The sequence below is a fragment of the Paenarthrobacter histidinolovorans genome (assembly GCF_014647595.1).
Classification (GTDB): Bacteria; Actinomycetota; Actinomycetes; order Actinomycetales; family Micrococcaceae; genus Arthrobacter; species Arthrobacter histidinolovorans.
The window spans coordinates 172,207-229,877 of the sequence record NZ_BMPM01000006.1; the positions used below are offsets into that span (position 1 = coordinate 172,207).

52 protein-coding genes (2 of these 52 only partly in view) are annotated in these 57,671 nt (G+C 63.3%); 32 read left to right on the top strand and 20 right to left on the bottom strand.

Going from position 1 to position 57,671, the window contains the following annotated elements; translation table 11 throughout:
• Window positions 1–341, top strand: partial view of a hydroxymethylpyrimidine/phosphomethylpyrimidine kinase gene (locus IEY62_RS15175; RefSeq protein ID WP_189019293.1) — the end only. 496 nt of this gene lie to the left of the window's left edge; 341 of the gene's 837 nt are visible here — the last part of the coding sequence; its start codon lies off the left edge, out of view; its stop codon occupies window positions 339–341.
• An 86-nt stretch (window positions 342–427) separates the two neighbouring features.
• On the opposite strand, the gene IEY62_RS15180 is transcribed toward IEY62_RS15175, so the two are convergent.
• Complete coding sequence (locus tag IEY62_RS15180) at window positions 428–1,357, bottom strand: cytochrome b/b6 domain-containing protein (protein ID WP_189019295.1); 930 nt, start codon at window positions 1,355–1,357, stop codon at window positions 428–430.
• A gap of 302 nt (window positions 1,358–1,659) precedes the next feature.
• Between IEY62_RS15180 and IEY62_RS15185 the strand changes: the two genes are divergently transcribed.
• Window positions 1,660–2,274 carry a TetR/AcrR family transcriptional regulator gene (locus IEY62_RS15185; RefSeq protein WP_189019297.1) on the top strand — a complete coding sequence of 205 codons (615 nt, stop codon included), beginning with the start codon at window positions 1,660–1,662 and terminating at the stop codon, window positions 2,272–2,274.
• A 118-nt stretch (window positions 2,275–2,392) separates the two neighbouring features.
• Here the strand turns inward: IEY62_RS15185 and IEY62_RS15190 are convergent, their stop codons facing one another.
• Together IEY62_RS15190 and IEY62_RS15195 are read right to left on the bottom strand one after the other, a co-directional pair.
• Window positions 2,393–3,805 carry an MFS transporter gene (locus tag IEY62_RS15190; protein ID WP_189019299.1) on the bottom strand — a complete coding sequence of 471 codons (1,413 nt, stop codon included), beginning with the start codon at window positions 3,803–3,805 and terminating at the stop codon, window positions 2,393–2,395.
• Between the two features lie 395 nt (window positions 3,806–4,200).
• The gene (locus tag IEY62_RS15195; RefSeq protein ID WP_189019301.1) at window positions 4,201–5,715 is read right to left on the bottom strand and encodes an XRE family transcriptional regulator; all 1,515 of its coding nucleotides are present in this window, start codon (window positions 5,713–5,715) and stop codon (window positions 4,201–4,203) included.
• Window positions 5,716–5,870: 155 nt separating this feature from the next.
• Here IEY62_RS15195 and aceA point away from each other — a divergent pair, with 155 nt between their 5' ends.
• Window positions 5,871–7,208: an isocitrate lyase gene (gene aceA / locus IEY62_RS15200; RefSeq protein WP_189019303.1), complete on the top strand. Its 1,338-nt coding sequence runs from the start codon at window positions 5,871–5,873 to the stop codon at window positions 7,206–7,208.
• Window positions 7,209–7,415: 207 nt separating this feature from the next.
• Window positions 7,416–9,068 (top strand): malate synthase A, encoded by a 1,653-nt coding sequence (gene aceB / locus IEY62_RS15205; RefSeq protein ID WP_189019305.1) that lies wholly within the window; start codon window positions 7,416–7,418, stop codon window positions 9,066–9,068.
• A gap of 225 nt (window positions 9,069–9,293) precedes the next feature.
• On the opposite strand, the gene IEY62_RS15210 is transcribed toward aceB, so the two are convergent.
• Window positions 9,294–10,487, bottom strand: coding sequence for an MFS transporter (locus IEY62_RS15210; protein WP_189019308.1), 1,194 nt, complete (start codon window positions 10,485–10,487; stop codon window positions 9,294–9,296).
• 85 nt (window positions 10,488–10,572) lie between these two features.
• A complete protein-coding gene (locus IEY62_RS15215) occupies window positions 10,573–11,790 on the bottom strand; it encodes an ROK family transcriptional regulator (protein WP_189019310.1) in 1,218 nt (405 codons plus the stop codon).
• Between the two features lie 201 nt (window positions 11,791–11,991).
• Between IEY62_RS15215 and IEY62_RS15220 the strand changes: the two genes are divergently transcribed.
• From IEY62_RS15220 to IEY62_RS15275, 12 genes are all read left to right on the top strand, one after another.
• On the top strand, window positions 11,992–13,071 hold the full coding sequence (locus IEY62_RS15220) for a Gfo/Idh/MocA family protein (RefSeq protein ID WP_189019312.1): 1,080 nt from the start codon (window positions 11,992–11,994) through the stop codon (window positions 13,069–13,071).
• A complete protein-coding gene (locus IEY62_RS15225) occupies window positions 13,068–13,865 on the top strand; it encodes a protease-associated domain-containing protein (RefSeq protein WP_189019314.1) in 798 nt (265 codons plus the stop codon). Before IEY62_RS15220 ends, IEY62_RS15225 begins: the two co-directional genes overlap by 4 nt.
• A 109-nt stretch (window positions 13,866–13,974) precedes the next feature.
• Window positions 13,975–15,303 carry an ABC transporter substrate-binding protein gene (locus IEY62_RS15230; RefSeq protein ID WP_189019317.1) on the top strand — a complete coding sequence of 443 codons (1,329 nt, stop codon included), beginning with the start codon at window positions 13,975–13,977 and terminating at the stop codon, window positions 15,301–15,303.
• A 15-nt stretch (window positions 15,304–15,318) separates the two neighbouring features.
• Window positions 15,319–16,281, top strand: coding sequence for a carbohydrate ABC transporter permease (locus tag IEY62_RS15235; protein WP_189019319.1), 963 nt, complete (start codon window positions 15,319–15,321; stop codon window positions 16,279–16,281).
• A complete protein-coding gene (locus IEY62_RS15240) occupies window positions 16,281–17,174 on the top strand; it encodes a carbohydrate ABC transporter permease (protein WP_189019321.1) in 894 nt (297 codons plus the stop codon). The genes IEY62_RS15235 and IEY62_RS15240 overlap by 1 nt, the downstream gene beginning before the upstream one ends.
• 57 nt (window positions 17,175–17,231) lie before the next feature.
• Window positions 17,232–17,993, top strand: a complete 762-nt coding sequence (locus tag IEY62_RS15245; RefSeq protein ID WP_189019323.1) for a sugar phosphate isomerase/epimerase family protein — start codon at window positions 17,232–17,234, stop codon at window positions 17,991–17,993.
• Window positions 17,990–19,111, top strand: coding sequence for a Gfo/Idh/MocA family protein (locus tag IEY62_RS15250; RefSeq protein WP_189019326.1), 1,122 nt, complete (start codon window positions 17,990–17,992; stop codon window positions 19,109–19,111). The genes IEY62_RS15245 and IEY62_RS15250 overlap by 4 nt, the downstream gene beginning before the upstream one ends.
• Before the next feature lie 30 nt (window positions 19,112–19,141).
• Window positions 19,142–20,347: a Gfo/Idh/MocA family protein gene (locus IEY62_RS15255; RefSeq protein ID WP_189019328.1), complete on the top strand. Its 1,206-nt coding sequence runs from the start codon at window positions 19,142–19,144 to the stop codon at window positions 20,345–20,347.
• Window position 20,348: 1 nt separating this feature from the next.
• Window positions 20,349–21,350: a sugar phosphate isomerase/epimerase family protein gene (locus IEY62_RS15260; protein WP_189019330.1), complete on the top strand. Its 1,002-nt coding sequence runs from the start codon at window positions 20,349–20,351 to the stop codon at window positions 21,348–21,350.
• Between the two features lie 12 nt (window positions 21,351–21,362).
• A complete protein-coding gene (locus tag IEY62_RS15265; protein ID WP_189019332.1) occupies window positions 21,363–22,247 on the top strand; it encodes a TolB family protein in 885 nt (294 codons plus the stop codon).
• Window positions 22,248–22,251: 4 nt separating this feature from the next.
• Complete coding sequence (locus IEY62_RS15270; RefSeq protein WP_189019334.1) at window positions 22,252–23,283, top strand: Gfo/Idh/MocA family protein; 1,032 nt, start codon at window positions 22,252–22,254, stop codon at window positions 23,281–23,283.
• Window positions 23,276–23,752, top strand: coding sequence for a heme-degrading domain-containing protein (locus IEY62_RS15275; RefSeq protein WP_189019336.1), 477 nt, complete (start codon window positions 23,276–23,278; stop codon window positions 23,750–23,752). The genes IEY62_RS15270 and IEY62_RS15275 overlap by 8 nt, the downstream gene beginning before the upstream one ends.
• Before the next feature lie 41 nt (window positions 23,753–23,793).
• Here IEY62_RS15275 and IEY62_RS15280 read toward each other — a convergent pair whose 3' ends face one another.
• Window positions 23,794–24,462: a response regulator gene (locus IEY62_RS15280; protein WP_189019338.1), complete on the bottom strand. Its 669-nt coding sequence runs from the start codon at window positions 24,460–24,462 to the stop codon at window positions 23,794–23,796.
• A complete protein-coding gene (locus tag IEY62_RS15285) occupies window positions 24,459–26,036 on the bottom strand; it encodes a sensor histidine kinase (RefSeq protein ID WP_189019519.1) in 1,578 nt (525 codons plus the stop codon). Before IEY62_RS15285 ends, IEY62_RS15280 begins: the two co-directional genes overlap by 4 nt.
• Window positions 26,037–26,285: 249 nt before the next feature.
• Between IEY62_RS15285 and IEY62_RS15290 the strand changes: the two genes are divergently transcribed.
• The 4 genes from IEY62_RS15290 to IEY62_RS15305 are packed head-to-tail and all read left to right on the top strand — an operon-like array spanning window position 26,286 to window position 29,792.
• The gene (locus IEY62_RS15290) at window positions 26,286–27,296 is read left to right on the top strand and encodes a Bug family tripartite tricarboxylate transporter substrate binding protein (protein ID WP_189019340.1); all 1,011 of its coding nucleotides are present in this window, start codon (window positions 26,286–26,288) and stop codon (window positions 27,294–27,296) included.
• Window positions 27,293–27,796 (top strand): tripartite tricarboxylate transporter TctB family protein, encoded by a 504-nt coding sequence (locus tag IEY62_RS15295; protein WP_189019342.1) that lies wholly within the window; start codon window positions 27,293–27,295, stop codon window positions 27,794–27,796. Before IEY62_RS15290 ends, IEY62_RS15295 begins: the two co-directional genes overlap by 4 nt.
• A complete protein-coding gene (locus IEY62_RS15300) occupies window positions 27,796–29,403 on the top strand; it encodes a tripartite tricarboxylate transporter permease (protein ID WP_189019344.1) in 1,608 nt (535 codons plus the stop codon). Before IEY62_RS15295 ends, IEY62_RS15300 begins: the two co-directional genes overlap by 1 nt.
• Complete coding sequence (locus IEY62_RS15305) at window positions 29,400–29,792, top strand: universal stress protein (protein ID WP_189019346.1); 393 nt, start codon at window positions 29,400–29,402, stop codon at window positions 29,790–29,792. Before IEY62_RS15300 ends, IEY62_RS15305 begins: the two co-directional genes overlap by 4 nt.
• A 72-nt stretch (window positions 29,793–29,864) precedes the next feature.
• On the opposite strand, the gene IEY62_RS15310 is transcribed toward IEY62_RS15305, so the two are convergent.
• Window positions 29,865–31,193, bottom strand: coding sequence for a NosD domain-containing protein (locus IEY62_RS15310; protein ID WP_229785349.1), 1,329 nt, complete (start codon window positions 31,191–31,193; stop codon window positions 29,865–29,867).
• 338 nt (window positions 31,194–31,531) lie between these two features.
• On the opposite strand from IEY62_RS15310, the gene IEY62_RS15315 reads away from it, so the two are divergent.
• The 8 genes from IEY62_RS15315 (at window position 31,532) to IEY62_RS15350 (ending at window position 40,425) form a co-directional block, all read left to right on the top strand.
• Window positions 31,532–32,818, top strand: a complete 1,287-nt coding sequence (locus tag IEY62_RS15315) for an ABC transporter substrate-binding protein (RefSeq protein ID WP_189019348.1) — start codon at window positions 31,532–31,534, stop codon at window positions 32,816–32,818.
• A gap of 79 nt (window positions 32,819–32,897) precedes the next feature.
• Window positions 32,898–33,785, top strand: a complete 888-nt coding sequence (locus IEY62_RS15320; protein WP_189019351.1) for a carbohydrate ABC transporter permease — start codon at window positions 32,898–32,900, stop codon at window positions 33,783–33,785.
• Window positions 33,785–34,714 (top strand): carbohydrate ABC transporter permease, encoded by a 930-nt coding sequence (locus IEY62_RS15325; RefSeq protein WP_229785350.1) that lies wholly within the window; start codon window positions 33,785–33,787, stop codon window positions 34,712–34,714. The genes IEY62_RS15320 and IEY62_RS15325 overlap by 1 nt, the downstream gene beginning before the upstream one ends.
• A gap of 88 nt (window positions 34,715–34,802) precedes the next feature.
• Window positions 34,803–35,852, top strand: a complete 1,050-nt coding sequence (locus IEY62_RS15330) for a LacI family DNA-binding transcriptional regulator (protein ID WP_189019353.1) — start codon at window positions 34,803–34,805, stop codon at window positions 35,850–35,852.
• 41 nt (window positions 35,853–35,893) lie between these two features.
• Entirely contained in the window at window positions 35,894–37,453 is a 1,560-nt protein-coding gene (locus IEY62_RS15335) for a glycoside hydrolase family 32 protein (RefSeq protein ID WP_189019355.1), read from the top strand.
• A gap of 13 nt (window positions 37,454–37,466) precedes the next feature.
• On the top strand, window positions 37,467–38,417 hold the full coding sequence (locus IEY62_RS15340) for a carbohydrate kinase family protein (protein WP_189019357.1): 951 nt from the start codon (window positions 37,467–37,469) through the stop codon (window positions 38,415–38,417).
• Window positions 38,418–38,455: 38 nt separating this feature from the next.
• Window positions 38,456–39,817 carry a NosD domain-containing protein gene (locus IEY62_RS15345; protein ID WP_189019359.1) on the top strand — a complete coding sequence of 454 codons (1,362 nt, stop codon included), beginning with the start codon at window positions 38,456–38,458 and terminating at the stop codon, window positions 39,815–39,817.
• A gap of 77 nt (window positions 39,818–39,894) precedes the next feature.
• A complete protein-coding gene (locus tag IEY62_RS15350; RefSeq protein WP_189019362.1) occupies window positions 39,895–40,425 on the top strand; it encodes a GNAT family N-acetyltransferase in 531 nt (176 codons plus the stop codon).
• Here the strand turns inward: IEY62_RS15350 and IEY62_RS15355 are convergent.
• Both IEY62_RS15355 and IEY62_RS15360 read right to left on the bottom strand, forming a co-directional pair.
• On the bottom strand, window positions 40,422–42,557 hold the full coding sequence (locus tag IEY62_RS15355) for an amylo-alpha-1,6-glucosidase (protein ID WP_189019364.1): 2,136 nt from the start codon (window positions 42,555–42,557) through the stop codon (window positions 40,422–40,424). The two genes, IEY62_RS15350 and IEY62_RS15355, sit on opposite strands and share 4 nt — an antisense overlap.
• A gap of 52 nt (window positions 42,558–42,609) precedes the next feature.
• Window positions 42,610–43,683: a glycosyltransferase family 4 protein gene (locus IEY62_RS15360; protein ID WP_189019366.1), complete on the bottom strand. Its 1,074-nt coding sequence runs from the start codon at window positions 43,681–43,683 to the stop codon at window positions 42,610–42,612.
• Window positions 43,684–43,811: 128 nt separating this feature from the next.
• Here IEY62_RS15360 and IEY62_RS15365 point away from each other — a divergent pair, with 128 nt between their 5' ends.
• The gene (locus IEY62_RS15365) at window positions 43,812–44,510 is read left to right on the top strand and encodes a DsbA family oxidoreductase (RefSeq protein WP_189019368.1); all 699 of its coding nucleotides are present in this window, start codon (window positions 43,812–43,814) and stop codon (window positions 44,508–44,510) included.
• A gap of 80 nt (window positions 44,511–44,590) precedes the next feature.
• Here IEY62_RS15365 and arfA read toward each other — a convergent pair whose 3' ends face one another.
• From arfA to IEY62_RS15390, 5 genes are all read right to left on the bottom strand, one after another.
• On the bottom strand, window positions 44,591–46,129 hold the full coding sequence (arfA, locus tag IEY62_RS15370; protein WP_189019371.1) for an arabinosylfuranosidase ArfA: 1,539 nt from the start codon (window positions 46,127–46,129) through the stop codon (window positions 44,591–44,593).
• Window positions 46,130–46,177: 48 nt separating this feature from the next.
• Window positions 46,178–47,074, bottom strand: a complete 897-nt coding sequence (locus tag IEY62_RS15375) for a carbohydrate ABC transporter permease (protein WP_189019373.1) — start codon at window positions 47,072–47,074, stop codon at window positions 46,178–46,180.
• A gap of 2 nt (window positions 47,075–47,076) precedes the next feature.
• Window positions 47,077–48,024, bottom strand: coding sequence for a carbohydrate ABC transporter permease (locus IEY62_RS15380; RefSeq protein ID WP_189019375.1), 948 nt, complete (start codon window positions 48,022–48,024; stop codon window positions 47,077–47,079).
• Window positions 48,025–48,060: 36 nt separating this feature from the next.
• Window positions 48,061–49,395 (bottom strand): extracellular solute-binding protein, encoded by a 1,335-nt coding sequence (locus IEY62_RS15385; protein ID WP_189019377.1) that lies wholly within the window; start codon window positions 49,393–49,395, stop codon window positions 48,061–48,063.
• Between the two features lie 191 nt (window positions 49,396–49,586).
• Window positions 49,587–50,585 carry a LacI family DNA-binding transcriptional regulator gene (locus tag IEY62_RS15390; RefSeq protein ID WP_189019379.1) on the bottom strand — a complete coding sequence of 333 codons (999 nt, stop codon included), beginning with the start codon at window positions 50,583–50,585 and terminating at the stop codon, window positions 49,587–49,589.
• 115 nt (window positions 50,586–50,700) lie between these two features.
• Between IEY62_RS15390 and IEY62_RS15395 the strand changes: the two genes are divergently transcribed.
• Complete coding sequence (locus IEY62_RS15395; protein WP_189019381.1) at window positions 50,701–51,396, top strand: TetR/AcrR family transcriptional regulator; 696 nt, start codon at window positions 50,701–50,703, stop codon at window positions 51,394–51,396.
• A gap of 76 nt (window positions 51,397–51,472) precedes the next feature.
• On the opposite strand, the gene IEY62_RS15400 is transcribed toward IEY62_RS15395, so the two are convergent.
• Both IEY62_RS15400 and IEY62_RS15405 read right to left on the bottom strand, forming a co-directional pair.
• Window positions 51,473–52,117, bottom strand: a complete 645-nt coding sequence (locus IEY62_RS15400; RefSeq protein WP_189019383.1) for a LytR C-terminal domain-containing protein — start codon at window positions 52,115–52,117, stop codon at window positions 51,473–51,475.
• 58 nt (window positions 52,118–52,175) lie between these two features.
• The gene (locus IEY62_RS15405; protein ID WP_018778077.1) at window positions 52,176–52,475 is read right to left on the bottom strand and encodes a type II toxin-antitoxin system VapB family antitoxin; all 300 of its coding nucleotides are present in this window, start codon (window positions 52,473–52,475) and stop codon (window positions 52,176–52,178) included.
• Between the two features lie 145 nt (window positions 52,476–52,620).
• On the opposite strand from IEY62_RS15405, the gene IEY62_RS15410 reads away from it, so the two are divergent.
• A complete protein-coding gene (locus IEY62_RS15410) occupies window positions 52,621–53,541 on the top strand; it encodes a Cof-type HAD-IIB family hydrolase (RefSeq protein ID WP_189019385.1) in 921 nt (306 codons plus the stop codon).
• A gap of 230 nt (window positions 53,542–53,771) precedes the next feature.
• Complete coding sequence (locus IEY62_RS15415; RefSeq protein WP_407671502.1) at window positions 53,772–55,187, top strand: stealth family protein; 1,416 nt, start codon at window positions 53,772–53,774, stop codon at window positions 55,185–55,187.
• Here the strand turns inward: IEY62_RS15415 and IEY62_RS15420 are convergent.
• The 3 genes from IEY62_RS15420 to IEY62_RS15430 form a co-directional block, all read right to left on the bottom strand.
• Entirely contained in the window at window positions 55,165–56,130 is a 966-nt protein-coding gene (locus IEY62_RS15420) for a phosphodiesterase (RefSeq protein WP_189019387.1), read from the bottom strand. The genes IEY62_RS15415 and IEY62_RS15420 overlap by 23 nt on opposite strands.
• A gap of 140 nt (window positions 56,131–56,270) precedes the next feature.
• The gene (locus IEY62_RS15425) at window positions 56,271–56,753 is read right to left on the bottom strand and encodes a glutathione peroxidase (protein ID WP_189019389.1); all 483 of its coding nucleotides are present in this window, start codon (window positions 56,751–56,753) and stop codon (window positions 56,271–56,273) included.
• 96 nt (window positions 56,754–56,849) lie between these two features.
• Window positions 56,850–57,671 carry the 3' portion of a M23 family metallopeptidase gene (locus IEY62_RS15430; protein WP_456152522.1) on the bottom strand. 639 nt of this gene lie beyond the right edge of the window, so only the last 822 of its 1,461 coding nucleotides appear in the window; its start codon lies off the right edge, out of view; it ends in the stop codon at window positions 56,850–56,852.

Here is a 57,671-nt window from a genome sequence, read left to right on the forward strand (position 1 = left end):
CGGACGAAGAATCTCTGAAAGCCGCGGCCATCCGCATCCACGAAATCAGCGGCGCTGCGGTCCTCGCCAAAGGTGGGGTGCGGTTGGAAGGCCCTGACGCCGTCGACGTCTATTACGACGGCGAGACGCTGGAAGTCCTGCGCGCAGCGAAAGTGGGCGAGGTGGCCGTGTCCGGCGCCGGTTGCTCGCTTGCCGCTGCTGTGACCGCAGAGTTGGCCAAGGGCGCAACCCCGCTGGAAGCTGCCCGGACTGCGAAGGCATTCGTGACCGCCGGTATCAAGAACCGCGTGGCCTCGGGGGCGCCTTTTGATGCGCTATGGCAGGGCGGGGCGTTGAGCTAACCCCTCTGGCATACGAAAAAGCCGCCCTGGAAAACTCTTCCGGGGCGGCTCTTCTTTGGGTTCAGAACCAGTCTTTTGATTGAGGACTAGCGTGAGACCTTGCCCATGAGCGAGGCAATGGGTCGCAGGAACAGAGGCCTGGCAAGGAACCAAGCGGCCGCCGTGAACACGATGGACGCTGCGAAGATGCCGAATCCCCACCAGCTGTAATCGTTGTTCGAGGCGTACATGTGGTTGAGATTGTTCAGCGCACCAGTGGCCAGCACCAGGGTTACGTGGACGATCACGAAAGCTACGAAGTAGATCATCACCGGGAAGTGGATCTTGCGGGCCAGTTCGATCGGGTAGAACTTATTGATCGCAGCCTTCTTGGGCCATGCTCCGGACATCCGGATGCCTGTAATGATGGCCAGCGGTGCGGCGATAAAGACGGTGATGAAGTACGTCAGCAGCTGGAGGCTGTTGTAGTTGTTCCAGCCGTTTTCAACAGGCCAGTTCAGCGAGGCGTACTGCAGGCCGGCTGAGACAGCGTTCGGGAAGACATCCCAATTGGTGGGGACGATCCTCAACCATTGGCCCGTGGCGAAGAGCAGAACGATGAAGATAATGCCGTTCAAAACCCAAAGAGCATCAAGTGTCAGATGGAACCAGAGGTCCAGGCTGATCTTGCTGGGTGCGTTTTTCGTTTTGATGAGGCCTTTGTTGTTCCTGGTCCAGTACGCCGGTGGACGGGTGGTGGTGCGCACCTGCCAGCCCGAACGGATGATCAGCACGATGAAGAACATGTTGAGGAAGTGTTGCCAGCCGAGCCAGGCCGGGAACCCCGTAGGTGTGCCTTCAGGGATTGCGGAATGGCCGGGATAGTCCGTCAGGAACTGCTGCACCGGCTGAAGGGTCCGGAGCCACTGCGCGAGGAGGACCAGAATCAGGGCCACCACCAAAGCTCCTGCGGTGACGACGACGGGCTTGAACCACCTGTTCGACGTGATCCCGGACGACTTGCTTGAAACGGACATCAGGCCGCGTTCCTCTCTGGCTTGGTTGGCTGCGACCAGTTGGCGCTATACAGCGATTCAACCAGTTGCAGCCCGACGGTGAAAACGGCACCCGGGTTTTGGGGCGTCCGACGTCAAAAATCGCAGCATTTGGATACACGCCGCAACATGCATTTCTAGAACAGACTTCCAGAATTATTTCCTGTGTTTTGTGGGTCAGTCAAGGCGTGCTGTTGGCTATGTGGATTCTTTGGGAGGTAGGATTCCAAAAAATAGCCGTTCGACACTCCGGTCCTTGTTCTGCCTGCGAGAGGAGGCCAAACGTGGTCCGCAAGACATCCGAAGCAGCCAGCACCGCAGGCTCTTGGCAATGGACCCGCACCGCCGCCACCCAACGCAACTTGCTGGACGCGGCCGCTGGTGTGTTCGTGGAGCACGGATTCACCGACGCGAGCATCTCGGACATCGTTTCCCGCGCAGGGTCGAGCGTCGGCAGCCTTTACCACCACTTCGGCGGCAAGACCGAGCTCTTCCTGGCCCTATGGAACGACTACCAGAATGAACACGAACGTCTGGTGGCTGCCGCAGTGGCCAAGGCCCGCAAAGCCGGCGAAGACGATCCCTTGACGCTTTTCAACGTCGGCAGCCGAAGCTACTTCGACTACACCTGGAAACACCGGGAGCTGGAGCGGGTGTTCATTGAAGGCGACACTCCCCCGGGCTTCGAGGTGTTGCGGCGCGAGCGCGGACGCGAATGGGTCCGGCAGAACTCGGTCCTGCTCGGCGCCAACGACGACACCCTCGGGCGGCTGACGGTGGCGGTGATTACCGACATCGTGACTGTTTCGGGCCAGGAAGTGGCGCTGAGTGCCACCAAGCGTGAGGCGGACGAGGTTGTTGAAGCTGCCGCCGTACTGGTGGGCCGGTTGGTCCGCTGAGCTTCACTCTCGGAAGCTCAGCGGGACCTGGTTCTCGCCATCCATGGGAGGATTCCATCGAGCCGCCCACGGAGCCATTGGACAGAGCTGTATTTCCGCCGGGCACTCGATCCGGATATCAGTGGGAGAAGTCCGCTGAGATTTCAGCGAGGGTTCGCCCCTTCGTTTCAGGTGCCAGCCATTGCGAGAGGATTGCACCGAGCAGCGCGACGGCGGCGGCTACCACCATGCTTGGGCCCATGCCGATGTTGCTGATTGCCCACGGCAGGGCAAAGGTACCGAGTGCGGCTCCGATGCGGCTGAATGCCGCGGAGAAGCCCATGCCGATGCCACGCAGGTGGCCGGGGAATACCTCGGCCGGATAGACCTGGGTCATCGTGGTGTAGCCGGCGTTGAAGAAGGAGAAGGCGAGGAACAGTACCAGCACGAGGATCGCTGGTGCATCCGCCCAGACTCCGATGACCAGCAGGATGCCTGCGCAGAGCCATTGTCCGGGCACGGTGAGGATCCGGCGGCCGAGCTTGTCAATCAGAAGTACGGTGGTGACCACACCTGCGGCCGCCAGTGCGGACAGGCCGACTCCACCGGCCCATCCCCCGCCGAAGCCGAACTGGGTGAGTACGTCGTCGGCGAAGGTCGCGATCGCGAAGTACGGGGTGACCGCGCAGAACCAAAAACCTGCAGTGAAGAGGGTGGTCCGCCAATACTGTTGCGAGAACAGCATTCCGATGGAGGCGCCCTTGATTTTGGTTTTGTTTTTTGCGGCCTGCGCCTCCTGGACCATCCTCAGGTTGATCTCTTCGGTGATGCTGTCGTGCATCTGGGGCGATTCGACGTATTTGCGTGCAATCGCGAGCGCTTCTTCACGCCGCCCCTTGGTAATGAGCCAGCTCGGCGATTCGGGGAGGCCCAATCGGGCGATGAACAGGACGAAGGCGAGTATGGTGCTGGTGCCGATGACCAAGCGCCAGGGGGTGCCGGCGTCGTGCAGCAGCGTGCCGATGATGAAGGCCATCATGAAGCCGACGTACCAGGCGATGAGAGTCAGCCCGAGCAATCGGCCGCGGAGCTTTGGCGGGGAGAACTCTGAGAGCAATGGCCCTCCGATTGAGTACTCGCCGCCGATCGCGACGCCCATGAGGAAGCGGATGGCGGCCAGTTGGATCACTGCCCCGTCTCCCGCGGTTACGAAGAATTGGGCCCCTGAGGCGACCAGGAACAGGCCCATGTCCACGAGGAACATGGGCTTGCGTCCGAACTTGTCAGTAGCCCAGCCAGCCAGCGGGGAGCCGACGAAGATGCCAACCAGGGGGCCCGCAGCGATCATGCCCAGCGATAGTGCGTCGAGCTGAAGCTCTGACCTCATGGGTCCTGTGACGGGCCCGATGATTCCAAGGATGTAGCCATCGAGGAACATCCCACCGATGAACACAGCAACAAGCCGCACCATGAAGCGGCGTTTGAACTTGGAGCTGGTGTCTTTTGGTGTGGAGGTGTCGACGGAGTCCGTCGTCCTGGTCGGATGGATCATTGAGATGTGTTCCCTTCTGGCTTCAGCGCAAACCGCTGACGGCACCAGAGCGCCGATTCGTATACAGACGGACAGCCGCAACCCCAGGCGACCGGTGGACGCTGCCGACTGGCGCGATGCCACTCGATATGGCAGCGCGGGACCCTCGGGATGATTCCGGCGTCGTCATGAGTCATTTGCTGTTCGAGAGGTAGACGGCAGGGCCTGGGTTTACGGCACCCTCGCGCCGACCCATCGAGATCAAAGCCTCGAATGGTGGTGGAGAAAATGTGACATATGACTCATATATCAGAACTCTAAGGGTGTGATGGGCTCCGGTCAAGAGGTTGAAGGCGAATGGTTGCGTCCGCGCACCCGTGCAGGTTCCGGCGCGAGCGAGCATCCCGCCCGTAGCGTCAGCGCTCGGAGTGAGCCGCCAGGAAGGAATACACCTCGGTCTCGTCGACGCCGGGGAAGGCACCCGGGGGCATGGCCGCGAGCAGGTGCGAGTGGGCCCGGGCGGAGGGCCACGCGTTGCCTGCCCACTCGTTGGCCAGGGAGGCCGGCGGCCGCTTGCAGCAGTTCGGGTCCGGGCAGTTGGACGTGGCACGGGCGGTGGTCTCACGGCCGCGGAACCACTTCACATGCTGGTATGGCACGCCAATACTCAGCGAGAACTCCCCGTTTGCCGAGCGTTCCGTCCGGGCCGTGCACCAGTACGTACCCGAAGGAGTGTCCGTGTATTGGCTGTAGGCGCTGAACTTATCCGGCACGTCGAACACCGCACGCGAGGTCCACGCCTTACACGATGGCTGCCCCTCGATGGCCCCCGTGTGGTCTTGGGGGAACGCCACGCCGTCGTTCTCGTAGGCCTTGTAGATGATGCCCGACTGGTGTGTCTTCTGGAAGTGTGTGGTGATGCCCAGATGCTTGGTTGCCAGGTTGGTGAAGCGGTGCGCGGCGGTCTCGTAGGACACGGCGAAGGCGTCGCGGATGTCCTCCACCGCGATTTCCTTGGCCGCCTTGGCCTTCTGGAGGAATTCGACCGTGGCCTGCTCCGGCAGCAGCAAAGCCGCGGCGAAGTAGTTGGTGGCCACCCGCTGCGCCAGGAAATCCCCGTAGTTCCGCGGAGTTTCATGCCCCAGGACGTAGTGGCCCAATGCCTGCAGGAGGACCGAGCGGGGGTCGTGATCCTGCCGTTGGTTCTGCGTCAGGTAAATTCTGCGGTTCTTCAAGTCGGTCACCGAGCGCGTGGAGTGCGGCAGATCGCCCACGTGATGGAGCGAAAACCCGAGGTTCTCGGCGATGTCCGCAATGACGTGCTGGCTGAGCGGACCCGTGGTGTAGCCAACCCCTTTGAGGACCTTCTGCGCTTCGGCCTCATACTCGGGGAAATAGTTACCGCGCTCGCGCATCATGGCACGCAACTCGCCGTTCGCGCGGCGGGCTTCTTCCGGCGTCGCGACCTGCTCATTAAGTTTGCGTTCGAGCTCCTGAAGCAACCCCACCTGCGACTCCAGCACATCCAGCGGAAGCCTTGAGCTGACGCGGATTTTGGGCAGGTTCAGCGACTCGTAGAGCGGCCCGCGCTGGTACCGTTCCAGTTCGATTTCCAGGGCCGCGCGACGGCTGGGCGGCTCCGCCCCGAGCAGCTGATCGATGCTCACGTTGAGCGACGCAGCGAGCTGCTGCAGCAACCCCAGCTTGGGTTCGCGCTTGCCGTTTTCGATCAGGCTCAGCTGGCTCGGCGCGGTCCCGACGGCGGCACTCAAGTCGTCCAGCGTCAGTCCGGCCTGCTTGCGCAGATGGCGCACGCGGCGGCCAAGGCTGATGACGTCCAGTTCAGGGGACGCAGGGGACAACGACGGCGACGCGACTTCACGATTCCAGCTCACAGGCGACATTTCTTGAGAATACGCGAAGAAGTGCATTTCTTTCCATAGTTTTCCTCTAGTAAGTCCATTGGAAGTGCAGAAAAGTAAGTCTTACGAAAAAGAAATACAGATCCCGGGTAAGCCGGCCGATGCAGCAAAGGCGCAGCGGAGGCCGGCCCGGGGAGCCCCGCTTGGATATTAGGAGACATGCAATGACCGCATCGTTTGAACCAGCAGAATCCGCACAGACTGCAGAGCAGCAGGCAGCAGCGCTGGAACTTGAATGGTCCGCCAACCCGCGGTGGGAAGGCGTCACCCGTGATTACTCGGCCACCGACGTCGTCCGTCTCCGTGGTCGCGTCTCCGAAGAGCACACCCTGGCCCGCCGCGGTTCGGAGAAGCTGTGGAAGCAGCTCACCGAGGAAGCTCCCACCGGCGGCTACACCAATGCTCTGGGCGCGCTGACCGGCAACCAGGCCGTTCAGCAGGTCAAGGCCGGCCTCCGCGCCATCTACCTTTCCGGTTGGCAGGTGGCCGCTGATGCCAACCTTTCGGGCCAGACCTACCCGGACCAGTCCCTGTACCCGGCCAACTCGGTACCCCAGGTAGTCCGCCGCATCAACAACGCCCTGCTCCGCGCAGACCAGATCGAGTATGCCGAGGGCGTCAAATCCGTTGAAGACTGGCTGGTCCCGATCGTCGCCGACGCCGAAGCCGGCTTCGGTGGCCCGCTGAACGCCTACGAACTCATGAAATCCATGATCACCGCCGGCGCCTCCGGTGTTCACTGGGAAGACCAGCTCGCATCGGAAAAGAAGTGCGGCCACCTGGGCGGCAAGGTCCTGATCCCCACCCAGCAGCACATCCGGACCCTGAACGCAGCCCGCCTGGCAGCCGACGTCGCCGGCACCCCGACGGTGGTCATCGCCCGTACCGACGCCGAAGCAGCAACCCTGATCACCTCCGACGTTGACGAGCGGGACCAGGAATTCATCCTCCGCGAAGGGGGACAGCCGGTTCGTACCGCTGAGGGCTTCTACAAGGTCCGTAACGGAATCGAACCCTGCATCGCCCGCGCCAAGGCCTACGCACCGTACTCCGACCTCATCTGGATGGAGACCGGCACTCCGGACCTGGAACTGGCCCGCAAGTTCGCCGAATCGGTCAAGGCCGAATTCCCGGACCAGATGCTCTCCTACAACTGCTCCCCGTCCTTCAACTGGCGCAAGCACCTGGATGACACCACCATCGCCAAGTTCCAGCGCGAACTCGGTGCCATGGGCTTCACCTTCCAGTTCATCACCCTGGCCGGCTTCCACGCCCTGAACTACTCGATGTTCGACCTCGCCCACGGCTACGCCCGTGAAGGCATGAGCGCCTACGTCGAGCTCCAGGAAAAGGAATTCGCCTCCGAGTCCCGCGGCTACACCGCCACCAAGCACCAGCGCGAAGTCGGCACCGGCTACTTCGACGACATCGCAACCGCGCTCAACCCGAACGCATCCACCCTCGCACTGGTCGGATCGACCGAAGAGGGCCAGTTCCACTAATCAACATCCGACGGCGGTTGTCGCCTCCGGCCTGCGGACCGGTACCGCTCTGCCTGCTATTCCCCGCGTCCCGGTTTCGACCTCGCTGAGCGAGGCCGGACCGGGACGCAGGGCCCCTTTTGCGCAGGCTGCCGCGGCACCGCACCTCCGGCCTCGTGGGCACCTCACGTAAGTGCCGCCGTCGAACATATTCTTAGGAGTCTTGAAATGAACAGCTTCACTGACAACTTCACTATCAATGGCATCACCATCACCGCGCAGCCCATTTGCCGTCAGAACGAGGTCCTCACGCCGGACGCGTTGGAGTTCGTCGGCAAGCTGCACCGCGCTGTCGCTGACCGTCGTCAGGAGCTGATGCAGGCAAGGCATGCGCGGCGCAACGCGATCTCCGGTGGCCAGGATCCGCGTTTCCTGCCCCAGACCGAAGCGATCCGGAACGACCCGTCGTGGCGCGTGGCTCCCCCGGCTCCGGGGTTGGAGGACCGCCGTGTGGAGATCACCGGTCCGGTGGACAAGAAGATGACCATCAACGCCCTGAACTCCGGGGCGAAGGTGTGGCTGGCTGACATGGAAGACTCGTCCACACCGACGTGGCGCAACGTCATCCAGGGACAGCTGAACCTGACAGACGCACTGGAGCGCCGGATCGATTTCACGTCTCCTGAGGGCAAGGAATACAAGCTCAAGGCTGCCGAGGACCTGCCCACCATTGTGGTCCGTCCCCGTGGTTGGCACCTGCCGGAGAAGCACATGCTGATCGACGGCAAGCCGATCGCCGGCGGCATTGTGGACTTCGGGCTCTACTTCTTCCACAATGCCCGCCGCCTGCTGGCCCAGGGCAAGGGCCCGTACTTCTACCTGCCGAAGATTGAGAACCACCTCGAGGCACGGCTGTGGAATGACATCTTCGTCCTGGCCCAGGATCTGCTCGGCATCCCGCAGGGCACCATCCGCGCCACGGTGTTGATCGAGACCATCACGGCAGCGTTCGAGATGGAAGAGATCCTCTACGAACTGCGGGACCACGCGAGCGGTTTGAACGCCGGGCGCTGGGACTACATCTTCTCCCTGATCAAGAACTTCCGGACCCGCGGACCGCGCTTCGTACTCCCGGACCGCGGCCAGGTGACAATGACCCAGCCGTTCATGCGGGCCTACACCGAGCAACTGGTCCGGGCCTGCCACCGCCGTGGCGCCATGGCGATCGGTGGCATGGCTGCCGCTGTTCCCAACCGCAAGGACGAAGCAGCGAACCAGGCTTCGTTCGAGAAGGTCCGCGCCGACAAGACCCGCGAAGCCAACGACGGCTTTGACGGCTCCTGGGTGGCCCATCCGGACCTGGTGCCGGTATGCCGCGAAGTGTTCGACTCAGTTCTCGGAGACCGGCCCAACCAGCTGGACCGCTCCCGCGAGGATGTCACCCCGGATGATCGTGCCCTGATCGACATCGCCAGCACCGAGGGCACAATCACCGAGGGCGGCGTCCGCCTGAACATCGAGGTTGGCATCCGCTACATCGAGTCCTGGCTGCGGGGCAACGGGGCTGTGGCCATCCACAACCTCATGGAAGACGCCGCAACCGCGGAGATCTCCCGGTCCCAGTTGTGGCAGTGGATCCACTCCCACGCCATCACTGACCAGGGCGACATCATCACCCGTGAGTGGGTGGAGGACATGCTGGATGAGGAATTCGCCCGCCTGGAACGCTTCGACGGGGATCGCTTCGCTGACGCCCGTGCCATCTTCGAAGAAGTCACCCTGGCCGAGGAATTCCCCACCTTCCTCACCATCCCCGCCTACGCCCGTTTCCTCACCGAGGCCCGTGAAGAGGCCACGGAGGAGGAACTCGTCGCCGCCTAGCTGTCTGGTAGACGAAACAACTGAGCCCCAACGCTGGGCTGCCTGCACTCTTCGCAACAAGTGACCCCGATGGTCGGGGAGGCAGCCCAGCAGCGGAACATCCACCCAAGTAGGTCGCAGATCAGGTCGTTCCCAGCGCTGGGAGCGACCTGATCTGCGACCCACTTGGGAGAGCACGACGGCGGCATTCACCCGCGCGGCCAGCTCACCGCCCGCGCGGCGCACCTAGCGCTGCCGGGCCACCCACCGCACGGACAACGTAGTGCACACACAGAACGCGAGCACCGAGCCGAGGATTACGAACAGCGGAACCGTCCAGCCGTCGGAAACACTGTGCACGTAGCCAACAACCGTCGGAGCCAGCGCAGCGAAGCAGTAACCGACACCCTGCACCACCGCGGACATCTTCCCAGCGGCGGCCTGCGAACGGGCGAACTGGATGATCGCTATGAAGATCACCGTGATCCCGCCGCCCTGGGCAACGCCACCCATCGAGGACCACAGCCACCACCACGAAGGCGCCAGCAACAAGCCAACGGGAACCGTCAACCACAGCGCGCTCAAGGTGACGGCCACCGTCGTCGTGCTGGTGAAACGGGCCAGGAGCGGGACGCCCAAGCCGCCCACAATCGCGAAAATCTGAAACAGCGAAGAACCTGCCCCGGCCTCGGCCGTGCCCATGGCGAGTTCGTCGGACAGGAAGCTCGGCAGCCACGCGGTGACACCGTAGTAGGAGAACGCCTGGCCGGCGAAGCCGAGCGTCAAACCAACGGTCAGCCAGCCCACTCCCGAAACACGCCCCGCCCCTGACGGCGCGGGGGCCACAACAGCAGCCGGCACAAAAGCCTGCCTCGCTCCCACAGTTGGTACCCAGAACAGGATCGCGGCCAAAGCCAGCAGAGCACTGGCGGCCAGTGAAAGCCGCCAACCCACCAACTCAGCCAAAGGGGCCGTGGCCACAGAGGTGAGGAACGAGCCGATGTTCAGGGCCGCGGTGTACACGCCCATTGCTGTGGCTTGCCGTCTGGGCACAAAGTCGCGGCGGATGATCAGTGGCACGGCGATGTTGCCGATGGTGATCGCCACGCCAATGACCACCGTGCCTGCCATCACCAGCGCACCGCCCCCGCTGGAGCGGATCACCACGCCGGCAAGCACGCCGAGCAAGGTGAGCATGACCGCGAATTCGGCGCCAAGGCGGCGTCCGGCCAAGGAGGCCAACGGCGAGGCCAGGGAGAAGCAGAGCACCGGGATGCCTGTCAGCAGTCCGAGTTCCACCGGGGAGAAACCAAGATCCTGCCGGAGCAGGTCCACAACGGGCGCCACGGCGACGAAGGGGCCGCGCATGTTCAGGGCAATCAGCCCAATGCACGCGAGGATCAGCCAACCTCGGGGAACTTTCGCGAGGAACTGGCTCATGGTGTGGACCGGAAAATGACAGGAAGCGTTTTCATCAGTTTCATTGCTATCACGCCCCCGGCCGCCCCACGGCATCCATGAAGGCTTAGCCTGTCGCTTGGAGTGTGGCCTCAATCACCGCGGGTGAAAGAACGTACTGGGTCACCATCTGGCTGGCGCCGAGGATGGCCGAGCGATCTCCGGCCATGGAAATGCCGATCCGAAGATGCGTGGTGGCCAACGGCAGCGACCGCCGGTAGACCACCTCGCGGATGCCGGCCACCAAGTGTTCGCCGGCCTCTCCCACGCTGCCGCCAATAATGATCATGGAGGGGTTGAGCAGGTTGACCACGGTTGCCAGAACATCTCCGACGTCCCGTCCTGCCTGCCGCAACGCTTGGATCGCTTGGAGGTTTCCCTCTCCCACGAGCCGCAGGACATCTGCACCGTTACTGACTTCCAGCCCTTGCGTTTGCAGTTGGCGCGCGACGGCGGGCCCCGAGGCGAGCGCTTCCAGGCACCCGTAGTTGCCGCAGCGGCAGAGGACGTCATCGCCACGCGGCACCCGGACGTGGCCAAGATCGCCGGCGGTGCCGTTGGCGCCCCGCTGCAGCTCACCGCTGCTGATGATGCCGGCACCGATGCCGGTGGCCACCTTGATGAACAGGAAGTTGTCGTGATCGGGCCAGTACGCGGTCCGCTCACCCAGGGCCATGATGTTGACGTCGTTGTCCACCAGAACGGGGACAGGCAGCGAGCGCTGGACGTAAGTGACGACGTCGAATCCGTCCCAGCCCGGCATGATCGGCGGCTTCACGGGCCGTCCTGTGTCGTGTTCCACCGGCCCGGGCAGGCCAATGCCAATCCCGGCGAGGTCGCCCGGCTCCCGTCCGGCTTCGGCAAGCAGCTCCCGCCCCGCTGAAACAACACGGCCCAGGACCACTTCGGGACCGTCGGCCACTTCCTGTCCGAGCCGGCGCTCCGCCAGGATGCTGCCCCCGAGGTCGGTGACGGCAACAATCAGGTGGGTCGCTCCGACGTCGACCGCCAGCACGACGCGCGCGGCGGGGTTGAAGGCAAAGCGCGACGGCGGCCTGCCGCCGCTGGAGCTTGCCTCACCGGCTGGCCCGACCAGGCCGGAGTTGATGAGGGCGTCGATGCGGGAAGCGACGGTGGAGCGGGCAAGTCCGGTGGTGAGGGCAAGTTCGGCGCGTGTCCGGGCTTGGCCGTCGCGGAGGAGTTGGAAAAGATCACCAGCGCGCGACAAGTTGCCGGCCTCCAAGACCAAGGTGTTTCCGGCGTCGTTTCCGGGTGCTGGTGTCATGCATTTAGTGAAGCACGATTGCTTATGCATGTCATGCAATGAAAGTTTGTCGGCCATTTTTCAACTTTTGCTTGACGATCGACAAAAGTCCCCCTAGGTTGTGATGAGCAGCACATCAAGACGTTCGATGTTGGGAATCCACAGCATTGGTCCCTCCCGTTCCGCTCATGCGCCAGTCCGCTTACGAAGAGGTAACTGAACTTGTCCAGCCATACAGACGCCACCCGAATCCTGGGCGTTGGCATCCTCGGCGCCGGCCCGGTCACGCAGGCCATCCACTTGCCATCCCTGGCGCGTTTGGGCCACATCCTGGCTGTCCGCCACATCATGGACGTCGACCCCACCGTGGCTGAGTCCGTTGCCGCCCGTGTCGGTGCCGCCCACAGCACCAGCATCGACGCTCTCCTTGGCGACCCGGATGTGGACATCGTGGCCATCTGCAGCCCTCACCAGTTCCACGCCGAGCAGGTCATCGCTGCGTGCCGCGCCGGGAAGAAGGCTGTCCTTTGCGAGAAGCCCTTCGCCATGAACGCCGACGAAGCCGCCCGCATTTCCGCCGTCAGCCAGGAAACAGCGGTGCCGATCATCGTCGGAGCCATGCACACCTTCGACCCCGGCTGGATTGCGGCAAGCGAGGACTGGGGAGAACTTCCGGAGCATGCACACACGATCCGCTCCTCCATTGTCCTCCCGCCCAACGCACGGTTTGAGGACTTTGCCACCGAGATCATCACCCGTCCCGCCGGAGCCGCACCAGACTACTCGGACCCCGAGGTCATCAAAGGAGCACTCCGCGGCGGGGTCATGGGGCTCGCCATCCACGACCTCCCCCTGATTCGCAGATTCACGCCGGACTTCAAGGACGTCGAAGTGCTTGAAGCGCGCCATGTTCGCCCGTTCGGTTACGTCATCTCCCTCCGAACCCCAACGCGCAGCATTGAGCTCCGCGCGGCCATGAACAACACATGGAAGCCCGAATGGAGCTTCGAAGCCGTGTCCGACGACGCGGCCCTCCGCATCGACTTCACACCGTCGTACGTCCAGGCCGGTTCCGCCGTTGCCACTCTGACCCAAGGCACACGCACCACGGTGCACGGCCCCTTTGAGCACAACGGTTACGAAGGCGAATGGCGCGAACTCGCCGCCCTGGCAACAGGGGAGAAACAGCCCCCATCGGCGCAATCCCTGATCGACGATCTCACTTTTGCCCTGGACATCGCCGAGGCCACGGTGACCCACGTTGATACCCGGAACGCTGTTGTCGAAGGAGCGCGCGCATGAGTCAGTACACTGTCCGTGCGACGCCCGAAGCCCGGGAAGCCGGCGCCATCACCCTTTCCGTTGCTTCGCTTCCTGAATCATTCGGTCCCGCCGGAGACTACGACAACGCCCACGTCCATGCCATTGCGGGCCACGCAGGTTGGACTACGGAAGCTGCCCGAGCCATCTCAGCGGGAGCCCGCGGTGTGGTTGTGGTAAATCCCGCACCGGAAGACACCGATGACCTGGACGATGCCGCGCAACAAAACGGCACCGTGGTGGTCCTCGACCAGCGTTGGGCGTCCAACCCCGCCGCGACGGCAGCAGAAGTGGCAGTGCGGTCCATGGCCGGTCGCGCCGCGGTCCTCGACGTCGTCGCTACCGCTCCGTTGGGAACCGACATCGGAGCGTTGATCGCTGACCAACTCGCCGCCGTCGTCCGTCTCGCCGGACCGCTGGGAAACCTGAAACTCCTGGACCGCAGACAAAACGGCTACACCGCGACGGCAGTACTCGCCAACGGCGCGCCGGTGGCACTGCAGGGAATCATTTCCGACGCCCGGCCCGCAAGCGTCAACATCACCATGCTGACTGACGACGGCGGCGCCAGGGTCACGCTGCCGGATCCCGTGGCAGCCTGGCCGGCGACTGTCAAAGTCACAGGCCCGCAAGGCGAGCTGCTTGTCCCAACGATCTACGAATCCGCTCATCGCACCACTTGGCGCCGGCTCAAGGAACACCTCGACGCCGGCACCCTCCCCTCCGATCTGCGGCAATTCGCTGCGGTTTCGGAAGCCATCGCAAGTCTCACCTGAAACACCCGCACATCCGTTCCACCAGCCATTCAGTATCCGTTGCCCTACTCAAAGTTGAGCTGGACCGGCAAATCAACGCACAGCGTCGCCGGTCCCGAAAGGAATCACTATGAATGTTCAGTCCGCAGCCACCCGGTCCTTCTCCCGCCGCAACTTCCTCGGCCTGTCCGCTGCGGCCGCTTCCGTGCCGCTGCTGGCAGCATGCGGTGGCGGCTCGGCCACCCAGGGCGGAGGGGGAGGTGCTGGTGGAACGGTCAAGTTCTGGGACATGCCATGGGCCACCCCCGCTTACAACGACTCCGCCAAGAAGATCGCTGAAGGCTTCTCCGGCGCTAACAACGCCAAGGCCAACTACCAGATCATCCAGTGGAACAACTTCTACCAAACGTTCTCATCGGCCATCGCTTCCAAGACCGGCCCCGCCGTATCCACCGGTGGCGGCTTCCAGGCCTTCCAGTTCGAGCAGCAGGGCCAGATCGCATACGCGGACAAGGTTATTGAGAAGTTGAAGTCCAACGGCCAGTTCGATGACTTCCTGCCCGGCGTGTTGGACCCGTTCAAGTCCGACAAGGGTTACGTTGCTGTGCCGTGGCAGTTGGACATGCGCGTGTTCTGGTACCGGAAGTCCCTGTTTGAGAAGGCCGGCGTATCACTGCCCACGGACTGGCCATCCCTGCTTGAAGCCGGCAAGGCACTGAAGAAGGTCGGCGCGTTCGGCTTCGCCACAGGTGCCGGTTCCGGCAACAACTACGGCAACCACTCGATGATCATGATGATGGTCAACAACGGCGGCGGCGTCTGGAACAAGGACGGCGAGCTGGACCTCCTGAACGACCGGAACGTGGAAGCCATCGAGTTTGTGCGCGAACTCGTCTCCAACGGCATCGTGGATCCTGCAGCGGTCAGCTACACCACGGACAACATGTCTGCACAGTGGAAGGACGGCAAGGCCGGCTTCGGTCTTTTCCAGGTCAACGTTCCGCAGCGCGTCGGCGACACCTCCGGCGACCTGCTGGTGGCCGACCCCATCACGGGACCGCACGGTGACAAGGCAACCATCGTGTTCCCGAACAACATCATGATGTACAAGAACACTCCGTCCCAGGAAGCCTCGGAAGAGTTCCTGGTTTACTACCTGGGCCAGCTCAAGGAACTGTGGAAGCAGAAGCTCATGTCCGCACTGCCTGTCTTCAAATCCATCACCGAGCTCCCGGAGTTCGCCGACGACCCCAACAACGTGAAGATCGTCAAGGACTGGCAGCCGATCGCCAAGACGTTCGCCGCCCAGGGCAGCACCCTCAACGCTAACCTCGCAGCCCTTGACGGCGGCCAGGCACTGAACCAATTCAGCCAGTCGATCCTTACCGGCCAGGCATCTGACGCCAAGAGCGCCCTGCAGACCTTCCAGTCCGGCCTCGAATCGGTCTTGAAGAAGTAGAACGGTACCTCTGCCATGTCATCAACTACTGCAACTTCGGGCCTGTCCCGGGCCCGCCGGGGAGTGGCCCCCGGTGGGTCCGGGGCGGTCCCGGGAAAACGCAAGAGCAAACTCAGCGCGCAGACCACCCGCACATTCTTCTGGCTGTTGCTGCCTTCGGTAGTGCTTCTGGTCCTGATCCACGGCTACCCGCTGATCCACGCCGCGGTACAGGCCACCCACGACGGCGACTTGCTCCAAACCGGTAACTTTGTGGGCGGGGAGAACTTCGCCAGCGTCCTCTCCTCCCCCGCATTCTGGAAAGCTGCGCAGTTCACGCTCTGGTTCACGATTGTCGGGGTCTTCGGCTCCTGGCTGGTAGGACTGGGCCTGGCGCTCCTGCTGCGAACCCGGATTCCTGCAGGCAACACTTTCAAGGTCCTGCTGCTCCTGCCGTGGGTAGTGCCGATCGTGGTCTCCTCCACGGCTTGGAACTGGTTGGTAGCCACCCCCGACAGCCTCATTCCGTCGATCTTCCGCGGACTGGGACTCGGAACCCCGTTGTTCCTTGCTGACCCCACGCTGGCGTCCATCACGGTGATGGTGTTCAAGGTCTGGGTATCTTTCCCCTTCATGATGATGATGATCTCCGCAGCTCTGGCTTCGGTGGACACCACCGTCTACGAAGCAGCCAGCATGGACGGCGCCTCCAAGTGGCAGCAGTTCACCCAGATCACGCTCCCGCTGATCGCACGCTCCACCTATATCTCGTGGATCCTCATGACGATCTTCTGCGTCAACGACTTCCCCACGATCTACCTGCTCACCGGCGGCGGTCCCGTCAGTGCCACCACCTCCTTGGTGGTGCTTGCCTACCGCACTGTCTTCCAGGACTTCGCCACCGGCCCCGGCGTCGCCATCGCCTTCCTGATGACCATGACCCTGGTGGTCATTTCCGTCATCCTGTACCGCCAGATCCGAAAGTCGAGCGTCGAATAATGAGCACAGTACTTCACGCCCACCCCGAGTCCGGTCCAGCCCTGGGTATCGCCGATTCAGGCAAAACCCGCAAGGTGCTCTCGGAAGCCGGCATGCGCGGACGCTGGTGGAGGTTCGCCCTGATACTGGCCATCACGGTGATCGTCCTGGTCCCCATCATGGTCACAGTTGTCCTGGCCTTCACCCCCGGCGCCAACAGCACCGCCACCGGGTTCACGTTCGAGAACCTGGCCAACGTCTTCAACGGGACGCTCGCCGCCACCTGGCTCCAGAACAGCCTGGTCACCACACTCTCCACCGTGCTGGTTTCCGTCGCGGTGGCCGCTCCGGCCGGCTACGTCCTCTCCCGCGGACGTTCCAAGGCGGTATCCGGTTACTCTTTGCTCCTGTTCGTGATGCAGTCCCTGCCGATCATTACCTCCGTGGTGCCCCTCTTCATCCTCTTCGCCGCCATGGGACTGGTGGACAACCTCCTGGGCATCACCATCATCTACGTTGGCTCCACCATGACGGTGGCCACCTGGATGATGGCCGCCTACTTCGACTCCATCCCCATCAGCCTTGAAGAGGCTTCCTGGATTGATGGCTGCTCAGTCTTCGGATCCTTCACCAAGGTGGTCTTGCGGAACAGCCTTCCCGGCATCCTCTCCACCGCTATCTTCGCGTTCCTGCTCGCCTGGAACGACTACCTGGTGGCCATCGTTTTCCTGCGGTCCAACGAGATCTTCACCCTGCCCATGGGCGTCCAATCCTTCTTCCAGCAAAACGCCACCGACTGGACATCCGTCATGGCTCTGGCCGTGGTCATGATGCTCCCGCCGATCATTGTTTTCGCCACCCTGAACAAGTACTTCAGCGTCGGCGGAATCGGCGGCTCCCTGGCCGGCCGCTGATTAGACTGGCGCCAGTCCCCCGAACTCCCTGAAAAACCACTCCCGAAAAGGAACCCCATGTCTTACTCACTCCAGCTGTACACCCTCCGCAACGCCATCCAGGAGGACCTGCCTGGAACCATCAGGAAGGTCGCCGAGATCGGCTACACCCAGGTAGAGCCGTACAACTTCGTGGCCACAGCTGCGGAACTCGGCAAGGCTTTGAAGGAGAACGGCCTGACCGCCCCGTCCGGCCACGCTCCGCTCCTGTCACAAGACCAGGACGAAATCTTCGCTGCCGCCAAAGAGCTGGGCATCACCACCGTCATCGACCCGTTCCTCCCGGCCGAACACTGGCAGGACGCAGAAACCATCCAAGGCACGGCAGCCAAGCTCAACGCCGCCGCGAAAAAGGGTGCTGAGTACGGCATCCGCGTTGGTTACCACAACCACGCCTGGGAATTGGAGTCCACTATCGAAGGCACCACGGCCCTTGAATACTTCGAAGGATTGCTGGAACCTGAGCTCGTCCTCGAGGTAGACACCTACTGGGCAGCCGTCGGAGGCCAGGACCCCGTCGAATTGCTGGCCCGCCTGGGCGACCGGGTCAAGCTCATCCACATCAAGGATGGCCCCGGCAACACCGACACCAAGGCCCAGCAGCCTGCAGGCCAGGGCACCATCCCGGTCCTGGACGTCATTGCCGCCGCCAAGTCCTTGGAGGTTGGTGTGGTGGAATTCGATGACTACTCCGGAGATATCTTCCAGGGCATCACCGAGAGCTTGAACTACCTGACCGCCGCGGCCAGCGCCCAGGCAGCAGAAGGAGCCAAGGCATGAGCTTCGCACCCTCAACCCGCAAGGGCCCCGTGGGCGTTGCCGTCATCGGTGCGGGCAACATCAGCAAGCAGTACCTGGACAACCTCACCACCTTCCCTGACATCAAAGTCCTGGTGATCGCGGACCTGTTCGAAGAGGCCGCCAAAGCACGTGCCGAAGAATACGGGATCGCCGAATTCGGTGCGCCGGAGCTGGCACTGAACCATCCCGACGTCGAAATCATCGTGAACCTGACCATCCCGGCAGCGCACGTTGAGGTGGCCACAGCCGCGGTCAATGCGGGCAAGCACGTATGGACAGAAAAGCCGTTCTCGTTGGACCGTGAGTCCGGGCTGGGCCTGCTGAAGGCAGCAGATGCCGCGGGTATCCGTTTGGGCACCGCCCCGGACACGTTCCTGGGTGCGGGCCTGCAGACCGCCCGCCGGATCATCGAACGCGGTGACATCGGCACGCCGCTGACGGGCATGACCACGTTCCAGACCCCCGGTCCGGAATCCTGGCACCCGAACCCTGCTTTCTTGTTCCAGCATGGCGCCGGCCCGCTGTTCGACATGGGTCCGTACTACCTCACGGCCCTGATCCAGACCTTTGGCTCGATCCGCAGGGTTGCCGCCGTCGGCTCCTCCGCCAAAGCGACCCGCGTGATCGGTTCCGGTCCCAAGGCCGGCGAGGAATTCGCCGTCGAGGTTCCCACGCATGTGTCCGCGATGGCGCAGTTCGAAGGAGGACAGTCCTCGCACAGCGTGTTCTCGTTTGAGTCACCGCGGCTGCGGATGGGCTTCGTGGAAATCACCGGTTCCGAAGCGACACTCTCCCTGCCGGACCCGAACTATTTCGACGGCGAGTTGAAGCTCTGGCGTCCGGGCGCGGAGGAACCCGAGATCATCGCCGCGACAGGTCCTGCCAACGGCCGTGGCCTGGGTGTGCTGGACATGGCCCGGGCCCTCCGTGCCGGAACTCCGCACCGCGCCACGGGCGACCTCGCCTATCACGTGCTGGACAGCATGGTCTCCATCGCGGAGTCCGTGGAATCAGGCACGTTCGTGGACGTCACCAGCAACGCACCAGCCTCGGCGGCAGTCCCTGAGGACTGGGCCCCCGAAACAGCAAGTCTCTAGTAACTGAAGCGAACTGCGAGGAACCTGACCATGACCACCCCCGCCCACCCATCCGACCACACGCCTGCCCCGGCTTCCCGCCCCCTCGGCGTTGCCGCCATTGGCTATGCCTTCATGGGGAAGGCCCATTCGAATGCGTGGCGGAATGTGGCCAGTTTCTTCGACGTCCCGGCCTTCGAGCAGAAAGTGCTGGTTGGCCGGGACGCCACCCAGGTGGCCGAGGCCGCCGCCAAGTACGGCTGGGCCGAGTCCGCCACCGACTGGCGTGAAGTCATTGAACGCGACGACATCGACATCATCGATATCTGCGCCCCTGGCTGGATGCACGCCGAAATCGCCATCGCCGCACTTGAGGCCGGCAAGCACGTGTTGGTAGAGAAGCCCCTGGCCAACACCTTGGGTGAAGCTGAACTCATGACCGCCGCCGCGGCGAAAGCCCGCAAACGTGGCGTCCAATCCATGATCGGTTTCAATTACCGCCGTGTCCCGGCGCTGGCCCTGGCCCGCGAACTCATCGCAGAGGGCCGCCTCGGCACTGTCCGCCACATCCGCGCCGCGTACCTTCAGGACTGGCTGGCTGACGCACAGTCCCCCATGACCTGGCGTCTCCGCAAGGAAACCGCCGGTTCCGGTGCGCTGGGCGATATCGCCTCGCACGCCATCGACCAGATCCTGTTCCTTCTGGGCGATGCCGTCACCGAGGTCTCGGGCCGCCTGCAGACTTTCGTGGACCGACGCCCCGGGGCTGACGGCCTGGAAGATGTCACGGTCGACGACGCCGCCTGGGCCACGCTGACCCTCGCCTCCGGAGCAATCGCCTCTGTTGAAGTCAGCCGCGTGGCCACCGGCCAGAAAAACTCTCTCAAGCTCGAAATCTACGGAGACAAGGGCACCATCCTGTTTGACCTCGAGGCACTGAACGAACTCGGTTTCCTGGACTCCACCGTGCCGGTCCGGGAGCAGGGTTTCCGGCGGATCCTGGTCAATGAGCCCGAGCACCCGTACATGGAAGCGTGGTGGCCACAGGGTCACATCATCGGCTGGGAACACACGTTCACACACCAGATCCGGGACTTCCTCACCGCAATTGCGGCCGGTGAGTCGCCGTCGCCGTCGTTCGAAGAGGGCCTGAACGTCCAGCACATCCTCGCCGCCGTGGAAGAGTCGGCAGCAGCCAAAAGCTCACTGATCCAACTGTCCGCCAAGCCAAGCAGCACCACTACTGAAGGAGCCTGACATGCCCCGCCCGTACACCCTGTTCACCGGCCAGTGGGCCGACCTCCCCTTCGAGGAAGTCGCGCGCCTTGCCTCGGGCTGGGGCTACGACGGCCTGGAAATCGCCGTCTCCGGAGACCACCTGGACGCCTGGCGCTGGGACGAACCCGGCTACGTCGAGTCCAAACTCGCCATCCTGGAAAAGTACAACCTCAAGGTCTGGGCCATCTCCAACCACCTCAAAGGCCAGGCCGTCTGCGATGACCCCATCGACTTCCGCCACGAAGCAATCGTCGGATCGCGTGTCTGGGGCGACGGCGAACCCGAGGGTGTCCGCCAGCGCGCTGCGGAGGAAATGAAACACACCGCCCGCCTCGCCAAAGCACTCGGCGTGGACACCGTGGTCGGCTTCACCGGCTCCTCCATCTGGCAATACGTCGCCATGTTCCCGCCCGTGCCGGAGAAAGTCATCGAGGCCGGCTACCAGGACTTCGCCGACCGCTGGAACCCCATCCTGGACGTCTTCGACGAACAAGGGGTCCGCTTCGCCCACGAAGTCCACCCCTCCGAAATCGCCTACGACTACTGGACCACCGTCCGCACCCTCGAAGCCATCGGCCACCGCGAAGCGTTCGGGCTGAACTGGGACCCCTCCCACTTCATGTGGCAGGGCATCGACCCCGTGTCCTTCATCTGGGACTTCAAAGACCGGATCTACCACGTGGACTGCAAGGACACCAAGCTCCGCCCCACCGGCCGGAACACCGTCATGGGCTCCCACCTGCCCTGGGGCGATCCCCGCCGGGGCTGGGACTTCGTCTCCGCCGGACGCGGCGATGTGCCCTGGGAATCCTCCTTCCGCGCCCTCACCGCCATCGGCTACAACGGACCCATCTCCGTGGAATGGGAAGACGCCGGCATGGACCGCCTCCACGGCGCCCCCGAAGCCCTCGCGGCCCTGAAGAAGTTCGACTTCCCCGCCTCCCAAACCAGCTTCGACGCCGCCTTCAACAGCAAAGACTAGGACAAAACCGACGTGATCCGCACCCTTCAACCCGGCCAACGTTGCGAGGTGTGGATCGCGTCGGTGACCGGTCAGGCTGAACTCCTTTACAGCACAGAAAACATACTTTTTGAGGCTCCCAACTGGACCCTTGACGGAGACGCCCTTGTCCTGAACGGGGACGGTAAGTTGTGGACGCTGGATGTCTCCGGCGGCGGACCCACGGAAGTCCCCCTCGCTGGCGTCCCGGACCTCAACAACGACCACATCCTGGCCCCGGACGGCGAAAACATCTTCCTCTCCGCGAACGACGGCCACATCTACCGCGCCTTGCTCAAGGGCGGTCCTGCTTCCCGCATCACCGGGGACGATGGCTCCTTCCACTTCCTCCACGGCGTCAGCCCGGACGGCAAACAACTCGCGTACGTCGGAATTGAGGCCGGCGACTTTACGCAGCCCGGTCGCCTGATGACCATGGCGTCCGACGGCGGTGCTGCCGCCCGCGTCGATGTCGGTTCAGGTCACTGCGACGGCCCGGAATACTCCCCCGACGGCAAGTGGCTGTACCTGAACACTGAATCCTTCAGCACAGCCAAAGGCCACGCCCAGCTCGCCCGGATCCGCCCGGACGGCAGCGATTTTGCGCAGCTGCTGAAGTCCGACACCGTCGATTGGTTCCCGCACCTCTCCCCTGATGGCCGCTACGCCACGTACATCCGGTTCCCCGGCGGAACGCAAGGCCACCCCGCCGACTTGCCTGTCGACGTCGTACTTGTTTCGACCGAGGACTGGACCACCCCACTCCAAACATGGCCACTTTTCGGTGGCCAAGGTACCCTCAACGTCAACAGCTGGTCGCCGGACTCCGCGCGCTTTGCGTTTGTGGCGTACCCGCTCACTGACTCAGCAAAGGACTAACGACGTGACCCTAAGCAACGGCACTTCCGACGGGACAATCCGCTGGGGCATTCTTGGCACCGGATTCATCGCAGGCCTTCAAACGCAGGACCTGAAGGAGAACGGCTTCACCGTCCAGGCTGTGGGTTCGCGTTCTGAAGAGTCCAGCAGGTCCTTTGCGGAAAAATTCGGGATCGCCACCGCGCACGGCAGCTACGAAGAGCTGGTGGCCGATCCAATGGTTGACGTGGTCTACATCGCCACGCCGCACCCCTTCCACCACGCGAACGCGCTCCTGGCACTGAATGCCGGCAAGCATGTCCTGGTGGAGAAGTCGTTCACCATGAACGCCCGCGAAGCGCAGGACATTGTTGACCTCGCGGAATCCAAGGGACTCGTGGCACTGGAGGCCATGTGGACCCGCTTCCTGCCGCACATGATCCGGGTCCGCGACATCATTGCCGCCGGCACCATCGGCGACGTCCGCAAGGTGGTTGCCGGCCACAACCAGAGCCTGCCCAAGGACCCGGCCCACCGGCTGAACGATCCCGCGCTCGGTGGTGGAGCCCTGCTGGACCTGGGCATCTACCCGATCTCCTTTGCCTTCGACATCCTGGGTACCCCGGCGTCCATCAAAGCCAGCGCGTCCATGACAGCCACCGGCGTCGACCGGCAAACGGCTGCGATCTTCGAGTACGCCAATGGCGCCCAGGCGATTGTTGATTGCGAGCTCGACGCAGCAAGCGCCAACCGTGCCATGGTGATCGGAACCGAGGGGTGGATCGACATCGAACACACCTGGTACAACCCGGTACCGTTTACCGTTCATGCAGTGGACGGCAGCGTCGTGGAGCGGTACGAGCAGCCCGTGAACGGCCGGGGCATGCAGTTCCAGGCAGCTGAATTGGAGCGCCTGGTCCGGGCTGGTTCCGCTGCTGGAACCATCCTGCCGCCGAGCGAGAGTGTGGCCATCATGGCAGCGATGGATGAGATCCGTCGGCAGATTGGACTCAGCTATGAGTCTGACGCCGTCCCGGAAGGAAACGACAATGACTGATTCACCGCGCCTCGCCGAGCTCCGCCAGCAGGAAGAAGAGCTGGTCTTCGCTGCGTTTGATAACCACGATGCATGGCGGCTGGGTTCGCTGATCGCCAATCATGCCATAGCATCGGAATTCGGGGTTGCGATCGACATCCGACGACACAACCTCGTTCTCTTCCGCTGCGTCCTCCCCGGCGCTACATCGGACCAGGAAGAATGGATCCGCCGGAAGTCGGCATCCGTGCTGCGGTTTGAGCACAGCACGGCACTACTGACCGAACTGTTCGCAGCCCGCACCCACAGCCCTCTCGGTAACGGCTGGCTGGCCCACGAGGACTACACACTGGCCGGTGGCTCCTTCCCGATCCGCGTGCGTGGCGCGGGTGTGATCGGGGCTGTGACGGTGTCCGGTTTGTCATCCGATGAGGACCATCAGCTGGTGGTGGACGGCATCAGGAATTACCTGAAGACGGTGCGGGTCTAGAGGCGGCAGGGCTTCCAACCCGGCCGTGGCGCGTGGCGCAATCACCGCCCCTTGAGCACATAGCGCCTTTCAGGACGTCCGACGCCGTACTTGAGCCGGACATCCAACGCGCCTTCGTCGTGGAGGTACTCAAGGTAGCGGCGGGCACTGACCCGCGAGGTGCCCAGCTGCTCTGCAACTTCCGCGGCGGAAACGTCACCCGGCGCCGACTTGAGCGCCGATTCCACAAGTTCCAGCGTCTCCACGCTGCAGCCTTTGGGCAGGGTACGCTCGGATGCGGCTAAACCAAAGACCCTGTTCACGTCGGACTGTTCAGCCTCAACTTTGGAGGCATCCAGCCCTTGGTAGGCGCTGAGGTAGTGTTCCAGCCGTTCCTGAAGGTCGGACTGGGAAAACGGCTTGATCAGGTAGTGGACGATGCCGCCCCGGAGGGCTTTCCGCACGGTCTCCACCTCGCGGGCAGCACTGATCACCAGCACGTCGAGGTCCGGGGCAACATCCCGCAACTGGTGCATGAGGTCCAGGCCGTTGGTATCCGGGAGATGGATGTCCAGGAGCACAAGGTCGGGTTGCAGCCTGCGCGTTTCCGCCAAGGCCTGCGCACCAGTGTGGGCAACACCCACCACCCCGAAACCGGGGCTTCGCTGGATGAACCCGGCATGAACCTTGGCCACCATGAAGTCGTCATCGACAATCAAGACCTTGATCACCTGTGGTGTGCCCCTTTGCTGAATTGTGCGGTGAACACTGCACCGTCATCGTTGGTCACGGTCAGTTCACCCCCGCTACGCCGGCAGATGACCCGCGAAAGCGCCAAACCGAAGCCCCGGGCATCCCCTGGCCCCGGTTCCTTGGTGGAGTAGCCCTGTTGGAAGATCTCCTCGGCAGAACCCGCGGGCACTCCCGGGCCGTTGTCCTGGACAGTGACCGCGACGCCGTCCGGCCAGTCCTCCACCAGCACACGGACCGATGCCCCGGCGAGGCCCGTGACGGCGTCGAACGCGTTGTCCACCAGGTTGCCCACCACGGTGGTGATGTCGCGGGACAGTTCATCCTTGACGCGCGGCAGCGCGGACAGCGGATCCAGTTTCAGTTCGACGCCGCGCTCTGCGGCCAGGCTGGCCTTCGCGATCAGCAGGGCGGCGAGCGCCGGATCCTCGATCCGCCGCGTCACGTCGTCGTTGAGCCGGGTCCGTTCCACGGTGGCTCCGTTGACGAACTGCACCACGGAATCGTATTCGCCGATCTGGATGAGGCCGGAAATGACGTGGAGCTGGTTGGCGAATTCATGGGCCTGTGCGCGGAGGGTGTCCGTGACAGTGCGTGTTGCACCGAGTTCACTCTCAAGGGAGGACAGTTCGGTGCGGTCCCTCAGGGTGGTCACCGAACCGATATCGCGCCCATGCGAGCGCAGCGCCACCCGGTTCATCACCACCAGCCGCTCCCCTACCAACACGAGCTGGTCCGGGTCAGACTGTTCCCGGGTGAGGACGGTTTTCAATGCCGGGTCAACGTGGAGGGACCGGATCTTCTTGCCAACGCAGTCGGTCGGCAAGCCGAGCAGCTGCCGGGCACTTTGGTTCGCCACGGTAATCCGTTCGTGCGGATCCAATGCCACTACTCCTTCTTTGAGGCCCTGCAGCATGGCTTCGCGGTTTTCCACCAATCCGGTGATTTCCCGTGGTTCCATGCCCAGGGTCTGTCGTTTGACCCGCCGGGACAGGAGAAGCGATCCGGCTACTCCCAGGACGCTGGCGACACCCAGGTAGGTGAGGAGGTTGGGGACGGCGTCGCCGAGTCTTTCCAGTGTGGAGGGGTAGTTGCGGCTGATGGACGCGATGCCGATTATTTCTCCGGAATCGTCAATCACCGGCACATGGGCTGACAGCACCGTCACGTTGTTGCTGGTGACGACCCCGGTCCAGGCTCTTCCTTCCATCACCCTGCTCTCGCCCAAAGGCAAGGGCCGGCCGATCAGCCCGGGGTCCGATGCCGTAATCACGGTGCCGTCCAGTTTTGCCAGCGCCACGTGCGCTGAACCCGATACTGTCCTGACGGATTCGGCGACGGCGGGGAGGGCCGAACCGCCGCGCGGTTCCGCCGTGGGGAGCAGCGCGCGTACGGTGGGGTTGTTGCCCAGGGCTTCGGCTGCCGAGAGGGCCCGCCGGCCCTCTGTCCGTTCGAAGGCCGCGGCCGACTGCGCCAGGGAGATGGCAACCACAGCCACCAGAACGGCCAGAACGATCAGCAACTGCAGCACAAGGTATTGCCCGGCCAGGGACATTCCTCTTCTTCGAGTCACTGATGAATCCTTAGGTGGTGCCAGAGTCCGGAGGTGTCTGGGGGCGCTCCGCGTGGCGTATCGGAACTATACCCCAGAGCTGCCAAGGACCATCCAAGCCCGTGAACGCAATGAACTTAAAGACCACTGCGAACACAAGAGTGATCGGCGTCACTGCGGCCCCTAGCATCGGTTCACGGGGCACAACGTTGATCGCCCTGCAGAGAATTCAAAACTGAGAAGAGGAACACCATGCGCCAGATCCGCGCATTGCGAGTCGCCGCCGTCGCCGCCGGCCTCGCCCTGATGGCCACCGGTTGCGGTGCCACCGGCAAGAACTCCACAGGTTCTGAAAGCTCCGGCGCTGCCGCCGGACCCATCACCGGCCTCCAGATCATGGTTCCGAACACTCCCGGTGGCGGCTACGACACTACCGCCCGGGCAGCGGCCAAGGTCCTGGACGATGAAAAGATCGCCAACAACACCGAGGTGTTCAACCTTGCAGGCGCAGGTGGCACCGTTGGCCTGGCCCGTGTGGTGAATGAAAAGGGCAACGGCGATCTCACCATGCTCATGGGCCTGGGTGTGGTGGGCGCCAGCTACACCAACAAGTCCCAATCGAAACTGACGGACACCACGCCCTTGGCCAAGCTGATTGAAGAGCCGGGCGCCATCATGGTCAGCAAGGACTCCCCGTACAAGACCATCGATGATCTGGTGAAGGCCTGGAAAGCCGACCCCGCATCCATCTCCGTAGGTGGCGGCTCCTCCCCTGGCGGCCCGGACCACCTCCTGCCGATGCAGCTGGCCGGCGCTGTGGGCATCGACGCCACCAAGGTCAACTTCGTCTCCTATGACGGCGGTGGCGATCTCCTTCCCGCCATCCTTGGCAACAAGCTCGGCTTCGCAGCTTCCGGCGCAGGCGAGTACCTGGAACAGATCAAGTCCGGAGAGGTCCGCGTCCTTGCCACAAGTGGCGAGAAGCGGCTTGACGGAGTGGACGCCCCCACCCTCAAGGAATCCAACATTGACCTGGTGTTCACCAACTGGCGCGGTGTCGTGGCCCCTCCAGGCATCAGCGACGCCGACAAGAAGTCCCTGATCGCCGCACTCGAGAAGATGCACGAGTCCGCAGGTTGGAAGGAAGCGCTGAAGACCCACAGCTGGACGGATGCCTTTGTCACCGGCGACGAATTCCAGAAGTTCCTGACTGACCAGGACAAGCGGGTGGCGGACGTCCTCACCAAGCTTGGCTTGGCGTGAGCTCTCCAGCAACAGGCTTGAAAGGCCGCGCCGAGCTGGGGGTCGCCCTCCTGCTCGGCGTGGTCGGAGTCCTGGTCTTCCTGGACGCCAACGGCCTGGTAACCCCGTACTCGAAATCGGACCCAGTGGGTCCAAAGACTGTCCCGTTCATCGTTGCCGGACTGCTGGTGGTTTGCGCCGTTCTGCTGGCCATCAACGTCCTCCGCGGCGGCAGGGGCGAAGCCGAAGGCGGCGAGGATGTGGACCTGGCCCACCCTGCCGACTGGAAGACTGTCCTGCCGCTGGCCGGTGCGTTCCTGCTCAACATCCTGCTCATTGATTGGGCTGGTTGGGTCATCTCCGGCACCGTACTTTTCTGGGGCAGCGTCCTGGCCCTCGGAAGCCGCCGCTACATCCGTGACGGACTCATCTCCGTGGCACTTTCCCTGCTGACCTTCTACGGCTTCTACCTCGGCCTCGGCATTGCCCTGCCGGCCGGACTCCTGGAAGGAATCCTCTGATGGACGTCTGGTCCTCCTTGATGGACGGTTTCTCCACCGCCCTCACTCCCTTGAACCTCATGTACGCCATGATCGGCGTCATCCTGGGCACCGCTGTTGGTGTCCTCCCGGGGCTCGGCCCCGCCATGACCGTTGCGCTGCTTCTTCCGGTCACGTATGCGCTTGAACCCACCAGCGCCTTCATCATGTTCGCCGGTATCTACTACGGCGGAATGTACGGCGGTTCCACCACCTCCATCCTGCTGAATACCCCCGGCGAATCGTCGTCGGTGGTGACGGCCATCGAAGGCAACAAGATGGCCAAAGCGGGACGTGCCGCGCAAGCGCTCGCGACGGCGGCCATCGGCTCGTTCGTGGCGGGCACCATTGGTACTACCCTCCTTGCGGTCTGCGCACCGATCGTTGTGAAGTTCGCGGTCAGCCTGGGCTCCCCCAGCTACTTCGCGATCATGATGCTGGCCCTGCTGGCTGTCACTGCCGTACTGGGGTCGTCGCGGTTGCGCGGCTTCGCCTCCCTTGGCTTGGGGCTGGCCATCGGCCTGGTGGGCCTGGACTCCGTCACAGGGCAGAGCCGGCTTACCTTCGGCCAGCCGCTGCTCTCCGACGGCCTGGACATTGTGGTGGTGGCTGTGGCCATCTTCGCGGTGGGCGAGGCTCTCTGGGTTGCTGCGCACCTGCGCCGCACGCCGTTGCATGTTATCCCCGTTGGCCGTCCATGGATGGGCAAGAAGGATTGGCAGCGCTCCTGGAAGCCGTGGCTTCGTGGCACGGTGTTTGGCTTCCCGTTCGGGGCTTTGCCCGCCGGCGGTGCCGAGATCCCCACGTTCCTGAGCTATGTCACTGAGAAGCGCCTCAGCAAGCACCCCGAAGAGTTCGGCCACGGAGCGATCGAAGGCGTGGCGGGTCCGGAAGCTGCGAACAATGCAGCCGCCGCGGGCACCCTCACCCCCATGTTGGCTCTCGGCCTGCCCACGAACGCAACCGCGGCAGTGATGCTGGCAGCGTTCACGTCCTACGGCATCCAGCCCGGCCCGCAGCTCTTCTCGAGCCAGGGACCACTGGTGTGGGCCTTGATTGCGAGCCTTTTCATCGGCAACCTGCTGCTCCTGCTGATCAACCTGCCCCTGGCACCGTTGTGGGCGAAGCTGCTGCAGCTGCCCCGTCCGTACCTGTACGCGGGCATCCTGTTTTTCGCCACCTTGGGCGCCTACTCCGTAAATCTCCAGGCCTTCGACCTGGTGATCCTGCTGATTCTGGGGGCTTTGGGGTTCATGATGCGCCGCTTCGGGCTCCCCGTCCTGCCGCTCATCCTCGGCGTCATCCTGGGCCCCCGCCTGGAAGGCCAGCTCCGCAAGACCCTGCAGCTGAGCGCCGGCGACCCGGCAGGGCTCTGGAGCGAGCCGATCGCCGTCGGGATTTACGTCATCATCGGCATCATCCTGGCCTGGCCGCTGGTCCTCAAGCTCATCCGGCGGAACCGTCCGGCGGCAGCTCCAGCAGGGCCGTCCGTGCTTTCGGGCCACGATGAGCCACAGACCCCGGCGACGCCTTCAACCACGAAGACCGAACCAACCATGCCCGCACACCACCAGCAGGAGAAACCATGACCATCGTGGTGGGATACGTCCCCACACCAGAAGGCGAAGCAGCATTGACGCAGGCAATCGCCGAGGCCAAGAAGAGCAATGACACCCTGGTGGTGATCAACTCCTCCAAGGGCGACGCCCTGGTGGACAACCGCTACGCCCAGGAGCCGGAGATCCAGAGCATCGAGGACCGGCTGGCTGAGCACGGCATCCAGCACATCATCAAGCAACCCATCCGCGGCCATGACGCAGCAGCCGAGGTGCTTGATGCTGCCGATGAGCACGACGCCGGTTTGATCGTGATCGGCCTCCGCCGCCGGAGCCCGGTGGGCAAGCTCATCATGGGCAGCGTTTCCCAGCGCATCCTCCTGGAGGCGGACTGCCCGGTCCTTGCGGTGAAGGCGGACTGACGCCGGTCAAAGAACGTGGACGCACGACGGCGGCTGGTCACCCTTGGTGACCAGCCGCCGTCGTGCTTCATCTCAGGGTGTGGGGCGCACAACCGTATCCGGGCTGTATGAGGTGATGGTGGACGCGGCTCCGCTATCGAGAACCTTGGAATGGGTTGTCGATCCATCGAGAACCACGTTCTGGGACGCTACGTTGCTGACTACGTGGTTGGTGGCTATGACGTTGCCATCCCCTCCTGCGATCAGGATGATGGTCGGCTCGGCGCCGGCTGGAACCACCTTGGCCGGTGCGACATCGTAGGCAAAGAGATTGTTCGAGATGAGGTTGTTGTCTCCAAGTGCGTGGATGACACCGTAGAGGTCGTCCAACCCGTTGTTGCGGTCGATAAACGGGGGGAAGCCTTCCACGCCGCGGCGGAAGTGGTTGCCTGTTACCAGGTTCTCCTTGCATCCGTTCAGCAGCCGCATCATGCCCGGATAAAAACCCTGCAGCCTGTTTGACGAAACGGAGCAGCGGTTGCAGCCGGTGAATTCAATGAGGCTGCGTCCTCTGGGAAAGAAATTGTTCCCGGTAACAAGCAGTCCCTCGTGGTTTTCGGCGAGGAGTGTTACGCCGTCAGGCCCGGCTCCCATCAGGTTGTCGCTGACAATTGTCGCCTGCCCCGCACCGGTCAGTTCAACGCAGTTCCCGCACTCAGCGATCATGTTGTCGTGGACCCGCAGGGCGTCCGCGCCCCTGACCACCAAAGCGTGTTCAAGGTAGACGAACCCCATCCCGGTGACATGGATCGAGTCGTTGTCCGTTGCCACTTCAATGCCGGTCTTCCCGTTCTTGTAGCTGTTCGCGTCCGGGGTGAAATTGACCCCGTCCAGGCAGAAGTCCCTGAACACAATCCCGGAGAGGCGCGGACTCCCGTCCCGCCGCACAAGGAATGCCTGCGGCGACGACGGCGGGGTCAGGACCCGGATGTGACTGCCGCCCGGCTGAAGGTTCAGCCAGCCTTTGGTGTCCACGTTGTCCTTGATGCTGCGTGAGAAAAAGCCGTGACCAAACCCCGCAATGGTGAGGTAATCCACATCCACCACAACTTGGGTGCGAAGGTCGTAGTCCCCCGGGGGAATGATGACCACTGCCCCTGGCCTGGTGTCCGGCGTGTTCTGGCGCTGTTTGATATCGGCAATGATGTCGTTGATGACCGCGCCGATATCCGATTGCGCTGTGGTTTTCGGCTGCCCTTGGATTCGCCAGGCCGTCACGTCGTAGGTGTTCGGGGAGTTGAAGAGACCACCTTTGGCCTCTTCGGCGGCCTCTGCCTTTGGGGATACCCCGAGACTCAGGGCCGCTGCCAGAGTGCCCACGGCCCCCGCCCCAACGAGCATTCGGCGACTCGTGTCAGTCATTTCAAGCCTGCTGCCAGTTCCCACTGGATCTCCTATCGGTCATTGTTCATTGCTCCCGCTCCTTGGCATGGCAATCAGACCCAACGATGCCAAATCGTTTATTCAAGGGAGTTGGAAGAAACACTAGGAGCCTCTTAGGAGGGCTGTCAACGCCAAAATCCTGCGGAAAATTTGGCAACCACCACTCCCCCGATGCGACAGCGAGTGACCCTTGACACGGAAAATATCGGCGGCATACACTCTTGCCAAGTCGTTTTGGCAAAACGATTTTTCAAGCCAAAGACATGTCATCCCCATCTCTCTGCAATTTCCGTTCAAGAGAAAGTGAGTCGACAGAGATGTCCACTCGAAACACCATCTCCAAGCTCGTCACCCTCGGCGGGCTGTGCACCGCCGTCGCACTCGTTGCCACCGGTTGTGGCGCCGGCGGCCCGGCACCATCCCAAGGCGGCTCCGGCGGCTCCGGCTCCATCAACGTCCTGGTCGAAGCCGGTGGTCACGCCGAACTCACCGGCGTAGCCGAGCAGTGCAAGAAGGACACCGGAATCGACGTCAACTTCGTTGAGCTCCCCTATGACGGAATGTTCAACCGCCTCTCCAGCGAGTTCTCCTCCGGCAACGTCTCCTTCGACGTCGCCGCGCTCGACTCGGTCTGGCTGCCGAGCTTCAAGGACGCCGTCCAACCCATTGATGAGCTCTTCACGGACGACGTCAAAAAGGACATCTTCCCGGCCCTCGTCAAGGAAGCCAACGTTGACGGCCACTTCATCGGACTGCCGGCCTGGACCAACGCCGAGATCATCCTGTACCGCAAGGACCTGTTTGAGGACGCCAAGAACAAGGCTGACTTCCAGGCCAAGTACGGTTACGAGCTTGCAGCCCCCAAGACGTGGAAGCAGTACCAGGACATTTCCCAGTTCTTCACCAAGGACGGCATGTACGGCACGGACGTCAAGGGTGCCGTGGAAACAGAATGGCTGGCCCACGTGCTCCAGGCCGGTTCCCCCATGGTGCTTGACCAGAACAACAACGTGGTGATCGACAACGCAGCCCACAAGGAAGCCCTGGACTTCTACGTGGGCCTGGCCAAGTCCGCGCCCACCGGCGCCGCGCAGGTCGACTGGGCAGCAGCACAGAACCTGTTCAACCAGGGCAAGACCGCCATGACCCGCTTCTGGGCCCACGCCTACCGCCAGATCCCAGCGGATGCTCCCGTGGCAGGAAAGGTTGGCGCCGCGGCAATGATCGGCGGCAGCGCCGGCGTCGCGGGCGTCCCGGGACCTTGGTACCTTTCAGTTCCCAAGGCGACCAAGAACACCGACGCCGCCAAGAAGTTCGTCAAGTGCGCCTATGACTACAACAGCATGGGAATCGACTCCAAGCTCGGCTTGGCTTCCCGCATCAGCGCGTTCGAGAAGTACCAGGACCAGCCTGGCTACGAGAGCTTCAAGCCGCTGATTGAAACCCTCAACGCTCCAGCAACGGCCACCCGGCCCGCAACCGCCAAGTGGCAGCAGATCGTGGACACCGTCCTGATCCCGTTGCTGCAGAAGGCCGTGGCAGGTGGAGACACCTCGGCGCTCCTGGCTGATGCCAAGAAGCAGATCCAGGACCTCCTGAAGTAAAACTCCGCGGCCGGCACCGGCCCGCGCACAGCGCGAAAGACAGTGCCGGCCGCGGTCCCAACCAGCAGAAAAGAAAACCGTGCGTATCTCCGATCGCCGCTTCGCCCTCTATCTGATGACGCCCGCGGCACTGTTCCTGGCCGTATTCGTGGCCTATCCCCTCTTCCGCCTTGTGGCTGACAGCTTCTTCAAGATCTCCCCCATCGCCGGCGGCCCCCGCGACTTTGTGGGTCTCCAGAACTACGTCACCGCGTTCACCTCCGAAGCCTTCACCAGCGCCGGATGGCGGACCCTGGCCTACACCCTGGTGGTGGTGACACTCGAGTTCGCACTCGGCCTGGGCATGGCCCTGCTGTTCACCACCTTGGGCAGGAAATCCCAGATCTGGCGGACCGTCTTCCTCTACCCGCTGATGATCGCCCCGATCGTGGCAGGCCTGCTGTGGAAGTTCCTGATGATCGACAACTTCGGCCTCATCGGCACGCTCCTCCACCAGGCCGGCATCCTGTCCGATCCCAACCAGATCGGCTGGTTGTCCGATCCCAACATTGTGCTCTTCTCAGTGGCCATCCCGGACATCTGGCTCACCACCTCCTTCATGTGCCTGGTGCTCTTCGCAGGCCTCCAGAACATCCCGGGCGATCTGCTTGAGGCCGCCCGCCTCGATGGTGCACGGGCTCCGGCGCTCCTTTTCCGGATCATCCTTCCGCTGCTGCGCCCGGTGATCGCCGTCGCTTTGGTGGTCCGAGGCATCGACGCGGCAAGGGCCTTCGACACCATCCTCATCCAGACCAACGGTGGTCCGCAGTCGGCATCGGAAACCATGAGCCTGCTGATCTACCGCACCATGATCCGCTTCGGGGACCCCGGGCTCGCCAGCGCCATGGGCACCATCTACCTCCTCGCAATGCTCGCCATTGCCTTCGTTGCAGTGGCCACCATCTGGCGGCCAGGAAAGGACAACTGATGAGCAACGCGAGCGTCGCTACCAAAGCCGGGCCACCGCCGTCGGACATCCCGGAACCGCAACCGCTGCGAAAGCGGCGGGGAGTCAACCGCGAAGGCCTGGAGGCCGGCCGCCGAAGCACCCGGACCATCCTCTGGATCCTGCTGGCTGCGGCCATGGTGCTGTACGGCTTCCCGTTCCTGTACCTGCTGTTCACGTCGTTCAAGACGCCGATCGACACCATCGCTGTTCCGCCCACCATCCTGCCGAGGGAGTGGACGCTGGAGAACTACACCAACGCCCTGGGCCGCAGCGGTGTGGTGGCCTCGTTCATCAACAGCATCCAGACGGCAGTCATCAGCACCGCACTGTCACTGGTCCTGGCCGTTCCGGCCGCCTACGGCATCACCCGCTACAAAACACCGAGCGGCCGCGTCTTCATCATGGCCGCACTGGTCACCCGCATGGTCCCGCCAGTAGCAATCGGCATTCCGCTGGCTTCCATGATGGCCTCGGTCGGCTTGGCTGATACCCCCATAGCCCTTTCCATTGCGCACACAACCATCTCGCTTCCGTTGTCCATCTGGCTGATGTCCAGCTTCTTCGAATCGGTCCCCCGTGACCTGGAAGAAGCCGCCACCGTGGACGGGTGCAGCCGGCTCGGTGCCCTGTGGCGGGTGGTGATCCCGGTGGTGTCCGGCGGTATTGCGGTCACGGCGATCTTCGCATTCCTGGCTTCCTGGAACGAGTTCCTGTTCGCACTGCTGATGACCGCGATCCGGTCCCAGACCACGCCCGTGGTGATCGCGAACTTCCAAACGCAGTTCGGCCTGGACTGGGGATCCATGACGGCCCTCGCCGCCGTGTACTCGATCCCGGTCATCCTGCTGACGCTCCTGCTGCAACGCAAGATCGTGGCGGGCATGACGCTGGGTGCAGTGAAGGGCTGACCGCCTCAGGGCCAGCACCACCATCAACGAGTAGCCTACTGATAGCCCCTCAAGGGCATCACCAAAACCTAAAGGACGTGGGAGTCGGATGAGCAACAAGAACATCGGTATCAAGGACGTGGCCGTCGCCGCCGGCGTGTCCGTCACTACCGTGTCCCACGTCCTCAACGAGGTGTCCTACGCCCGGATCAGCAGGGAAACCAGGGACAAAGTCAGGACCGCGGCCGAAGCACTCGGTTACGGCCCCAACCGCCTGGCCCAGGCCCTCCGAACGCAGAGGACGGGCATGCTGGGGTTGGTGAGTGAGGAAATCGCCACCACCCCGCACGCCGGCCGGATCATCCTCGGTGCTGACGAAGCCGCCAAAGCCCGCGGCTACAACCTCATGATCATCAACACCCCGGGCTCGGCCAGTCTCGAATCCAGGCAAGCCGACGTCCAGGCCCTCCTGGAACGCCGCGTGGACGGGATTCTCTATGCCACCATGTACCACCGCAATGTGGAACTCCCCGACAACCTGGGAAACGTCCCGTCCGTGCTGGTGGACTCCGTAGCGATCGGTGGAAACATCACCGCCGTGGTTCCGGACGAGGACGGCGGTGCCCGGGCTGCTGTTGGCGCGCTTCTCGACGCCGGCCACACCCGGGTGGGCTTCATCAACAACACCGACGACGTTCCAGCGACCCGTCAACGCCTCCAGGCTTTCCGGGCCATGCTCACCGAAGCGGGGCTCGACGGCGAAGCGGCACCTGTCGAGTCCGAGGTCTCCGAGGTGCAAGGCGGCTATGAGGCCGCCAAGCGGATCCTGTCGCGGGGTGACCGCGCCGATATTCCTACGGCACTGTTCTGCTACAACGACCGCATGGCCATGGGCGCCTACCGGGCCGCTGCCGAGCTGGGCCTGAACATCCCGGCGGACCTTTCAGTTGTCGGTTTTGACGACCAGGAACTGATCGCCGCCAACCTGTACCCCGGCCTCACCACCGTGGCCCTCCCCCACTACGAGATGGGGGCCTGGGCCACTGAACACCTCATTGACGCCATTGAGGGCAAGGAAGATCTGTCCTTGATGGCGCTCCACCCGACCATCCTGGGTTGCCCCTTGGTCCGCCGCGATTCCGTCGCAGCTCCCCGGTAACCCCAACAAGCCACTCCAACGTCCCAAAAGGAACGCACCACATGTCCAGTAGCCTCGATGCCGCACGCCCGGAAACAGCCCCGGCCGTAACTCCCCGATTCCGGCCTGCCATCCATTTCACGGCAAGGGACACCTGGCTGAACGATCCCAATGGCTTGGTATTCCACGACGGTTTGTACCACCTCTTCTTCCAGAACAACCCATTCGGCAGCGTTTGGGGCAACATGTCCTGGGGCCACGCCACCTCCACTGACCTCCTGCAGTGGACGGAGCACCCTGTTGCCATCGCGGGCGATGAGACAGAGGACATCTTCTCCGGAAGCGTAGTGGTGGACCACGGCAATACCTCAGGATTCGGCAGCATCGAATCACCTGCGTTGGTGGCTGTGTACACCAGCGCCTTCAAGGCCGGAACCATCCACAGCGGCACCCAGGCCCAGTCCCTCGCGTACAGCACCGACGGCGGAATGACGTGGCGCAAATACGATCAAAACCCTGTGCTCACCAGGAACTCCGAGCACTTCCGCGACCCCAAAGTGTTCCGCTACGAAGGCCCGCAGGGTTCCTTCTGGGTGATGGTCGCCGTCGAAGCGCAGCAGCAGAAGGTGGTTTTCTACCGGTCCGACGACCTCAAAACGTGGGACTTCCTGAGCCACTTTGGCCCGGCCAACGCCGACGCGGGCGAGTGGGAATGCCCCGATCTCTTTCCTTTGGCGGTGGACGGGGATCCGGGGAACACCGCATGGGTGCTGATCGTCAACGTCAACCCCGGCGCGGTGGCGGGAGGTTCGGGCGGCCAGTACTTCGTGGGACAGTTCGACGGCGTCCGTTTCCTTCCCGACGCAGGCTCGCTGGCGGCTCCTACCGGACTTTCATCGATCGCAGACGCCGAAGCGGCCGCCGCGGCCATGCAGCAATGCCTGTGGCTGGACTGGGGACGGGACTGCTATGCCTCGGTGTCTTTCAGTGATGCTCCGGATAACCGCCGCATCATCATCGGGTGGATGAACAACTGGGACTACGCCAACCAGTTGCCCACGGCACCGTGGCGGTCCTCCATGACCCTGGCCCGTGAACTGCGGCTGAGTTCTGTCAGCGGCGCCACCCGGCTGGTCCAGCACCCGGTCCTGGGGGAAGCGAAGGAGGAGCTGAGCGAAACCGGCAGCTTCGAGTTGGGCTCCGAAGCCCTCCGCTTGCCCGATGCGTTTCCCGGCAGGGCCCAGGTGATCCAGGCCGAAATCAAGCCGGGAACCGCCGAACGCGTCGAGGTGAAACTGCTCGCGAGCCCCGACGGGAGCCAGGGCACAGTCCTGAGCTACACCACAAGCAACAGCCGCCTCACCCTTGACCGCACCCGGTCAGGAGACACCACGTTCCACGAAAAGTTCGCGTCAGCAGAATCAGCACCCGTCGCCTTGGAGGACGGCGTTCTCAAGCTCCTCATCATCGTGGACCAGAGCTCAGTGGAAGTCTTCGCGCAGGACGGCACAGTGGTTCTCACCGATCTCGTTTTCCCAGGGGCAAACAGTCAGGAGAACTGGCTGGCCGCAGAGGGCGGCACCGCCACAGTTCTGAAGCTCGCAGTCTCATCACTCGCCTAAGGAGAAGTCCGGAATGCAAAAAGTAGAAGCCACCCACCCGGGAACGGAAGCCGACGTCGTGGTTGTCGGCGAAGCCCTGGTGGATATCGTCGTCTCGTCGCAAGGCACCGTGGAATATCCGGGAGGATCGCCTGCCAACGTTGCCTACGGACTCGGCCGGCTCGGCGTGCCCACCACATTGTTGACGTCGATCGGAGACGACAACCACGGTGCAGCCATCGAACGGCACCTGGCGAGCGCCGGCGTCGAACTCCTGACCCGTACCGGCAGGCGCGGCCGGACAGCTACTGCCACCGCCACCCTGGCCGCCGACGGTTCAGCCCACTACGACTTCGACATCAAGTGGGATCTACCCGCAATTGCCCCCGCGCCCCAGCCAAAAATTCTGCACACAGGGTCAATCGCTACCTTCCTGGAGCCTGGCGCGGCGGCGGTGCGGGCACTCCTGGAACAGGTGCACCAGCAATGCCTAGTGACGTACGACCCCAACGTCCGGCCTGCCCTAGTTGGAAGCCAGGCAGGGGCGCGGATAACTTTCGAGGAACTCATTCCGTTCACCGACGTGGTCAAGCTCAGCGACGAGGACGCACACTGGCTCTATCCGAAGCAGTCACTTGAGGACACTTCCCAGCGAATTCTGGACCTTGGTGCCGGACTGGTCGTGGTGACCAAGGGTTCGGAAGGATCCATGCTCTCCACAACGGGTACCCGGGTGCTGGTTCCGTCCGTGGAGTCCACCGTGGCGGACACCATCGGCGCCGGTGACTCGTACATGTCCGCCCTGATCTACGGGCTCCTCGTTTCCGGGGTTTCCGTGGCGGACGGCTTCACCCCCGAGGCCCTCGAGTCCCTGGGACGGAGGGCCACCAAGGCCGCAGCCATTACCGTGCGCCGCGCAGGCGCCAACCCGCCGACGTCGGACGAGCTGCTGGCCGAACTCCCCGAACAGCAACCTGCCAGCTGACCACGTCCACCACCCACTACAACGAGGGAACCCACGCCATGTCCAGCAACAACTACTACGACGTGACCACCTGGCCCATCGGCAACCCATCCGAGGACGTCGGCGAGGTGATCAACAGCATCATCGCCGACATCAAGGAACGGCAGCACGCCACGGACGTTAACGACGGCGGAAAGCCGGGTGCGGTGATTTACCTCCCGCCCGGTGACTACCGCCTGCGCACCCAGGTTCTGATAGACATCAGCTTCCTCAGGATCCAGGGCTCGGGCCACGGGTTCACGTCCTCGAGCATCAGGTTCAACGTCCCCCACGACGAATGGCCCGAGCTCCATGAACTGTGGCCGGGCGGGAGCCGTGTCCTGGTGGACCTGCCCGAACTCCCGGTCGATGAGGAAGCCGAGACGTCCAAAGCTGACCCGTCCAAGGGCGCTGCCTTCCTGGTTAAGCGTGAGGGCAGTCCGCGGATCAGTTCGGTGGAGTTCGCCAACTTCTGCATTGACGGGCTCCACTTCGCCGCGGACGGTTCGGACCTGCCCGCCGAAAACACCTACGTGAACGGAAAGACCGGCATCCATGTCTCAAGTGCCAACGACTCCTTCCGTGTCAACGAGATGGGCTTCATCTACCTGGAACATGCCCTGAGCATCCACAACGCGGATGCCCTCTCCATCCACAACAACTTCATCGCGGAATGCGGAAGCTGCATCGAGCTGCGCGGCTGGGGTCAGGCGTCCAAGATCACCGACAACCTGATCGGCGCCGGGTTCAAGGGCCATTCAATCTACGCGGAGAATCACGGCGGGCTCCTGGTCACCGCCAACAACGTCTTCCCCCGCGGAGCGAGCAGCGTGCACTTCAACGGCGTCACCCGTTCAAGCGTCACGAACAACCGCCTCCACTCCTTCTACCCCGGCATGGTTGTCCTTGACGGAAACAGCTCGGAAAATCTCGTGGCCACCAACCACTTCCTCCGTGACCACGAGCCATGGACACCCTTCCTGGGGATCGACAACGGGCTGGATGACCTCCACGGAGTCCTGAGTGTCCGCGGCAGCAACAACTCCGTGATCGGCAACCACTTCTCCCAGATCATCGATGCCGGGAGCATCCGTCCGGAAGGCGCGACGCCGGTCCTCATCCGGTTGCGGGAAGGGGCAGGGAACTTCGTGTCCAACAACCACGTCGTTGCCATGGACGTCCACGCCGCCGCCAGCGACGATTGCTTCGAAGCCCAGGTAGGGGCCCTGCTGACCACTGACACCGCTGCTGCCCTGGCCGTAACAGCTGTGATGGTCGATCCCGAATCAACACGCAACACCGTCCTCGATTCCGGCAGCGACCCCCAAGTACTGGCGGACCGGGCTGCCAATGCCGTCAGGGCTACCCCCACAGTGGGCTAGGAGTTCACATCCAGCTAATGCCCTTAAGATTCGTTCTTAGGGGCATTACCTGTACAAAAAACTCTTAGGGGGACCACGTGCCTGACACCATCCGCACCGCAACAGCCAACGACGCCGGGAAGCTGGCTGAGCTTGCCGCCGTCACCTTCCCGCTGGCGTGCCCGCCTGGCTCTTCGCCCGCTGACATCCAGGCGCACCTTGAAAAGACGCTCAGCGAGGCCAACTTTTCGGAGTATCTCGCCGATGCGAACATCACGGTCATGGTGCTCGACGACGACGGGCAGCTCACCGGGTACACCATGCTGATTGCCAAGCCGGCAAGCGACCCCGACGTCGCCTCCGTCCTCTCGGCCCTGCCCTCCACTGAACTGAGCAAGTGCTACGTCCACCCGGACCACCACGGAAAGGGCGCCGCATCACGGCTGATCCAGGCATCCCTGGCCCTGGCCGCGGACAAGGGCGCATCAGGTGTGTGGCTCGGCGTGAACAGCGAAAACGCCAAAGCCATCCGCTTCTACGAGAAGAGCGGTTTCCAGCGTGTGGGCACCAAATCGTTCAAGCTCGGCAACACGGTGGAACACGACTTCGTCATGGAGAACAGGCTCTAGCCGAACAAATCCCCGGCCAACTGCGGCCGGGGGTCGTTGCGCAAATGAAGCCCCTCCGGCAGGCCGCTGACCGTTCCTGAGGAACCGGACGCCCGCACGGTGAGCCGCGAGCTCCCGAGCAGCACGTTCTCGGCCGTGAACCCGCCGAAGGATTCCGGCAGGATAGGCGCCAGATGAAGCACGTCCCGGGTGAAATCAGGATCGAACCGGAGCAGGATCCGGGCCAGTTGCACCGGCGCCGCAGCCGCCCACGCCTGTGGGGAACACGCCGTCGGATACGGTACCGGCTCCGCGAAGTCTGAACGGTCGAAGCCGCAGAAAAGCTCGGGGAGCTGCCCGCCAAAGTGTTCGGCGGCGTCGAACAATCCGCTGGCTACCCGGCTGGCTTCGTCCACGAAGCCGTACCGCATGAGGCCTGTGGCGGCGAGCGCGGTATCGTGCGGCCAGACCGAGCCGTTGTGGTAACTGACGGGGTTGTAGGCACCCATGTCGGAGCCCAGGGTGCGGATGCCCCAGCCGGTGAACATCTCTGGAGACATGAGCCGCTCCGCCACCTGCGGCGCTTTGTCCTCATCCACGATGCCCACCCACAGGCAATGCCCCATGTTGGAGGTGCAGGAATCCACGGGGTTCTTGTCCTTGTCCAACGCCAAGGCGAAGTAGCCCTTGTCCGGCAGCCAGAAGGTCTTGTTGAAGGCCTCCTTGAGCTCTGCGGCTTTGTCCGCGCAACGGCGTTCGACGGCGGAGTCGCCCGCCTTGCGTGCCAGCAGGGACCGGCCCACATAGGCCGCGTAGGCGTACGCCTGGACTTCGCAGAGGGCGATCGGTGCTTCCGCCATCCGGCCATCGGCGAAGTTGATCCCGTCCCAGGAGTCCTTCCATCCCTGGTTTACCAGTCCGTGGGAGTTGGGACGCTGGTATTCGATGAAGCCGTCCCCGTCGCGGTCGCCGTACTGTTCCATCCATTCGATGGCCCGGTCCGCGTGCGGGAGCAGGGATTCGATGATGTCCTCCCCCAGCCCCCAGCGGCTCAGCTCACCCAGGGTGGAGACGAACAGCGGTGTGGCATCGGCAGTTCCGTAGTAGGCGGTGCCGCCCAGGGACAAGCCCGCGGTGATTCCCAGCCTGACCTCGTGGGGCATGCGGCCGGGTTCTTCCTCGGAGTCCAGGTCCACTTTGGTCCCTTGGAGTCCGGCCAGGGTCTGGAGTGTGCCGGCGGCCAGACCGGGGTCCACCATGAGGGACATGTAGGAGGCCAGGAGGGAGTCGCGTCCGAACAGGGCCATGAACCACGGTGCTCCGGCGGCGATGGCGGCACGGCCGGGGTGTTCGTCGTCGAAGATCCTCAGCGAGCCGAGGTCCCGCTGGCTTTGGTCCAGCACGTCGGTGACGTTCTGGTCGCTGACCGTGATGCGCGGAACATGTTCCTGCCATTGCGTCTGCCGGCGCGCGCCCGTGGTGTGGTGAAGGGGTATTGCGGCGGTGAAGCGATCCTCCGGAGGCTCACCGTTGACCAGCGGCAGGGTAATGATGGTGGTGGACCAGTCCTCCCGGGCCGGAATGGTGATGCTGAATGTCAGCCCTTCCGCACTGACTTTTGCCCCTTGCGCCTGGAACAGCACTCCCCGTCGCTGTCCGTTGGAGTGCAGTGAGTCGATGTGGAGTCCGTCTTCCCGGGCTGTCCGGAGCGTTTCCCGTTCAGTCCCTACCCTGCCGCCTTTGACGTCGAAGAGGTCGGCCAGGTCGGCGTCGATCAACAGTTCGATGGTGCATGTTGACGGCTTGCCGGAATAGTTGGTGATGGTGAGGTCATCGCGCAGTCCGGCGCCCACGCTGCGCTGGTGCCGGACCAGCAGCGGGCTTTCAAAGCGCCCGTCTTCGGTGCACGCCCGGCCCACGTACTCAGCTTGGAACGACGTCGGGTTGCGGGCCACCAGGGGCTCCCGGGGTTCGCCGTTGATGCGCAGCACCCAGCGGGAAACAATGCGGGTGTCCTGGTAGTACGCACCCTGCGATCCACCGCCATGGATGTCGCCCGGGTGGGCGGAAATGCAGAAGGACGAGCCTTCGACGACGGTCACCGCCCCCAGTTCGGACGCTCCGGCTTCGGTGTCTGCGTTCCAAGCGGTCATGCGCGGCAGGGCTCCTCTGGCGGGGTTGGTTTCGCGGGCAGGCAACCTCGGGCTACGAGGCCTGCCTCTGATTCTCTTCCACGTAGGCTCCGCCGGGAAGCCCCTTGCTCCTGAATTGTTGAAGGATGCGCGAATAGAGGTCCAGGTGCTCGGCAGCCATGCGGCCGGCGCTGAAGTACTCGTCCACGGAGCGCCGGCAGTCCGCCCGGTTCAACCTCGCGGCAGCGTCCACGAAGCCGGCAAGGTCCCGGACTTCGCCCAGAAAGCCGGTCTGTCCGTGCTTGACGATTTCGGGGGCGGCACCCATCGGGGTGGCCACAACAGGTGTGCCCGTGGCCAGTGACTCGATCATGACCAGCCCAAAGGGCTCGGGCCATTGGATGGGGTTGATCAACGCCACGGCGCCGCCCATGAGCTCATATTTTTCGGGGTCGGAGAGTTCACCCAGGAACTCCTCCTGCGTACCCAAGGCGGGCTGCACGACCTCCATAAAGAAGTCCTGTTCGTCTTTTGCGTGCATTTTGGCGGCTATTTTCAGGGGAATACCGGCTTCGCGGGCAACTGCCACCGCTTCCATGAGTCCTTTGTCCGGACACATCCGTCCCACAAAACACGCATACCCGCCTTTACCCTCGCCCTTGGACACGGTGGAGAGGTCCAGTCCGTGGTGGATGACAGCTGCAACGTTGAGGTCCGCGAACATGGAGCGCTGGTCGTTGGAGATGGCGATGATGGACGCGTCCCTTTCCATGGCGCGGTAGAGCTCCGCCGATTGGGCCGTGAACTGGCCGTGGATGGTGGTGACCACCGGGATGGCCGGGGGGCGGTGGGCATAGAGGGGGCCGGCCAGCGTGTGGTCGTGGATGATGTCCACCCCGCCCATCCCGCGGTAGGCCTTGATGACATGGTCCAACTCACTGATGGTCAGGCCAAGTGCTTCCGGCTGGCTGGGACCGAAGCCGGGCATTTGGGGCACGGGACACGTGCTGTCGGACGCTGCTGCCAGGAGGACTTCGTGGCCGGCATCAACCAGCGCACGGGCAAGGTTATCAACTACCCTCTCGGTGCCGCCGTATCTTTCCGGTGGCACGGTAAACCATGGTCCAACAATGAGTCCGATGCGCATCCGGGCCTCCGCGCAAACCCCCCAAACCATGGGCTGGCTTCATAACCCTCACTAAGGCTATTCGCCCCGTGAGCAAAATAACAGGCTGTTGCCGGAATGCCTCCACAACCCTCGGGGTTGACGCAAGCATGAAGATTGAAATCTGGTCAGACGTCGCGTGTCCGTGGTGCTACATCGGCAAGCGTCGTTTCGAGACCGCCCTGGCTCAGTTCCCGCACCGTGATTCCGTTGACGTGGAGTGGAAGAGCTACCAGCTGGATCCCTCGGTCCCGGAACACTACGACGGCACCGAGTTGGACTACCTGAGCAAGCGCAAGGGCATGGCTCCGGAGCAGGTCAAGCAGATGTTCGCCCACGTCACCGAGACCGCCAAGGGCGAGGGCCTGGATTACCACTTCGACAAGGTGGTGGTGGCCAACAGCTTCACCGCCCACCGCCTCATCCACCTGGCTGCCACCCATGGGAAGCAGGATGCCGCGAAGGAACAGCTGCTGAGCGACCACTTTGAGCACGGCAAGGACATCGGCAACCAGGAGTACCTCACGGAGCTCGGCGCAGCCCTCGAGCTGCCGGCCGGCGAAGTCGCTGAGCTCTTCAGCTCGGACAAGTACACCGAAGAGGTCAACCAGGACATCAACGAGGCCCGCGCCATCGGCGTCACCGGCGTCCCGTTCTTCGTCATCGACCGTAAGTACGGCATCTCGGGTGCCCAGCCCGCAGACCTCTTCAGCCAAGCACTGAACCAGGCCTGGCAGGAAGCCAACCCCCTGATCCCGGTGGGTGCTTCCGACGCCGAGGCCTGCGGCCCGGACGGCTGCAGCATTTAACCCAACGCGGGGTCACTTATGGCCCAAAATCCCCCTTGGGATAGGCCATAAGTGACCCCGCGTTGCTTTGTTGGCGTGGGCTAGGCCTTCGCCACCTCGAGCTCGACGACGGCCCAGGACAGGGCGGGCAGCGTCAGGCGCAGCTCCGAACCAGTCGCCTTGACGCCTTCCAGGGGCTTGAGCCCGACCCGGCCAGGCTGGTCCTGGCTGTTGATGGTGAAGCGGTCGCCGCCGTCGGGAATTTCCAGGACCTCGGCGCGGAGCACCTGCCGGGCGTCGAAGCCGCGCAGGGCGGTCTCGACGTCGGCTGCTTCCTCCAGGCCGCGGTTCGCGAAGAACAAGGCAACCCGGCCCGTTTCCTCATTCCACGTGGCGCTGACGTCCACCAGGTCGGTGTCCCCGAAACGGTTGTTCGAGTACTTGTCCGAATCAACCGAGAGCTGCAGGATCTGTCCCTTGGCGAGTTCGGCCATCCGCGCAAACGGGTGGAAGATGGTCTGCTTCCACGCCGGGCCGTTTTCCTCGGAAAGGATCGGCGCAATAACGTTGACCAACTGCGCCTGGTTGGCGATCTTCACCCGGTCGCCATGACGCAGCAGCGAGTTGAGCAGGGTCCCCACCACCACGGCGTCGGTCACGTTGTACTGGTCCTCGATGACACGCGGGTGTTCGCGCCACGGTGCCTTGACGATGTTGCTCAGCTGGTCCTCGGTGTCCCGGCCCCGCTGGTACCAGACGTTCCACTCATCAAAGGACAGGTTGATGTGCTTCTTGTGCTTGCCCTTGGCCCGCACGGCATCGGCCGTAGCGATCACTGACTCAATGAAGTAGTCGGTGTCGACGGCGGATGCCAGGAAGCTGCCGACGTCGCCTTCTTCTTCGAAGTAGTAGGCGTGGAGGGACACATAGTCCACTTCCTCGTAGGTGTGCGTGAGGACTGTCTGCTCCCAGTCGCCGAAGGTGGGCATCCTGGAATTCGAGCTGCCGCACGCCACGAGTTCAATGGACGGATCCACGTATCGCATGGCCTTGGCGGCTTCCTGGGCCAGGCGGCCGTACTCATCGGCTGTCTTGTGCCCGATCTGCCACGGACCGTCCATCTCGTTGCCGAGGCACCAGAGTTTGATGTCGAACGGGTCCTTGTGGCCGTTCTTCGCCCGGAGGTCAGACCAGTACGTGCCTCCGGTGTGGTTTGAATACTCCACAATGGCGCGGGCTTCCTCCACTCCCTTGGTGCCCAGGTTGATGGCCTCCATGATTTCGGTGCCGGCCTGCCTGGACCAGTCCACGAACTCGTGCAGGCCGAAGGCGTTGGTCTCCACGGTGTGCCAGGCGCCATCCAGGCGACGGGGCCTGCTTTCACGCGGGCCGATCCCGTCTTCCCAGTTGTAGCCGGAGACGAAGTTGCCGCCGGGGTATCGGATGACCGTGGCGCCGAGTTCCTTGACGAGCTTGAGGACGTCCTGGCGGAAGCCGTGCTCGTCAGCCTCCGGATGCCAGGGCTCGTAAATGCCGGTGTAGACGCAGCGGCCCATGTGCTCCACGAAGGAGCCGAAGAGCCGGCGGGGTACCTCCCCGATGGTGAAGTCGCGATCGAGGGTGATGCGTGCGCGGGACATGTATCTCCTTGGTTGTGTGTTTCAGGTCTGGTGCGGAAACGGGCCCGGTCAGGTCCCGGCGAGGCCGGTGGTGGAAATGCCTTTGATGATCTGGCGCTGGAAGAACAGGAAGACGACAATCAGCGGAAGCGCGGCCAGCAATGCTGACGCCATGTTCTGCGCGTACTGCACGCCGTAGGCGCTCTTGATGGTCTGCAGGCCCACAGGGAGGGTCAGCAGGGAGTCGTCGTTGGTGGAGATGAACGGCCACAGGAAGTTGTTCCAGGCGCCGATGAACACAAAGATCGCGACCGCCGCCAGGATCGGCCGGGACAACGGCAGGATGATCTGCATGAAGATCCGCAAGCGGCTGGCGCCGTCCATGACGGCTGCTTCCTCAAGTTCACGCGGAATCTGGTCGAAGAACCTCTTGAGGACAAACACCATGGCTGGGTGGATGACCTGCGGCAGGATGATGGCCCACGGGGTATCGATCATCTTGAACGCGAGCATTTGGTAGAAGAGCGGAATCATGAGTACCGGTGGCGGCACGATGATGCTGGCAATGATTGCCGTCATCAGCACCTTCTTGCCCTTGAACTCGATCCTGGACAACGCGTAGGCAATGAAGGCCGAGATTACCAGCGTGATGAGCGTGATGGCCGCGGAGGTGTAGAGCGAGTTCCACGTCCACAAGGGGATGTTGCCGGCTTGGAAGACGCTGGCGAACGCATCGAACGTGAAGCCCGACGGCGGCACCCAGCTGATCTTGGACGCCGAGGCATCCGCTTCGGATTTGAAGGCGGTGACCGTTGCCCAGGCGAAGGGAATCAACCAGAGGACGGCGAGGACGGCGGCGACCACAATGGCAGCAACCTTGCCCACTGTCAGCTTCTTGCGTGGTTGGCGGATAACCTGGGCGGAACCACTGCGCGGGATGGAACGGGTGAGGGTTGTATTTGCCATGGCTATGCACTCCTGCGGCGGGTGATGACGAACTGCAAGGCAGAAACCAGCACGATCAGTCCGAAGAAGATGTAGGAGATGGCTGCGGAGTATCCCAGCCGGTATCCGGTAAACCCGGTTTCGAAGATGTACTGGACCACGGGCCGGGTTGATCCGCCCGGACCGCCTGATGTCATCTGGTAAATCTGGTCAAAGACCTTCAAGGAGGCGAGGATCTGGAGCAGCACGATCATCACCGTGGTGGGCGTGAGCTGTGGCAGCGTGATGGAGAAGAACTGCCGCCACGCTCCGGCGCCGTCCAGTGATGCCGCTTCATAGTGCTGAGCGGGGATGTTCTGCATTGCTGCCAGGTAAAGGAGGAAGTTGAATCCTACGGTCCACCAAAGCGTTGCGATGACGATCGACCACATGGCCACGTTGGGATCATTGAGCCAGCCGATTTTCGGTATGCCGAACTTGGACAGGAAGTCGTTGATCAGTCCAAGCTGCGGGTTGTACATCCAGACGAAGAACAGGGAGACAACCGTGGATGCCAGCAGGAACGGGGCAAAGTACGAAAGCCGCCAGAGCCACTGGGCTGGAAGACCGATGTTCAACAGCGCAGCCATCACCAAGGCCACCAGCACCAACGGCACTGTGCTGATCACGGTGAAATAGAGCGTGTTGCCCAGGGAACGCCACATCCCGGCGTCGGCAAAGGCCTCGGAATAGTTGGAAAAACCGATGAGGGCGTCATTGGCTCCTGTGAGTGACTTCCCCGTCAGGCTCATGTAGAAGCCGTACAGGATGGGCCATACAAGGAACACCAGGAAGAAGACGAGGAACGGGGCCGCGAAGGTCCAGCCGCTGACGTTGTCCCTGCTTCTGCGCAGGGAGGGGCCGGCCTTGATGCCGGGAGTGGGTTTTGTCCGTACTTGGCTGGTCTGCCGGGACACTGTTGAGGAACTCATGAAGGACTCCTTTGTCGCTCGGTGTGCTGATGCCGGTCAGACCGGGTTGGGCCGGGATAGAAGGTCGTTGGTGCGGGCCACGAAGCCGTCCCACCCGTCCTTGGCCTTGCTGCGCCCCAGAAGTACGTTCTGGATGTACTCGGCAAAATAGTTCTGCCAGTCCGATCCGGATCCGCTGAACCAGGCTTCGGGGTCGTAAGCGATGATGTCGGCCGCGTTGGCGTAGTGGACTTGGGGGGTGAGGTCCCGGTAAGCCTGCGACTGCACTACAGGCTGGTACGCCGGGATGTGTCCCGCCTCGGCCCACGACAACGAACCCTTGAGGATGTCGCTGACGAACTTGTAGGCGTCCTTGCGTTTTTCTTCATCCACCGCGAGTTGCCGCGGAAGAACGAAGGAGTGCGAATCGGCGTACGACGCGGGCGTCCCGAAGAGGGTGGGGATGGTGGCAGCGTCAACCGGCAGCTTGGCCTTCTTCATGGTGGGCAGTTCCCAGCCGCCGCTGAAGAGCATTCCCGAATCTCCCCGGACAAACTCGGCGATGCCGGTGTTGATGTCGTTGCCCTTGGCCGCGATGGTGTCATCGAACAGGGAGGCCATGAATTCCAGTGACTCTATGGCGGCGTCCCGATCAGCCTGCATGGGTTGGCCGGGAGTCAGCACAATCTCCGCGCCGTGCTGCTTGTAGAGCGTGTAGAACAGCCGCCACATCTGCGCGCCGAGGTTCAGGTAGCCCAAGGAAAGGCCGTGGGCTTTGGTGACTTTTTGCATCTCCAGTGCCATGGCCTTGAATGCGTCCGGTGAGTTCACCTCCTGCAAGAGGCCGTTGCTCTCCAGGAGCCCCGCCTTGCCGGCTATGTCCGTGTTGTAGAACATGATGAACGGGTGGGAATCCAAGGCGAGGGAGAACACTTTGCCGTTCTGCTGGCTTTTCTCCCAGATGCGCGGGGCAAAGTTCTCCGGCGTAATGCCGTACTCCGCCAGCAGGCCCAGGTCCCAGGGCTCAATAAGCCCGCCCGGGGCGTAGCCGGGAACCCGGCTGGCGTGCATGATGGCTACCTCCGGTGGCCGGCCGCCTGCCGACGCCATGGCGAGCTTGGTGTAGTACGGGGGTCCCCAAGCCAGCACCGTGGGGTGCACTTTGAAGCCCGGATTGGCGTTGTTGGCGTTGGCGATCATGGCCTGCATCTTGACGCCGTCTCCTCCGGAGAGGAGATGCCAGAAGTTGATGGTTTGCACGGATGCGGCTCCGGCTGATCCGCCACAGCCTGTGAGGCCTGTGGCCAAAAGCCCACCGCCAAGAAGCGCTGAGCCTGTCAATAACTGTCTCCGGGACAAACTTCTCCCGGTCAAAGATTCAAACTGCTTCACCCGTCACTCCTTTGGAAGGGTCCGCTGAAAGGACACACACTGCTGCACAAAGTCCGGATCCGTTGCGTCTCCTCGCATGGGTAAAAGGTGGCCCCCGGGTGACGCAGATCTCATATTACATCGTTGTAATGTGCAGGGCAAGAGAAAATTGTTAGCGCACACAATTTTATTTGGAGTGGGCCCGGACGTCCTTAGCGGGTGCTGTCGCGCTCTTCGATGTTGTACGGAACGGACACAATGCGCTGCCCGTGACTCCTGTCCGCCATACGCTCAGTCAGCAGGCGCAACGCCTCGGAAGCGATCACGCGCTTGTCGAAGGACACGGTGGTGAGCGACGGTACGGCGAACCGGCCATCGGCAACATCGTCAAAGCCGGCCACAGCAATGTCTTCCGGCACCTGCACGCCGCGCCTCCACAAAGCATTCAGGGCACCCAGGGCCATCGAATCCGTGAAGCAGAAGAGTGCCTCCGGCAGCGGGTTCGTGTCGAGGTAACGCAGGACGGACTCCGCCGCGGAGCCGGGGGTCCATTCATCGCAGGCGATCATCAGGGATTCGTCCAGGGGGATGCCCAAGGAGTGCAGGGCTGTTTCGTATCCCTGGGTCCGCTGGATGGCAGTGGCCGACTTCCTTCCCTGGTTGATGCCCAGTACCGCTATTCGCCGCCGCCCGGGTCTGGCCAAGGCCAGGGTCATATCCCGGGCCGCTGCAAAGCTGTCAACAAAGACGCGGTCGGCGAGTTCCTGCGATACCTCGCCCAGCAGGACCACCGGAGGCAGCGCCACGCCTACCCTTACGGCGCTCTCATCGAGCACCACGGGATTCAGGATCAAGCCATCAATCAGGTTGGCGCGCGCCCGGGTCATCAGCTCCTGCTCGCGCTGGGGATCGGAGCCCGTCTCTTCGATCTGCACGCTCCAGCCCTGCGCGTGGGCGACTTCAACAACGCTTTGGGCAAGCTCCGCCGAGAATGGGGTGCCGAGGTTCGGCAACGCCAGGCCAATCACTCCCGAGCGTCCGTTGCGCAGTCCACGGGCCGAGAGATTCGGGACATAGTCCAGCTCCTGCATGGCCTGCTCAACCCTCAACCGCGTGGGTTCACTCACCGGCACGATTCCGTTCATGACATTGGAGACCGTTTTGGGTGAGACCCCCGCGCGGCGCGCTACGTCCTTGACCGTTGCGCGCAAGACGCCCCCTTGCTGCAATGTTTCTTGCTTTCCGGTTTTCCACGATGTTACCGCCCGGTTCGGGACCCGCCGTGCCGGGACCCGGTTTGCTGACAGATCACTGTAAAGTGTCTATATGCCCAGGATCACGGCCGCCACGAACGCCGCCCAACGCGCCGAGACCCAACGTCGGATTCTCACCGCCTTTGGCGAGCTCCTCTTCACCCATGGCCTTCCCGGACTGACCATGACCGATGTCGCCCGCCACGCCGGTGTTGGCCGCACCGCCGTCTACAACTATTACGCGGACATGGAGCAGCTCCTCATCGCGTACGCCCTGGACGAGACGGAACGCTTCATCGTGGACCTCCGTGAATCCCTGGCTGCTTTGGAGAATCCGGTGGATCGCCTGGCACTCTACGTCCGCGCACAGGTGGAGGATCTCAGCCGGCGACACCTGCCGCCAGGTCCGGCAATGGCCGCCGTCCTCTCCCCCGGGTCCTTCGCCAAGCTCGCAGACCATGTGGGCGACCTCAATGCCTTGCTCGAGGACATCCTTAGGGATGGCGTCCACCAGGGCTACCTTCCGGAGATCGATGTCGCCCAGCTCGCGAGGCTTATCCACGGGACACTGTCGGCAAGTGCCGCACGACGCAACCGGACGCCCGACGGCGGGACTCCCCCACCGTCCCCGGCCACCGACGTCGGGCTTCTCGCCGCGCAGGAAGCCCAAACAGCCCAGACTGTCCGTTTCATCCAGCTGGGAGCGGGAGCGCGCTTCGACGAAGCCGGCAGGCCGGTCCCGCTGGCCGGCGCCACCCCAACGGTTTAGTGCCACGCAAACAGACTGACGCCACGCAAATCCCCGCGTCGCCCATCACTTTGAGTGGCGAAAACCGGCAAGCGTGTCAGCTGGCGGGCCGCGTGGGGATGATGGGCCACTTGGAATTGTCGGCGATCCGCAGTTCCTCACGCGGGCACTGGAGCTTGCCGGGAGTTTGATCCACCAGCTGCGGCTCTACCAGCCCCTCATAGCCCGGCGTGATGATGACGTCCACCGATTCGTCTTCGCGGTTGTCCTGGAAGTAGTCCGTTCCGGCAAGGTTGCGCTGGATGTTGAAAGCGGCAGCTTGGCCCTTGACCCCGGACACCACCACGCCAATGCCTGAGTAGGCAGTGTCACTGTTGCCCACGGACGCCACGGTGTAACCACGCGCAGTGAACTGGTCGGCCACCGTTGCCGCCAGGCCGCCACGGGACGTGGCATTGAGGACGTTGAGTCGAACGGCGTTGTTCGGCACGTAGTCGAAAGTGGTTGAAGGGCACAGGCTGGCGGGGGCTTTGCTGGCAATCGCCGTGGGGACCTTGATGACGCCGTTCATGACCGCCCAGGCACCTACTGCACCCGCGGCGATCACGCCGAGCAACAACACCAGGACAATGCCGTGGAACAGGCGGCGCCCGAAACTGCCCCGCCGGACCGGGGCGTCGTCGGCAAAGGTAGCCCGAAGCTCCGGCCCCGTCACCACATGGTGGCCGTGGAGCTGCGTCACATCTTTGGGACGCCTACGTTTTTTTGGTCGGGAGTTTTCCTCGTCCGGACCGGACTGCCTAGCCATCGATCACCAATACGCGTGCGTGGATGGCCGTCCTTTGGTGCAGCGCCGTGCGGACCGCCCGGTGAAGGCCGTCCTCGAGGTACATCACACCCTGGTACTGAACAACGTGCGGGAACAGATCGCCAAAGAAAGTGGAGTCCTCGGCCAGCAATGCCTCCAGATCCAAAGTCCGCTTGGTGGTGACCAGATCATCCAGGCGGACAGGGCGCGGGGGCAGAGCCGCCCAGTCCCTCGGCGCGGAGTATCCATGGTCGGGGTACGGGCGTCCCTCGCCCACAGCTTTGAAGATCACCCTGCAAGCCTATGGAAGATACTGCCGTAACGGAACTTGTGACCCGCGGCACAGTCAGGTTGTAGCCAAACGGTGACTATCCTTCGCGGGGCGTCACAGACGTCATAGCTGTGTGACGGGTCGGCGGGACTGACAGAATAGGGGCATGACCCAACCGTTCCCAGGTACCGACCGGACCGCTGCCCGCACCGAGCCCGCACTGGCCCTGCTGCTGGACGTCGATGGCCCCATAGCCAGCCCTGTGACACGCGACGTCAAACCGGACATCATCGCCGACATGGTGGCGCTGGCCTCAGCCGGCATCCCGGTCATCTTCAACACGGGCCGCTCGGACGCGTTCATCGCCCAGCAGGTCATGGAACCCATGATTGCCACCGGCATGCCCGCCAACACGGTGATCCACGCCATATGCGAGAAGGGAGCCGTGTGGTTCAGCTACACCGCCGACGGCCCCGGACCCATCCATGTGGACCACGAACTCGCGGTACCCAAGGCCTACGGGGACGATATCCGCAGGCTGGTGGCCGAGGACTACTCCGCCCACATGTTCTTCGATGAGACAAAGCGCGCCATGGTTTCCGTGGAGCAGCACCTGGACGTAGCCAGCGCGGATTACCTGGCTGAACAGAAGCTCTTCGACGCCGACGCCCTGGGCATCATGGAACGGCACGGCCTCAGCGCCGCCATCCTGGACCATCACGCGCCCGAATCGGATGACACCGCGGACTACCGCCTGGACCCCACCATCATCTCCACGGACATCGAATCCGTGCGCCTGGGCAAGGACCTTGGGGCAAGCCGCGCGGTGGAGCTCCTGGCCGCCCAGGGCATCACCCCGCTTTCCTGGCGCACCGTGGGAGATTCCCGGACGGACTATGCCATGGCAGACTGGCTACACCACAACGACCATGACGTGAAGCACGTGGATGTCCGGCCCGCGGACGGCATACCGGTGAAGCCCTACACCATCCTGACTGCCGCCGACCTGGAACTTGCAGAAGACGTGATCCACGACGACGCCGGCGGAGCGTTCCTCCGCAGCTGGCGCGAGGCCTTGGCCATCTAGCCGGCGGCGCAGCACCACTGACACCAAGAAACACCGAAGATCCCGGAGAAACAGCCATCACACAAGCACAGGTCGATCCGATTTACCACGGCAGCCCTTCCGTCGAAGAGGACACGATTGCGGAGGCGGTCTCGCCTGCCGTCGTCGCGCATCTCAGGCATAGGTCCGACGTCGTCCGTCACCGTGGGCGGTACGCCCTGATCAACAGCGACCTGACACCGCAACAGGCCATGGTTTCCGATCTCCTGGCCGTTCGGGCCGCCCTGGATGCCGCGGGAATCGATTTCATCCTGGTGCGGGGCAACGACGAACGGCCCGTCATCGCCGTTGACTGGGAATCCCGCAAGGACGTCAGGGACGCACTGGTTCTCGCCTTCAAGAATGAACCCTTCTATGCCATGACGGTGGACGCCAGGAAGAAGACCTCCGTGCTGGTGGCTGACGGCGAACTCTCAGCCAACAGGAAGGCCCGTATCTTCCGCCTGTACCGCCCCCGCGTCGAGGTCGGCGGCGGCCTTTGGTACGGCCCCGCATTGGGTGTCCAGCTTGAGCTGTGGAGGTTCGAAGGGGACCACCTGGAACTCCCGGTAGAGAATTCGCTGACGCGCCGGACCATGCTCCGGCAGGACGCCGTCCGCGGAACCGTGCAGCGGCATGGCTTGGCGTGGCCCACCATCGAGAACATGTTCGCTGATCACGCCAGCGACATCGATTTCGACATCGACATCGTTTTTTCCTGGGTTGATGGCAGCGATCCCGAGTACATCGCACGCAGGCGCGCCCAGCAGGCCGAAGCCGTCCTCGGTGAAGGCGATGACCATGAGGCCCGTTTCCGGCAGATCAACGAGCTCAAGTACGCGCTGCGTTCGGTGCACATGTTTGCGCCGTGGATCCGGCGGATCTTTATTGCCACGGACTCTCCCGCGCCGGAGTGGCTGGCTGACCACCCCGCCGTAACGATAGTTCGGAGCGAGGAGTTCTTCGCCGATCCCTCTGTCCTGCCGACACACAATTCCCAGGCAGTGGAGTGCCAGCTCCACCACATCGAAGGCCTGTCCGAGCACTTCCTGTACTCGAACGACGACATGTTCTTTGGCCGCCCCGTGGGACCGGACATGTTCTTCACGCCAGGTGGGATTACCAAGTTCATCGAAGCGGACACCCGCATTGGACTCGGTGAAAACGACGCCGAGCGCAGCGGATTTGAGAACGCCGCCCGCGTCAACCGCAAGCTTCTCTGGGAACGCTTCGGCCGCATCACCACCCGGCACCTGGAACACACCGCTGCGCCGTTGCGGCGCAGCGTGGTGGCGCAGATGGAGAAGGAATTCCCTGCCGAGTTCGCCAAGACCGCAGGCAGCCGATTCCGCGCTGCGGACAACATCTCGGTCACCAACTCGCTGTACCACTATTACGCCCTGCTGACCGGCCGCGCGGTGACGCAGACCGCTGCCAAGGTCAGGTATGTGGACACCACTCTGTGGGCGGGCCTGCATTACCTGCCCAAGCTCCTTGCCAAGCGTCACATGGACTTCTTCTGCCTGAACGACGGCAGCTTCCCTGAGGTGGAGTCGGACGAACGCACCGAGCTGGTGACCGACTTCCTGGAGAAGTACTTCCCGGTTAAGGCCCCTTGGGAGAAATAAGCGGCAGGGACGACGTCAGGGTTCCCGGGGAAGTGTGGGCGCCCACGCGCGACTCGTGCGGAATGCGGATGCCGGCCGCTGCCAGTCGCCGCTGAACCTCCGCCGCGTCCACGGGTTCGCCCACGGTGACTCCGCCGGACATCGGAACCACGGAGTGCACAATCGTGTGCTCGTAGACGTGGATCATGTTGTACGACTGTGCGCCGTCGCGTCCCCGCTGCCCTCCGGCGCGCACGCCGAGGTCCTGGGTGTAACACGTCGCAGAGGCGACGGACACCGGGATGCCGGCGAAGCTCGCCGTCGTGGAGTAATGCAGGTGTCCACCCAGGATGGTGCGGACGTCCGTATTACGGACGACGGCGGCCAGGGCGGCCTGGCCGCGCAGTTCCACCAGGACCGCGAGGTCCTGTACGCACGGGACCGGCGGGTGGTGCAACGCCAGGATGGTTCCGTCCGGAGCCGGTGTCGCGAGTTCGGATGCCAGCCAGTCGAGCTGGGCCTCGGACAGCTCACCGTAGTGGTGGCCCGGGACCGTGGTGTCCAGGGTAATGATGCGAAGTCCGTTGACAAAGTAGCTGCGGTCAACGGGGTCCTGCGGTTGGCTCGCTTCCGAGGCGTCCATGAACGCGGTGCGGAAGTTTGCCCGGTTGTCGTGGTTTCCCATGGCCCAGATGGCCTTGGCACCGAGCGCATCGCAAACCGGTTCAATCATGACGCGGAGGCGCTTGTAGGCTTCGAGTTCTCCCTTGTCCGCCAGGTCACCGGTGAAAATGATGGCCGCGGGCTTGATCCGGGAAGCAATGATCTGTTGGCAGATCTCCTGGAGCCGGGCAGAACTGTCCACCGAGCCGTGGAGCGTGCCTGGTCCACCCACCAGGTGAAGATCGCTCAAGTGCAAAAGCACATGTCCTGGGTGGGGGTACTCGGCCTCGATGAGCTCCATAGCTTGCCTTAGCGTTTGGTGGGAGACGGCGTCCCCCGTGTCAATCCAGTAGGGCCAATCCAACCAGACAACAAGCCAACAACTGGCTAATTTCCGGCGGAATGTTGGAAAATTACTTTCCTCCCTTCGGGTTTGGCGGCTTAGGCCAGCGCCTTTTCCACTGCCTTCAACAGGTCTTCGGAGTCGGGCTCCACTGCGGATGGGAACCTCTCCACGAGTTCTCCGGCACGGTTAATGACGAACTTTTCGAAGTTCCACTTCACCTTGACCGGCTGGCCGTCGTCGTCCCGGGTGAGTTCGGCGAAAAGCGGGTGCTGCTCCTTGCCCAGGACGTTCGCCTTGCTGGTCAACGGGAACGTGACGCCGAAGTTACGCTCGCAGAACTCCGCGATTTCCGCGTCGGCACCCGGCTCCTGGCCGCCGAACTGGTTGCAGGGGACGCCGAGGATCTCCAGCCCCTGGCTGCGGTACTTGCCGTACAGCTCTTCAAGGCCCGCGTATTGACGGGTGAAGCCGCACTCGGAAGCCACGTTAACCACCATCACGGCCTTGCCCTGGAACCGTCCGAAGTCGCCCTCGGAGCCATCGTTGAACGTGATGGGAATGCTGTACAGGCTGGTCATGGGATTCGCTTCCTGACGTCGTCGGCTGGCGGGATCGCCGCCATCGAGCTTACGGGAGCTGGCTGAGGGCCACGAAATGCAGGCCCTCGCCGGCGTCTAGGGAGCGGGAATAATGAGCGTGGACAATGGCACGATCACGCCGTCCGGCCGCTGGACCAGGTCCGGTGCGATCAGGACGTATCCGGGCGGGAGCGTCACTACAGGAAGCGCTGACGGGAGGACCGCCACCGGTGACGGCGCGGGTGCCGGGGCCACCGGCGTCGGAGCTGGCGCCACGGTTTGCGTCACCGCTGGAACTGTCGGCACCACCACGGGTGCCGGCTCCACGACAGCGGGGGCGGGCTGCACGGCGGCGGGCGCGGGCTGCACTGCGGCGGGCGCCGGGGCAACCGGTGCAGGCGGCTCGACGACGGCGGCTGGCGGCGGTGCGACAGCAGACTGGACGGTGGGTGCCACGACTGTTGGGGTCTGGACTGTCGGCGCCTGCTCGGTTGGCGTCTGTTCGGTTNTCGGCGCCTGCTCGGTTGGCGTCTGTTCGGTTGACGTGACCGGTGGCGCGGTAGTTCCGGGGGCTGTGGTCGGCGTCGGAGTTACGGTCGGCGTCGGGGTGACCGTCGGCGTCGGAGTGACCGTCGGGGTTGGCGTAACCGTCGGCGTCGGCGTGACTGTCGGGGTCGGCGTGACCGTCGGCGGCGCTGTCACGGAAGGTGACGGTACCGGCGTCGTGGTTTGGGGCGGTGCGGGGGCGACCGGGCCGGGGGTGTTCACGGAGGTGACGGGCGGGACCACTACCGGCGGAGCTACGGGTTCTTCGTGCTCGCCGCCGATAACAGCGCGGTTGGTGCCGTCGGCTACTGGGACTGCCCATTGCGGTGCGGAGCTTCCCGTGCCAACTCCGGGCTGGTAGTTCACGAATGT

Bases quoted from the DNA above. Each gene is read 5' to 3' on its own strand.
- IEY62_RS15180 (WP_189019295.1), bottom strand. From the start codon at position 1,357: ATGTCCGTTTCAAGCAAGTCGTCCGGGATCACGTCGAACAGGTGGTTC.
- IEY62_RS15190 (WP_189019299.1), bottom strand. From the start codon at position 3,805: ATGATCCATCCGACCAGGACGACGGACTCCGTCGACACCTCCACACCA.
- IEY62_RS15195 (WP_189019301.1), bottom strand. From the start codon at position 5,715: ATGCACTTCTTCGCGTATTCTCAAGAAATGTCGCCTGTGAGCTGGAAT.
- aceA (WP_189019303.1), top strand. From the start codon at position 5,871: ATGACCGCATCGTTTGAACCAGCAGAATCCGCACAGACTGCAGAGCAG.
- aceB (WP_189019305.1), top strand. From the start codon at position 7,416: ATGAACAGCTTCACTGACAACTTCACTATCAATGGCATCACCATCACC.
- IEY62_RS15210 (WP_189019308.1), bottom strand. From the start codon at position 10,487: ATGAGCCAGTTCCTCGCGAAAGTTCCCCGAGGTTGGCTGATCCTCGCG.
- IEY62_RS15215 (WP_189019310.1), bottom strand. From the start codon at position 11,790: ATGACACCAGCACCCGGAAACGACGCCGGAAACACCTTGGTCTTGGAG.
- IEY62_RS15225 (WP_189019314.1), top strand. From the start codon at position 13,068: ATGAGTCAGTACACTGTCCGTGCGACGCCCGAAGCCCGGGAAGCCGGC.
- IEY62_RS15230 (WP_189019317.1), top strand. From the start codon at position 13,975: ATGAATGTTCAGTCCGCAGCCACCCGGTCCTTCTCCCGCCGCAACTTC.
- IEY62_RS15235 (WP_189019319.1), top strand. From the start codon at position 15,319: ATGTCATCAACTACTGCAACTTCGGGCCTGTCCCGGGCCCGCCGGGGA.
- IEY62_RS15240 (WP_189019321.1), top strand. From the start codon at position 16,281: ATGAGCACAGTACTTCACGCCCACCCCGAGTCCGGTCCAGCCCTGGGT.
- IEY62_RS15245 (WP_189019323.1), top strand. From the start codon at position 17,232: ATGTCTTACTCACTCCAGCTGTACACCCTCCGCAACGCCATCCAGGAG.
- IEY62_RS15250 (WP_189019326.1), top strand. From the start codon at position 17,990: ATGAGCTTCGCACCCTCAACCCGCAAGGGCCCCGTGGGCGTTGCCGTC.
- IEY62_RS15255 (WP_189019328.1), top strand. From the start codon at position 19,142: ATGACCACCCCCGCCCACCCATCCGACCACACGCCTGCCCCGGCTTCC.
- IEY62_RS15260 (WP_189019330.1), top strand. From the start codon at position 20,349: ATGCCCCGCCCGTACACCCTGTTCACCGGCCAGTGGGCCGACCTCCCC.
- IEY62_RS15275 (WP_189019336.1), top strand. From the start codon at position 23,276: ATGACTGATTCACCGCGCCTCGCCGAGCTCCGCCAGCAGGAAGAAGAG.
- IEY62_RS15285 (WP_189019519.1), bottom strand. From the start codon at position 26,036: ATGTCCCTGGCCGGGCAATACCTTGTGCTGCAGTTGCTGATCGTTCTG.
- IEY62_RS15290 (WP_189019340.1), top strand. From the start codon at position 26,286: ATGCGCCAGATCCGCGCATTGCGAGTCGCCGCCGTCGCCGCCGGCCTC.
- IEY62_RS15300 (WP_189019344.1), top strand. From the start codon at position 27,796: ATGGACGTCTGGTCCTCCTTGATGGACGGTTTCTCCACCGCCCTCACT.
- IEY62_RS15305 (WP_189019346.1), top strand. From the start codon at position 29,400: ATGACCATCGTGGTGGGATACGTCCCCACACCAGAAGGCGAAGCAGCA.
- IEY62_RS15310 (WP_229785349.1), bottom strand. From the start codon at position 31,193: ATGACTGACACGAGTCGCCGAATGCTCGTTGGGGCGGGGGCCGTGGGC.
- IEY62_RS15315 (WP_189019348.1), top strand. From the start codon at position 31,532: ATGTCCACTCGAAACACCATCTCCAAGCTCGTCACCCTCGGCGGGCTG.
- IEY62_RS15325 (WP_229785350.1), top strand. From the start codon at position 33,785: ATGAGCAACGCGAGCGTCGCTACCAAAGCCGGGCCACCGCCGTCGGAC.
- IEY62_RS15330 (WP_189019353.1), top strand. From the start codon at position 34,803: ATGAGCAACAAGAACATCGGTATCAAGGACGTGGCCGTCGCCGCCGGC.
- IEY62_RS15335 (WP_189019355.1), top strand. From the start codon at position 35,894: ATGTCCAGTAGCCTCGATGCCGCACGCCCGGAAACAGCCCCGGCCGTA.
- IEY62_RS15340 (WP_189019357.1), top strand. From the start codon at position 37,467: ATGCAAAAAGTAGAAGCCACCCACCCGGGAACGGAAGCCGACGTCGTG.
- IEY62_RS15345 (WP_189019359.1), top strand. From the start codon at position 38,456: ATGTCCAGCAACAACTACTACGACGTGACCACCTGGCCCATCGGCAAC.
- IEY62_RS15355 (WP_189019364.1), bottom strand. From the start codon at position 42,557: ATGACCGCTTGGAACGCAGACACCGAAGCCGGAGCGTCCGAACTGGGG.
- IEY62_RS15360 (WP_189019366.1), bottom strand. From the start codon at position 43,683: ATGCGCATCGGACTCATTGTTGGACCATGGTTTACCGTGCCACCGGAA.
- IEY62_RS15365 (WP_189019368.1), top strand. From the start codon at position 43,812: ATGAAGATTGAAATCTGGTCAGACGTCGCGTGTCCGTGGTGCTACATC.
- arfA (WP_189019371.1), bottom strand. From the start codon at position 46,129: ATGTCCCGCGCACGCATCACCCTCGATCGCGACTTCACCATCGGGGAG.
- IEY62_RS15375 (WP_189019373.1), bottom strand. From the start codon at position 47,074: ATGGCAAATACAACCCTCACCCGTTCCATCCCGCGCAGTGGTTCCGCC.
- IEY62_RS15380 (WP_189019375.1), bottom strand. From the start codon at position 48,024: ATGAGTTCCTCAACAGTGTCCCGGCAGACCAGCCAAGTACGGACAAAA.
- IEY62_RS15395 (WP_189019381.1), top strand. From the start codon at position 50,701: ATGCCCAGGATCACGGCCGCCACGAACGCCGCCCAACGCGCCGAGACC.
- IEY62_RS15410 (WP_189019385.1), top strand. From the start codon at position 52,621: ATGACCCAACCGTTCCCAGGTACCGACCGGACCGCTGCCCGCACCGAG.
- IEY62_RS15415 (WP_407671502.1), top strand. From the start codon at position 53,772: ATGGTTTCCGATCTCCTGGCCGTTCGGGCCGCCCTGGATGCCGCGGGA.
- IEY62_RS15420 (WP_189019387.1), bottom strand. From the start codon at position 56,130: ATGGAGCTCATCGAGGCCGAGTACCCCCACCCAGGACATGTGCTTTTG.
- IEY62_RS15425 (WP_189019389.1), bottom strand. From the start codon at position 56,753: ATGACCAGCCTGTACAGCATTCCCATCACGTTCAACGATGGCTCCGAG.